Source organism: Neobacillus drentensis, assembly GCF_036965245.1.
GTDB classification, from domain to species: Bacteria; Bacillota; Bacilli; order Bacillales; family Cytobacillaceae; genus Neobacillus; species Neobacillus drentensis_G.
Window position 1 is genome coordinate 1 of sequence record NZ_JBALPG010000002.1, and the last position, 56,581, is coordinate 56,581.

Annotated in this window: 50 protein-coding genes, 2 pseudogenes and 1 riboswitch; of the genes and pseudogenes, 31 read left to right on the forward strand and 21 right to left on the reverse strand. The window is 38.8% G+C overall.

All coding sequences use genetic code 11. The features are described from left to right. Positions 1 to 134: 134 nt before the first annotated feature. Positions 135 to 356 carry a hypothetical protein gene (locus V7150_RS00115; RefSeq protein ID WP_335512406.1) on the forward strand — a complete coding sequence of 74 codons (222 nt, stop codon included), beginning with the start codon at positions 135 to 137 and terminating at the stop codon, positions 354 to 356. Between the two features lie 61 nt (positions 357 to 417). Here the strand turns inward: V7150_RS00115 and V7150_RS00120 are convergent, their stop codons facing one another. The 5 genes from V7150_RS00120 to V7150_RS00140 form a co-directional block, all read right to left on the reverse strand. Then, the gene (locus V7150_RS00120; RefSeq protein WP_335512407.1) at positions 418 to 1,491 is read right to left on the reverse strand and encodes an ABC transporter substrate-binding protein; all 1,074 of its coding nucleotides are present in this window, start codon (positions 1,489 to 1,491) and stop codon (positions 418 to 420) included. Continuing rightward, entirely contained in the window at positions 1,488 to 2,294 is an 807-nt protein-coding gene (locus tag V7150_RS00125; RefSeq protein WP_335512409.1) for an ABC transporter permease, read from the reverse strand. Before V7150_RS00125 ends, V7150_RS00120 begins: the two co-directional genes overlap by 4 nt. A gap of 1 nt (position 2,295) precedes the next feature. Then, on the reverse strand, positions 2,296 to 3,099 hold the full coding sequence (locus V7150_RS00130; protein ID WP_335512411.1) for an ABC transporter permease: 804 nt from the start codon (positions 3,097 to 3,099) through the stop codon (positions 2,296 to 2,298). Next, positions 3,089 to 4,195, reverse strand: a complete 1,107-nt coding sequence (locus V7150_RS00135; protein ID WP_335512413.1) for an ABC transporter ATP-binding protein — start codon at positions 4,193 to 4,195, stop codon at positions 3,089 to 3,091. The genes V7150_RS00130 and V7150_RS00135 overlap by 11 nt, the downstream gene beginning before the upstream one ends. A 218-nt stretch (positions 4,196 to 4,413) precedes the next feature. Next, positions 4,414 to 4,923: a DoxX family protein gene (locus V7150_RS00140; RefSeq protein WP_335512415.1), complete on the reverse strand. Its 510-nt coding sequence runs from the start codon at positions 4,921 to 4,923 to the stop codon at positions 4,414 to 4,416. 249 nt (positions 4,924 to 5,172) lie between these two features. Between V7150_RS00140 and V7150_RS00145 the strand changes: the two genes are divergently transcribed. The 3 genes from V7150_RS00145 to V7150_RS00155 all read left to right on the forward strand — a co-directional run bounded on the left by V7150_RS00145 (position 5,173) and on the right by V7150_RS00155 (position 7,449). Next, positions 5,173 to 5,880 carry an MBL fold metallo-hydrolase gene (locus tag V7150_RS00145; RefSeq protein WP_335512417.1) on the forward strand — a complete coding sequence of 236 codons (708 nt, stop codon included), beginning with the start codon at positions 5,173 to 5,175 and terminating at the stop codon, positions 5,878 to 5,880. Between the two features lie 11 nt (positions 5,881 to 5,891). After that, the gene (locus tag V7150_RS00150; RefSeq protein WP_335512419.1) at positions 5,892 to 6,506 is read left to right on the forward strand and encodes a TetR/AcrR family transcriptional regulator; all 615 of its coding nucleotides are present in this window, start codon (positions 5,892 to 5,894) and stop codon (positions 6,504 to 6,506) included. A 325-nt stretch (positions 6,507 to 6,831) separates the two neighbouring features. Continuing rightward, positions 6,832 to 7,449, forward strand: coding sequence for an exonuclease domain-containing protein (locus tag V7150_RS00155; RefSeq protein ID WP_335512420.1), 618 nt, complete (start codon positions 6,832 to 6,834; stop codon positions 7,447 to 7,449). Positions 7,450 to 7,604: 155 nt separating this feature from the next. Here V7150_RS00155 and V7150_RS00160 read toward each other — a convergent pair whose 3' ends face one another. Further along, complete coding sequence (locus V7150_RS00160; protein ID WP_335512423.1) at positions 7,605 to 8,693, reverse strand: citrate synthase/methylcitrate synthase; 1,089 nt, start codon at positions 8,691 to 8,693, stop codon at positions 7,605 to 7,607. 107 nt (positions 8,694 to 8,800) lie between these two features. Here V7150_RS00160 and V7150_RS00165 point away from each other — a divergent pair, with 107 nt between their 5' ends. Then, positions 8,801 to 9,679, forward strand: a complete 879-nt coding sequence (locus V7150_RS00165; protein WP_335512425.1) for a LysR family transcriptional regulator — start codon at positions 8,801 to 8,803, stop codon at positions 9,677 to 9,679. A 79-nt stretch (positions 9,680 to 9,758) separates the two neighbouring features. Here the strand turns inward: V7150_RS00165 and V7150_RS00170 are convergent, their stop codons facing one another. The 4 genes from V7150_RS00170 to V7150_RS00185 all read right to left on the reverse strand — a co-directional run bounded on the left by V7150_RS00170 (position 9,759) and on the right by V7150_RS00185 (position 12,439). After that, positions 9,759 to 10,187 (reverse strand): VOC family protein, encoded by a 429-nt coding sequence (locus V7150_RS00170; RefSeq protein ID WP_335512427.1) that lies wholly within the window; start codon positions 10,185 to 10,187, stop codon positions 9,759 to 9,761. Between the two features lie 218 nt (positions 10,188 to 10,405). After that, entirely contained in the window at positions 10,406 to 10,930 is a 525-nt protein-coding gene (locus tag V7150_RS00175; protein ID WP_335512429.1) for a DinB family protein, read from the reverse strand. A 34-nt stretch (positions 10,931 to 10,964) separates the two neighbouring features. Further along, complete coding sequence (locus V7150_RS00180; protein WP_335512431.1) at positions 10,965 to 11,687, reverse strand: CPBP family intramembrane glutamic endopeptidase; 723 nt, start codon at positions 11,685 to 11,687, stop codon at positions 10,965 to 10,967. After that, positions 11,684 to 12,439, reverse strand: a complete 756-nt coding sequence (locus V7150_RS00185) for a MerR family transcriptional regulator (protein ID WP_335512432.1) — start codon at positions 12,437 to 12,439, stop codon at positions 11,684 to 11,686. Before V7150_RS00185 ends, V7150_RS00180 begins: the two co-directional genes overlap by 4 nt. 296 nt (positions 12,440 to 12,735) lie before the next feature. On the opposite strand from V7150_RS00185, the pseudogene V7150_RS00190 reads away from it, so the two are divergent. Then, positions 12,736 to 12,942: pseudogene (locus V7150_RS00190) on the forward strand (GNAT family N-acetyltransferase); the annotation flags it as partial. 12 nt (positions 12,943 to 12,954) lie between these two features. Then, positions 12,955 to 13,647 (forward strand): copper homeostasis protein CutC, encoded by a 693-nt coding sequence (locus tag V7150_RS00195; RefSeq protein ID WP_335512434.1) that lies wholly within the window; start codon positions 12,955 to 12,957, stop codon positions 13,645 to 13,647. Positions 13,648 to 13,704: 57 nt separating this feature from the next. On the opposite strand, the gene V7150_RS00200 is transcribed toward V7150_RS00195, so the two are convergent. Next, the gene (locus V7150_RS00200; protein ID WP_335512436.1) at positions 13,705 to 14,280 is read right to left on the reverse strand and encodes a QueT transporter family protein; all 576 of its coding nucleotides are present in this window, start codon (positions 14,278 to 14,280) and stop codon (positions 13,705 to 13,707) included. A 6-nt stretch (positions 14,281 to 14,286) separates the two neighbouring features. Next, positions 14,287 to 14,331: riboswitch (PreQ1 riboswitch) on the reverse strand. Between the two features lie 88 nt (positions 14,332 to 14,419). Here V7150_RS00200 and V7150_RS00205 point away from each other — a divergent pair. Beyond that, positions 14,420 to 14,854 carry a VOC family protein gene (locus V7150_RS00205; protein ID WP_335512438.1) on the forward strand — a complete coding sequence of 145 codons (435 nt, stop codon included), beginning with the start codon at positions 14,420 to 14,422 and terminating at the stop codon, positions 14,852 to 14,854. Beyond that, a complete protein-coding gene (locus tag V7150_RS00210; protein WP_335512440.1) occupies positions 14,847 to 15,521 on the forward strand; it encodes an oxidoreductase in 675 nt (224 codons plus the stop codon). Before V7150_RS00205 ends, V7150_RS00210 begins: the two co-directional genes overlap by 8 nt. Before the next feature lie 51 nt (positions 15,522 to 15,572). Here V7150_RS00210 and V7150_RS00215 read toward each other — a convergent pair whose 3' ends face one another. Further along, positions 15,573 to 15,887 carry a DMT family transporter gene (locus tag V7150_RS00215; protein ID WP_335512442.1) on the reverse strand — a complete coding sequence of 105 codons (315 nt, stop codon included), beginning with the start codon at positions 15,885 to 15,887 and terminating at the stop codon, positions 15,573 to 15,575. Positions 15,888 to 15,890: 3 nt separating this feature from the next. After that, on the reverse strand, positions 15,891 to 16,241 hold the full coding sequence (locus tag V7150_RS00220; protein WP_335512445.1) for a DMT family transporter: 351 nt from the start codon (positions 16,239 to 16,241) through the stop codon (positions 15,891 to 15,893). A gap of 217 nt (positions 16,242 to 16,458) precedes the next feature. Here V7150_RS00220 and V7150_RS00225 point away from each other — a divergent pair, with 217 nt between their 5' ends. The 7 genes from V7150_RS00225 to V7150_RS00255 all read left to right on the forward strand — a co-directional run bounded on the left by V7150_RS00225 (position 16,459) and on the right by V7150_RS00255 (position 25,234). Beyond that, the gene (locus V7150_RS00225; RefSeq protein WP_420490236.1) at positions 16,459 to 16,863 is read left to right on the forward strand and encodes a globin; all 405 of its coding nucleotides are present in this window, start codon (positions 16,459 to 16,461) and stop codon (positions 16,861 to 16,863) included. 98 nt (positions 16,864 to 16,961) lie between these two features. Next, the gene (locus V7150_RS00230) at positions 16,962 to 18,629 is read left to right on the forward strand and encodes a glycoside hydrolase family 13 protein (protein ID WP_335512448.1); all 1,668 of its coding nucleotides are present in this window, start codon (positions 16,962 to 16,964) and stop codon (positions 18,627 to 18,629) included. 487 nt (positions 18,630 to 19,116) lie between these two features. Then, positions 19,117 to 20,421 carry an ABC transporter substrate-binding protein gene (locus V7150_RS00235; protein ID WP_335512450.1) on the forward strand — a complete coding sequence of 435 codons (1,305 nt, stop codon included), beginning with the start codon at positions 19,117 to 19,119 and terminating at the stop codon, positions 20,419 to 20,421. Between the two features lie 340 nt (positions 20,422 to 20,761). Beyond that, positions 20,762 to 21,622, forward strand: coding sequence for a carbohydrate ABC transporter permease (locus tag V7150_RS00240; RefSeq protein ID WP_335512564.1), 861 nt, complete (start codon positions 20,762 to 20,764; stop codon positions 21,620 to 21,622). Continuing rightward, entirely contained in the window at positions 21,622 to 22,437 is an 816-nt protein-coding gene (locus V7150_RS00245; protein ID WP_335512452.1) for a carbohydrate ABC transporter permease, read from the forward strand. The genes V7150_RS00240 and V7150_RS00245 overlap by 1 nt, the downstream gene beginning before the upstream one ends. Positions 22,438 to 22,492: 55 nt before the next feature. After that, positions 22,493 to 23,515, forward strand: a complete 1,023-nt coding sequence (locus tag V7150_RS00250) for a LacI family DNA-binding transcriptional regulator (RefSeq protein WP_335512454.1) — start codon at positions 22,493 to 22,495, stop codon at positions 23,513 to 23,515. A gap of 54 nt (positions 23,516 to 23,569) precedes the next feature. Next, positions 23,570 to 25,234, forward strand: a complete 1,665-nt coding sequence (locus tag V7150_RS00255; protein WP_420490237.1) for a glycoside hydrolase family 13 protein — start codon at positions 23,570 to 23,572, stop codon at positions 25,232 to 25,234. Between the two features lie 140 nt (positions 25,235 to 25,374). Here the strand turns inward: V7150_RS00255 and V7150_RS00260 are convergent, their stop codons facing one another. Then, positions 25,375 to 25,890: a DoxX family protein gene (locus V7150_RS00260; RefSeq protein WP_335512455.1), complete on the reverse strand. Its 516-nt coding sequence runs from the start codon at positions 25,888 to 25,890 to the stop codon at positions 25,375 to 25,377. A 346-nt stretch (positions 25,891 to 26,236) separates the two neighbouring features. On the opposite strand from V7150_RS00260, the gene V7150_RS00265 reads away from it, so the two are divergent. Beyond that, the gene (locus V7150_RS00265; RefSeq protein WP_335512457.1) at positions 26,237 to 28,465 is read left to right on the forward strand and encodes a putative bifunctional diguanylate cyclase/phosphodiesterase; all 2,229 of its coding nucleotides are present in this window, start codon (positions 26,237 to 26,239) and stop codon (positions 28,463 to 28,465) included. A gap of 103 nt (positions 28,466 to 28,568) precedes the next feature. On the opposite strand, the gene V7150_RS00270 is transcribed toward V7150_RS00265, so the two are convergent. From V7150_RS00270 to liaG, 3 genes are all read right to left on the reverse strand, one after another. After that, entirely contained in the window at positions 28,569 to 29,918 is a 1,350-nt protein-coding gene (locus V7150_RS00270; RefSeq protein ID WP_420490238.1) for an MATE family efflux transporter, read from the reverse strand. Positions 29,919 to 30,230: 312 nt separating this feature from the next. Further along, entirely contained in the window at positions 30,231 to 30,620 is a 390-nt protein-coding gene (locus V7150_RS00275) for a hypothetical protein (protein WP_335512461.1), read from the reverse strand. A 192-nt stretch (positions 30,621 to 30,812) separates the two neighbouring features. Next, the gene (gene liaG / locus V7150_RS00280; protein WP_335512462.1) at positions 30,813 to 31,688 is read right to left on the reverse strand and encodes a LiaG family protein; all 876 of its coding nucleotides are present in this window, start codon (positions 31,686 to 31,688) and stop codon (positions 30,813 to 30,815) included. Between the two features lie 353 nt (positions 31,689 to 32,041). On the opposite strand from liaG, the gene V7150_RS00285 reads away from it, so the two are divergent. The 6 genes from V7150_RS00285 to V7150_RS00310 all read left to right on the forward strand — a co-directional run bounded on the left by V7150_RS00285 (position 32,042) and on the right by V7150_RS00310 (position 36,916). After that, complete coding sequence (locus tag V7150_RS00285) at positions 32,042 to 32,368, forward strand: YnfA family protein (RefSeq protein ID WP_335512464.1); 327 nt, start codon at positions 32,042 to 32,044, stop codon at positions 32,366 to 32,368. Positions 32,369 to 32,472: 104 nt separating this feature from the next. Further along, on the forward strand, positions 32,473 to 32,805 hold the full coding sequence (locus V7150_RS00290; RefSeq protein WP_335512466.1) for a rhodanese-like domain-containing protein: 333 nt from the start codon (positions 32,473 to 32,475) through the stop codon (positions 32,803 to 32,805). A gap of 16 nt (positions 32,806 to 32,821) precedes the next feature. Next, complete coding sequence (locus V7150_RS00295) at positions 32,822 to 33,790, forward strand: bile acid:sodium symporter family protein (protein ID WP_335512468.1); 969 nt, start codon at positions 32,822 to 32,824, stop codon at positions 33,788 to 33,790. 19 nt (positions 33,791 to 33,809) lie between these two features. Further along, positions 33,810 to 35,126: a purine/pyrimidine permease gene (locus V7150_RS00300; protein ID WP_335512470.1), complete on the forward strand. Its 1,317-nt coding sequence runs from the start codon at positions 33,810 to 33,812 to the stop codon at positions 35,124 to 35,126. 311 nt (positions 35,127 to 35,437) lie between these two features. Beyond that, a complete protein-coding gene (locus V7150_RS00305) occupies positions 35,438 to 35,896 on the forward strand; it encodes an SRPBCC family protein (RefSeq protein ID WP_335512472.1) in 459 nt (152 codons plus the stop codon). An 84-nt stretch (positions 35,897 to 35,980) separates the two neighbouring features. Next, positions 35,981 to 36,916 carry a dipeptidase gene (locus V7150_RS00310; RefSeq protein ID WP_335512474.1) on the forward strand — a complete coding sequence of 312 codons (936 nt, stop codon included), beginning with the start codon at positions 35,981 to 35,983 and terminating at the stop codon, positions 36,914 to 36,916. A gap of 121 nt (positions 36,917 to 37,037) precedes the next feature. Here the strand turns inward: V7150_RS00310 and V7150_RS00315 are convergent, their stop codons facing one another. After that, positions 37,038 to 37,607: a DinB family protein gene (locus V7150_RS00315; protein ID WP_335512477.1), complete on the reverse strand. Its 570-nt coding sequence runs from the start codon at positions 37,605 to 37,607 to the stop codon at positions 37,038 to 37,040. A 472-nt stretch (positions 37,608 to 38,079) separates the two neighbouring features. On the opposite strand from V7150_RS00315, the gene V7150_RS00320 reads away from it, so the two are divergent. From V7150_RS00320 to V7150_RS00335, 4 genes and pseudogenes are all read left to right on the forward strand, one after another. Then, positions 38,080 to 40,071, forward strand: a complete 1,992-nt coding sequence (locus V7150_RS00320) for an FAD-dependent oxidoreductase (protein WP_335512479.1) — start codon at positions 38,080 to 38,082, stop codon at positions 40,069 to 40,071. An 8-nt stretch (positions 40,072 to 40,079) separates the two neighbouring features. Beyond that, positions 40,080 to 40,244, forward strand: a pseudogene (locus tag V7150_RS00325) (butanediol dehydrogenase); the annotation flags it as partial. 295 nt (positions 40,245 to 40,539) lie between these two features. Continuing rightward, positions 40,540 to 41,898 (forward strand): MFS transporter, encoded by a 1,359-nt coding sequence (locus V7150_RS00330; RefSeq protein WP_335512481.1) that lies wholly within the window; start codon positions 40,540 to 40,542, stop codon positions 41,896 to 41,898. Positions 41,899 to 42,150: 252 nt separating this feature from the next. Next, positions 42,151 to 44,349, forward strand: coding sequence for a helix-turn-helix domain-containing protein (locus V7150_RS00335; RefSeq protein ID WP_420490240.1), 2,199 nt, complete (start codon positions 42,151 to 42,153; stop codon positions 44,347 to 44,349). Positions 44,350 to 44,628: 279 nt separating this feature from the next. Here V7150_RS00335 and V7150_RS00340 read toward each other — a convergent pair whose 3' ends face one another. The 3 genes from V7150_RS00340 to V7150_RS00350 are packed head-to-tail and all read right to left on the reverse strand — an operon-like array spanning position 44,629 to position 49,179. Then, a complete protein-coding gene (locus tag V7150_RS00340; protein ID WP_335512484.1) occupies positions 44,629 to 45,903 on the reverse strand; it encodes an extracellular solute-binding protein in 1,275 nt (424 codons plus the stop codon). Positions 45,904 to 45,921: 18 nt separating this feature from the next. After that, on the reverse strand, positions 45,922 to 47,499 hold the full coding sequence (locus V7150_RS00345) for a response regulator transcription factor (protein ID WP_335512486.1): 1,578 nt from the start codon (positions 47,497 to 47,499) through the stop codon (positions 45,922 to 45,924). Between the two features lie 18 nt (positions 47,500 to 47,517). Then, positions 47,518 to 49,179 carry a cache domain-containing sensor histidine kinase gene (locus V7150_RS00350; protein WP_335512488.1) on the reverse strand — a complete coding sequence of 554 codons (1,662 nt, stop codon included), beginning with the start codon at positions 49,177 to 49,179 and terminating at the stop codon, positions 47,518 to 47,520. An 854-nt stretch (positions 49,180 to 50,033) separates the two neighbouring features. On the opposite strand from V7150_RS00350, the gene V7150_RS00355 reads away from it, so the two are divergent. The 4 genes from V7150_RS00355 (at position 50,034) to V7150_RS00370 (ending at position 56,433) form a co-directional block, all read left to right on the forward strand. Beyond that, the gene (locus V7150_RS00355) at positions 50,034 to 52,577 is read left to right on the forward strand and encodes a glycoside hydrolase family 31 protein (protein WP_335512490.1); all 2,544 of its coding nucleotides are present in this window, start codon (positions 50,034 to 50,036) and stop codon (positions 52,575 to 52,577) included. Positions 52,578 to 52,742: 165 nt separating this feature from the next. Then, positions 52,743 to 53,597, forward strand: a complete 855-nt coding sequence (locus V7150_RS00360; protein WP_335512492.1) for a hypothetical protein — start codon at positions 52,743 to 52,745, stop codon at positions 53,595 to 53,597. A gap of 95 nt (positions 53,598 to 53,692) precedes the next feature. Beyond that, the gene (locus tag V7150_RS00365; RefSeq protein ID WP_335512494.1) at positions 53,693 to 55,477 is read left to right on the forward strand and encodes a glycoside hydrolase family 66 protein; all 1,785 of its coding nucleotides are present in this window, start codon (positions 53,693 to 53,695) and stop codon (positions 55,475 to 55,477) included. A gap of 92 nt (positions 55,478 to 55,569) precedes the next feature. Further along, positions 55,570 to 56,433, forward strand: coding sequence for a peptidylprolyl isomerase (locus V7150_RS00370; RefSeq protein WP_335512497.1), 864 nt, complete (start codon positions 55,570 to 55,572; stop codon positions 56,431 to 56,433). The last annotated feature ends 148 nt before the right edge of the window (positions 56,434 to 56,581 follow it).

Here is a 56,581-nt window from a genome sequence, read left to right on the forward strand (position 1 = left end):
GTTAAAAGTTGTGTTTATCAGATTTTACCATATAATAGTATTAATAGTGATCACATAATTGTCAATAATCTAATAATGTAGTGTTTAAAATAGGGATTTGAAAATATCAAGTATAAAAAAGGGGGAATGAAATTATGTTCAGAGCTGCTGTTGCGGGTGTTCTTGGGTTTATTCTGATTTTTATCGAGTCAATGATTGTGATGAAGCTAAAAGGATATGCAACCATTGAATATGGCGGCATCACACCGTTTATCAATGTCTGGGCAATGAACTTTTTCTTCGTTTTTGCGATTCTAACCCAGCTAACAAATTGGTATGCAAATAAGGAAAATCTAGAAGAAGATAATAGTTATTAAAAAAAGGGCCGCAATCTTCAGAAAAGCTGAGATTGCGGCCCTTTTGGTATGGATCACCACACTATTTAGGATGCATTTTAAACTGTAAAAACAGTTCATTGTAGTAGGCTAAGTTCTTTTTGCCGAGGTTTTTATAAACTTCTAGTTTTTCCGTCAATTCTGGTGACGGATAGAACCGTTCATCCCCTACAATCTCTTTAGGCATGTGTTTAAGTGCCTGCTTATTAGGCGTTGAATAACCTACATATTCTGTATTTTGTGCGGCAACCTTTGGATCAAGCATGAAGTTAATAAATTTATGTGCTCCCTCAATATTTTTCGCTGTTTTCGGAATCACCATATTATCAAACCATAGGTTTGAGCCTTCCTTAGGAACTACATAATCCAAATCTTCATTCGCGGACATGATTTCTGAAGCATCTCCGGACCACACTAGGCCAACTGATGCCTCTTCATTGGCAAGCAGCATCTTGATTTCATCGCCGACAATGGCTTTGACATTCGGAGTAAGCGTATCAAGCTTTTCCTTTGCTTCAATTAAATGCGCCTTTTTAGTATCGTTAAGTGAATAGCCTAAGCTATTCAGTCCCATACCGATCACTTCGCGGGCACCATCTATTAACAGAATTTCATTTCTTAATGAAGGATCCCAAAGGTCATTCCAACTGGTTATTTTTTTACCATGAAGCATTTTCGGATTATAAACGATACCGACGGTTCCCCAAAAATAAGGAACGGAATACTTATTTTCCTTATCAAATGGAAGGTCCATAAATCGTTTATCTATATTTTTTATATTGGGCAATTTGGAATGATCCAACGGAATAAGCAAATCCTCATGCCGCATTTTATCAATCATATATTCAGAAGGAATGGCAATATCATAGGTCGTGCCGCCTTGCTCGATCTTTGTCAGCATCGCCTCATTGGAATCGAAGGTTTCATAAATAACCTTAATTCCTGTTTCTTTTTCAAATTGCTTAATGAGATCTTCATCAATGTAATCGCCCCAGTTATAGATCGTCAACGTATTGGCACCTGAATACCCTTGGGACGTGTTTAAACTGGAAATTGCATATAACAGCACTGCCGATATAAGGGCGATCATGAGAAAAAAACGAACAAGCTTGTTCATTGTTTTCGAACCCCCATTCCATTAACTTTGTTGCGTTGTGTAATAAAGTAATAAATCACAACGAGCAGCGTTGTAAACAGGAACAAGAGTGCCGATAATGCGTTTATATTCAAGGAAATTCCCCGGCGGGCTAATGAATAAATTTCAACTGAAAGTGTTGAAAAACCATTGCCGGTGACAAAAAATGTAACGGCGAAATCATCGAATGAATACGTTAACGCCATGAAAAAACCTGCAAAAATTCCTGGTGTAATATAAGGAATAATTACCTTCGTCAGGACGTTCCAGCGGCTTGCACCAAGATCTCGGGCGGCATCAATTAACGTCGGGCTCATTTCCATCAATTTTGGCAGCACCATCAAGACAACAATCGGAATGCTAAAGGCGATATGGGATAACAGCACCGAATAGAATCCGAGCTTGATCCCAGCCATCGTGAATAAAATTAAAAACGAAGCACCAATGATGACATCAGGGCTGACGATAAGTACATTGTTTAACGACAGCAGCGAATTTTTGGTTTGTCTTTTTTTTGCCTGATGAATGGCCAAAGCCCCAAGAACACCTATGATGGTAGATATGAGTGCTGATAATAAAGCAACTACTATGGTATTCAGAACGATAATCAGAAGTCTTGTATCTTGAAAAAGTTCACGGTACCAATCAAGCGAGAATCCTTTAAAGTCATACATCGTATCCCCGCTGTTGAAAGAAAAGATGACAAGAAAGAATATAGGTGCATATAGGATAAAAAAGATAATCAATAGAAATAGCTTTGACAAGGGAGTGATTTTTTTATCCACTTTACACACCTCGCTTTCGAGTATTCGTTACAATCATAGTGAAAACCATGATAATGATTAAAAAGACGGCAATCGTCGAACCCATGCCCCAGTCCCTGGTTACAAGGAATTGCTGCTCAATCGCTGTCCCAAGTGTGATAACGCGGTTTCCGGCAATTAATCTTGTCAGCATGAACAAGGAAAGAGCCGGAATGAAGACCACCTGGCAGCCTGATTTTACCCCGTCAATCGTTAATGGAAAAATAACGCGGCGAAACGTCGTCCATTTGGATGCCCCTAAGTCATTGGCTGCGTCCAAGAGAGTCGGATTCAATTCATTCAATGAATTGAAAATCGGCAAAATCATAAATGGGATAAAAATATAAACCGAGACAAACACAAAACTGAAATCCGTAAATAAGATTTGCTGTGCACCAATCCCAATCAAATTTAAAAAGCTGTTTGCTGCTCCATATGTACCAAAAATACCAAGGAAGGCGTAGGCCTTTAACAATAAATTAATCCAGGACGGAACAATGATTAATAAAAGCCACAGTTGTTTATGCTTTGTCTTTGTTAATAAATAGGCTGTTGGATAGGCAACTAACAGCGAAAATGCAGTAATCAAAAAGGCATACCAAAAGGAGCTTAATGTCATCTTTAAATACACCGGTGTAAAAAATTTCTGATAATTCACTAGCGAAACATTACCTTCAATATCAAAGAAGGAATAATAGAGTACAAGGAAAATGGGTGCAATGACAAAAAGAACAATCCAAAGGAAATAAGGAAGCATATATAAATTGCGGGTGAGTTTATTTTCCATCGGCTTCCACTTCCGTATAGGCTTCTAACCGCCGATCGAATTCTTCCTCTGTTTCCCCAAGACGCATAACATGAATGGCTTCAGAGTCAAAATAAAGACCAATTTCATCGCCTACGGTTGCCTTTTTGGTAGAATGGACGAGCCATTCATTTCCGTCTTTATCATAGCAGCATATTTCATAATGAACACCGCGGAATAATTGCGAATCAACACGCACTTGGAGCTTGCCGCGTTCTAATGTAGTGATTTCCAAATCCTCAGGACGAATGACCACTTCAACAGGCTCATTCTTGTCCAAGCCTTGGTCGACACACTCGAACTCTCTGCCTACAAATTCCACACGATAATCTTCTATCATTCTGCCTTTTACAATGTTGGATTCGCCAATAAAGTCAGCAACAAAGCGATTAATCGGTTCATCATAAATATCTGTTGGTGTGCCGCTTTGCTGAATTTTTCCTTTATTGATGACAAAAATCTCATCGGACATCGCCAGTGCTTCCTCTTGATCGTGTGTGACGAAAATAAAGGTAATACCAAGGCGGCGCTGCAATTCACGAAGCTCATATTGCATTTCGGTCCGCAGCTTTAAATCTAGCGCTGACAATGGTTCATCAAGCAAGATCACTTCCGGCTCATTGACAATGGCACGGGCGATAGCAACACGCTGCCGCTGACCACCGGACATTTCTCTGATCTCGCGAGTTTCATACCCCTTAAGGTTAACAAAGCTGAGCGCTTCCTTAACCTTTCGTTCTATTTCCGCATTCTTCATTTTTTTGATGCGCAATCCGAACGCCACATTTTCAAATACATTTAAATGTGGAAAAAGGGCGTAATCTTGAAATACGGTATTCACCTGCCGCTTATTTGCAGGAACATGATTTATTTTTTTGCCGTTAAAAAAAATCTCTCCTTCGGATGCTTCTGTGAATCCGGCAATTAACCTTAAAATTGTCGTCTTACCGCATCCAGAAGGGCCAAGTAGTGTATAAAATTTGCCACGCTCTATCTCAAAGCTCACATCATTAAGGACAGGCGGATCGTTGTCATATTGTTTTGTTACATTTGTAAAATGAATAATGGCACCGTTCATATTGTGACCTCCTTTTTTCCAGTTAAAACTAGTCCCACGTTGTTCCATTCGGGAATCATTATACAGGAAGAGCCTGAAAATTCAATTCCTCTTTTACTGTAAATAAAAAAAAATTGCCAAATGGCAATTTTATTAAAGGTAATTTGGATAAAAGATGACCGTAAGATAAGAAAAAGCGCCTCGGACTCAATGTGAGAAGTGAGGCGTTTTTTATAGGGTTAAACATGTTGTTTGATCGTTTTGTTGCCTTTGAATACAGTATTGCGGATGAACGGGATTACCCAGCGGTCAAGACCAAAGCGGCCTGCATTGAAGCCAGCGAAGAGAATAATTGCTCCAATGAAAAGGTCTGTTGGAATATGAGATACTGTGCCAGCTAGGAAGAACGCGTAATTCATCACAAGACCAAAGAACATTGCTGCCGTTGTTAAGCAGCCAAGAATAAGTCCAAGTCCTATTAAGAATTCTCCAAGTGGAACGATGATATTAAAAATATCTACGTTTGGCAAAGCAAAATGCTTTAAGAAATCGACATACCAGCCATAAACCATGGCACCGTCAGGACCTTTTACTGGATTAGCGATTACTGCTTTTAAATATCCAGAAGCATCAAACCCTCCTTGCAGCTTATGTAAACCTGCTGTCAACCAAGAATAACCGATATATAAGCGTAGAACTGTCAAAATTCCAGCGGCAACCTTGTTTTCTCTTAACCAATTAACTACCATATGAAACACTCCTTGTTAATTAAGTTTTATATATTAAGTACATTGTTAATATAACAAATTTATTTTGAAATTAGGATAATTTGAATAACAATTCACATATCTGTAAAAATGATTTGAACAAATTGTTACATACCTACGTTTGAAACGGTAGAATGAGGATTTTTTAAAATAATGGAAAAAACAATTGATTTAACTAATAGTATTAGTTAAAATAAAACTAACGATATTAGTTAAAGGGAGATGGTCATAATGAGAGTGATCAAAAACGGGTATTTATATCAAGTGACATTTATGGCAAGTGTTTTTCCGGTCAATTGCTATTTGGTGGAGGAAGAGGATGGATTAACATTGATTGATGCTGCTCTTGGCTTTTGTACGAAGGGGATCTTGAAGGCCGCTAAAACTATTGGGAAGCCAATTACAAAAATTGTTCTAACACATGCCCATGAAGATCATGTTGGTGCACTCGACTCTTTAAAAGAGTTAATGCCAGAGGTACCGGTTTACATTTCAGTTCGAGATCACAGATTAATGAATGACGATCGTTCCCTTGACCCGCATGAAGAACAAACACCGATTAAAGGCGGTGTTCCGAAGAAATTAAAAACGAGAGCAAATGTGTTATTGAAAGAAGGCGATTTTATTGGTTCGTTAACCGCCATCGAAACACCAGGACATACACCAGGGTCAATGTCATTTTTAGATTTACGTACCAAGGCATTGATTGCTGGTGATGCCTTCCAAACAAGAGGAGGCACTGCTGTGGCAGGGGATATAAAGCCTTTGTTCCCGTTTCCGGCTTTCGGCACGTGGAGTAAAAAGACGGCACTAGCTAGTGCAAAGAAACTAGTGACCTATGAGCCTAGGCTACTTGCGGTGGGGCACGGAGAAATGGTTGAGAATCCGGTAAGAGTTATGGAACAGGCTATCGGAAATTTAGAGCGGAAACTAGGATAGGAGTGCAGACGATGTCACCAAGACCAAAAATTGGACTCGATTTAACGACAATATTAGATGCCGCAGGGGAAATTGCTGATCAATATGGAATGCAGGAGGTTACTTTGGCGAATCTAGCGAAGAAGTTAGGTATTCGCCCGCCTTCCTTATATAACCATTTTGAAGGATTGCCTGGACTAAGGAAAAAGTTGGCGATTTATGGAATTGAAAAGATTTATGAGGAAATGGCGGATGCTGCGATTGGGGTGTCAGGTACCGAGGCTGTACTGGCAATTAGCAAAGCATATGTCAATTTTGCTCGGAAACATCCTGGGATTTATGAGGCGACATTGTTTGCTCCTGACCCTGGGGATAAGGAAGTCCAGCAAGCCGGAGCTAAAATTGTGGACCTTTCCGTCCGGGTATTACAAGTCCATCATTTGGAAGGGGATCTTGCCCTGCACGTCGTAAGAGGCTTACGCAGCATTTTACATGGTTTTTCTTCATTAGAGCAAAGAGGCGGTTTTAAGCTTTCATTGGATTTGGATGAGAGCTTGATGATTATTATTAAGGCCTTTCTTACTGGAATTGGTGGTGAACAATCATTTACTGGACCCATTCCTAATGGCGACCAAAACAGAAGTTGAAGGAGAAAAACGGTTGTTAATAAAAAGTATGGGTACCCCCGTAATCAAGAAAAAAACGCAGGGAAGTACCCAATTATTCTATGGGCGCCCGCAACCAAATAAAAAAATTGCTACTTGGAGTCCGTAACCAGAAAAAAGTAACGAGAAGGTATCCAATAAGTGCTATTGGATACCCCAACTCCCAAAAAAGAACCGGTAACCAATAGGAATAATATTGTTGGCTGAAAAGAATATCCTATCTGGGAGTAATCATATTATAGGGACATTTTGGAGATGTAATAGTTAGGCAAGCTTTGTTATAATAGGGAAAACCTAAGAATAAGGAATGATTGCTGTGCGGAAATTAGAGAAATTTGGTTTGCTTTTGGATGTTGAAACAACAGGTTTGGGTCCAACAACAGATGAAGTGATAGAACTAGCTTTGAAACTATTTTCCTATCGAACGGATACGGGCGAAGTCACTGAAATAATTGAGGAAGATTCCTTTATGCGAGAGCCGCTTTCGAATTCAGCCCGAAACAATTATGACCAAGCATATAGAGTACACGGGATTCCATTCGAGTTAGTAAGAGGAAAAAGTTTTTATGATGTAAAAATAAAAACGTATTTTCACCGAGCAGATGCCGTATTTGCCCATAATGCGTCTTTTGATCGAAGTTTTCTCTATCATATGTATCCGGAAGTCAACGATTTAAAATGGTATTGTACAATGAGGAATGTCCCGTGGAAACAATACGGCTTCCCAAATGGCAAACTGCTTACCCTTTTACAAGCACATGATATAACAAACTATCAAACACATAGAGCCATGGACGACATTACATATTTATTGGAACTTCTAAAGAAAACGAGTCCAAATGGGAATCCTTATCTTCAAGAGGTTCTAGACAAAGGCCCGATGAGAAAATACCAGCCATCCACTGCACGAACAAGAATGGGTTAAAAACAAACGAAACATTAAATTCGTTTCAATTTCCTAGTGTAGAATAAAGAAAAAAAGACAGTTTCCCAATAAGTCCTGCGTATTGAGAAACTGTCTTTTTAGGGTGGACAAAGTCCACGAAGGGTGCCTGACACCATTAACACTATTTACATCGTTTATTTGAAGGTTCCAATATATTTTGCTTGGGGCCGGTAGATGGTGTTGTTTTCGGCCTGTTCTAGGACATGTGCTGTCCATCCGACCATTCTGCTTGCAGTAAAGGTAGGGGTGAATAGTTCTACATCCATATTGATAGCTTTCATGATGGCGGCAGCATAAAACTCTACATTTGTATAAAGTGACCGGCCAGGTTTCAATTCCGCTAATAACCTCACAGCAGTATCCTCCACAGCCATTGCTAGGTCAAGCCAATCATCCTCACCAACCAGCTCAAGTAATTTTGTTTTTAAAGCCATTGCCCGAGGGTCGTGCGTTTTATAAACTCTGTGCCCAAACCCCATTAATTTTTCCCCACGTAATACCTTTTTTCTAATCACCATTTCAGCATTCCCGACAAGGGCAATTTCATCAAGAAGTTCGATGACTCCCGAGGGAGCGCCGCCATGAAGCGGGCCTTTCATTGTACCGACTGCTGATGTGATGGCCGACACAAAATCTGACTCAGTTGATGCCGTAACCCTGGCTGAAAAGGTAGAGGCGTTCATTCCATGCTCAAGGGTTAGAATCATATACGTTTCAAGTGCCTCAACATGGGCAGATAAAGGAACATTTCCACTCAGCATATATAAGTAATTTTCAACAAAGTCTAAATCGCTCCGAGGAGGAATAAACATTTTCCCCTCTAGAAATCTTTTTCGATAAGCGATAATTGTAGGGACCAAAGCGGTTAACCTGATAGCCTGCGAAACTCCAGGTTTCCAGCCATAATCAAAATTACCACTCTCTGCTGAAATGGCGGTTCTAATAACACTCATTAAATCCATCCCCAGCGGAAGCTGATCGATTATAACCTTTACATATTCGGGAAGTTCGCGATTACCTTTCAGCGAATCTTTCAGTGTACTTAACTGTTCTGTATCTGGTAAATGACCAAACCAGAGGAGAAAAGCCGCTTCTTCAAAAGAAAATCTTTTCGTAATCTCTCGAATTTCATATCCTCGATAAAATAACTGGCCAATTTCCCCATCAATATGACTAATCAATGTTTCTGCCGCGACAATACCTTTTAAACCTTTTTGTATCATAAAAAGAACCCCTTTCCTTATTTAGAATTATTTTATAAAATTAATATGATTATGAATATTGAATATTTTTAAAGCATTTAATTATTATTTTTAATTAGGAGCCGAGTATGGAATTTCAATGGCTTAACACATTTATAACCGCAGCAGAGTGTGGGAATTTTCGCAGAACTGCCGAACTTTTATATATTTCACAACCTACCGTAACGGTCCATATTAAACAGTTGGAAAAAGAACTTGGTATTCTCTTGTTTCATCGGGAAGGGAAAAAAATAAAACTGACTGAAGAGGGAACACGATATTTGGTTCATGCGAAGAGATTACTAGAAGTTTATCAAAGTGGTCTTGAGGACCTTACTTCTTTTAGTCAAGGATATACAAGGAAGTTAATTCTCGGTATTTCACCGCTTATCGCAGATACTATCCTGCCATATGTTTTAAAAAGCTATACAAAGCAGTATCCGGAAGTAGAGATTTCAGTTAAAATCATCGAATCCGTTGATATTGAACATGCGGTTTTAAAGGAAGAAGTAGATTTAGGGCTGTCCTGCTTAAACAGTAGTCATCCAAGTTTGCTTTGTGAACTTTTATCAAAAGACCGTGTAATATTGGTTGCACCGCATGATGGACGGGATGCTGAATCAGCGCCCCCGTTAGACGAGGAAGAAGTGTTAACGACCAACTATCTAATAACCCACAATCATCCTGGTTACTGGGATCATCTTTGTAGAATGGTAAAAAGTAAATATCCAAGTGTACGAATGATGAAAGTTTCACAGGTTCATATAACGAAAAGGTTTATTGTTGAGGGGTTGGGGGTATCATTTCTGCCGACATCGACCGTCAGGAGAGAGTTATTAGAGGGCAGGTTATTAGAGGTGGATTGTCATACGATCCAACTGCCTGAAGCCAATACGTATGCCATTATGAAATATGATCATTCAAAGCAAAAAGAGTTACTTAAATTCATTTCAAACTATCGATTATAGAATTTTTTTCCTTCAGAAAAAAACGCCCTGTCGCAAATGATGCGAACAGGAGCGGTTTTTGCTTTTATCATTAATTAATCTATTGGTGTTGACCTTCAGTGAAAACTTGGAAGTTTACACCAAACTTGTCAGTTACAGTGCCGTATGCCGGGCTAAAGAAGGTTTCTTGGAGCGGCATTGTCACTTGGCCGCCATCAGTTAATGCTTCAAACATTTGTTTTGCTTTTTCAGCGTCGTCAGTAGTAATACAGATAGTCACTTGATTTCCGCTTTGATGCGGTTGACCTGGGAACGTATCAGAAAACATTAGTTCTGATTCACCCACTCTAATGGTTGCATGGGAAACACGATCCTTTGCCTCTGCTGGTAAAGGAAAATCTGGGTTTTCAGGCATTTCTCCGAAAGATTGGCTAAAGAGTACTTGGGCACCCAGTGCTTTTTCGTAAAAGTGGATAGCTTCCTTTGCATTTCCGTCCATCACTAAATAAGGAATTAATCGTACTGCCATGAATAATCGCTCCTCGTCTAATAAGAATATTTACTTGCTTTATTCGATAGTCTTCTGGAATACTGGCATCTTGTTGACATAAATCAATAAAAGCAGCCACATCCTAGTATTACCGTTATTTCAATTATAAAACAAAGAACGTGTGTTCGCAAGTGAAAATTTACCTTTAAAAGAATCTTCGATGGTGCCTGACACCATTTGCACTACAACCAGGTGGTTTATTTCAAAACAGACAGGTATCGTTCATTAATAATATTGCAATGGTGGATGGCATGACCTAGGATGATGTAGGCGATGGCACGGGTGGTGATTTCTTTGTCGTTGGCAAAGCCTTTTCTTATCCAAGCCTCCTCAGGCATGTTTTGAATTAAGGTGATGGTAGATTTACGTACTGCTATAAAGTCTTCGATGATATTTTTGATTGGAAGTTGATTGAACTGGGAGCCATTAATATAATCGTTCTCGCTAAATCCAGCTAACGGTGTCTGATCTCCGCGACCAATCCTCAGCAGGCGGTAAGCCATAATTCTTTCGGTGTCAGTCATATGGACAAGTACTTCTTTAATGCTCCATTTACCAGGAGCATAACGGAAATGACCATCTTCCTCCGATATCCCTTCAAAAAGGGCAATTGTCGCATCTAAATTCTCCTTCAAAATCGGTAAAAGGTCACCATCTGATACTAGATTTACATAAGGTACATAATACTCAGGATATTCATTTTCTAATGGACGTTGTAACATTCCTGTTTTCTCCCTTCTAATCTAGCGGAATTATTCACCCCTCAAGTGAAAGGGGTACCGCCACTTTTTTCGTTTTTTCAAAGAAATACCATACCAAGTGGAATAGCATATGGCAAAGGATGGATGCTGCTAACCCCTCGCTCCAATATAGCCAGCCACAAACTAATCCTACCATAATATTCATACTATTCGAATAGATAAGGATAGTTTTTGTCACTTTTACTTTCATTTGGTAAATTGACGGTAAGTGAACAAGAGCAAATAGGATAGCAGCAAGCAGGTTTCCACTCCACAAAGAAACGAGTTGGTTATCAATCACAAGGTTCCCGAGCCATACGAAAAAGCTCATTAGCCCAAATCGGAATATTACCTCCTCTACAATTCCGCCATAAAATAGACGAGTCAAGATCCCCAGCTGTTTCCGCGAATGTTCTACTCTATCGATCGTTGCCTTATCAACATTTCTAACAAAATATCCATAATAATAGGCGACATGAATAAGTGCGCACACCAAGCTAAGTAAAAGACTCGTTCCATTGATTCCTGTGAAAGTTAGGTTTGCAAACCCTGCCCTGCTATAGAAAAATATCCCTAAAATTACAAATGGGACAGTCATAATGAGATGGCTCAGTAATCTTGACCAAAACGACGGTATTTTCTCGTTTGGAAGAAAATCCTTGATTAGTTTCTTCTCATTGATAACCATAAGGAAAATCCCCGGGAGTGTAATAGCAGCTATAAAGAGTACTAATTTCATGATAAATCCCCCTCGTCGATTTCGATTCCTTCTTTTTCTAAATAGAATTTCATTGCTTTACCAAGCCATTCTTGCTCTTCCATTGTAAAAGGGAGAGGGACATGTGACGGATCTTCAGGAACATTCATTTGCAAAATAGCAGAAGTTTCTACACCAACTATTTCTGTGAACAATGTGAACATTTCTTTCATCAGTAACTGGGACTCTTCACCATTTGGATCACTCCCACAGACATTCTTCAATTCTGTTAAAAGTAAAGCCCATCTTTTTTCAAGCTCGAACTGTTCCTCTTGAGGGATATCAAAAAGAGCTTGCACTTTTTCTTTCGATAAAACGTTTTCTAACCATTCCTTATGATCATCTTCTAAAAGAATTCCGTTAATGATCGAGATAAAAATAGTGGAATCAACAGGCTGGTCTTCATCAACGAGATTAAGGGCACTGTCCAAGCCTTTGATAATATGATCAATCTGCGCCCTTTTTTCCAGCATCGCTTTCTTTTGAAAAATCAACGATTCTTTAAGGTTCCAATTCTCGATTTTAATTAAATCTTTAATATTCTCGAGGGAAAAACCGAGAAATTTCAACGTGACTATTTTTTGCAAAATGATAAAATGATCATCACCATAATACCGCCGTCCTGATGATGATAGCTCTGGCTTTAAAATGCTAATTTCATCGTAATAATGAAGTGTCCTAATTGTCACACCTGTCAGTTTGACAAACGTTCCAATTGAGTATTTTTCAGCCATTTCCTTGCCCCCTTCGCTTCTATAGTTTAATCATAAAACATCACGTAACGTGAGAATCAACATTTAAATGGAAAATGATTAGATTATTTTAAAAAAATCACCTACTATTTAGATGGAAGTACCTGAATTGAATGGCTCAATCATAGGTAAAAGGTGGAAAGGTTGTGACAACGATGCTGGATATATTAATAATAGAGAACCTCGCGGGTAAAACCTTTAAAATTTTAATGGCTTTCCGTCGTATGTTACAATCGAACAAAAGGAAAAGCCATCAGGCATCATTTCAGAGCAAGACATATTTTGGCTTATTGCCGGAATGGAGAGGGAAGGGTCTAAGTACTTCATTGCACCTCCATTCGTTGTACGCTCTTAAAGAAATGGGAGCAACCCATTATATTGGGAGTACGCATATCACAAATAAGAAAATGCAAAGAGTATTTGAAAAAAATGCCTGCATGAAAAAATCGCTAACTGAATCGTATTACAAATATTTTTCTAAGTAAGAAGGTATGGAAATGAGCAAAGTAGAAATCATTGTCTTAAATGGTGAAGATGCCAGAACGGCGGAAGCCAATGGTGCTGATCGCCTTGAGCTAGTTTCCGCAATCGCTGAAGGCGGTCTAACCTCTAGTTACGGAATAATTAAAACGGTTGTCGAGAGTGTGAAGATTCCTGTTATGGTCATGGTTCGGCCTCACAGCTATTCGTTTGTGTACCGTAAGGATGAATGGGATGCCATTCGAGAGGATATTAAAGTGATTAAAGAATTAGGCGCCGCTGGAATCGTCTTTGGAGCGTTAACTGAAAAGCAAACGGTTGATTTTGACTTGCTCTCCATGGTATTAGAAGAGGCGAAAGGTCTATCCATAACCTTCCATCGTGCCATTGATGAAACGGATTCTCTCGAGGTTTATAAGTCCCTCTGCCTTTCTCCATATCATGTAAATCGGATCCTGACATCTGGTGGAAAACCGAAGGTGCAAGAAGGACTTGATTCTTTAAAAAGAATGATGGAGGAGTCGCAGAAATCCGGTGACCGCCCAACCATATTGCCGGGTTCAGGTCTTTCTGCCAATAATATCGCAAACATCCACGAACAGCTTAAGGCTGCCGAATATCATTTTGGCTCAGCTGTAAGGATTGGCGGGGATTTTCGTAATCGAATCAACGGGGATGAGATCCAAAAAATCAAGAAAATGATCGACTAAGGCAAATCAAAAAAGAGCTGCCACTTGAAGGATCCAAGCAGCAGCTCTAACTATTCTTTATACTATTTTATCAAAACGAACACGTTTATTAATAACATACATGACTGGCATACCTACTGCCATCACGACAAATTCACCAACGGCTGTTGTCAGCCATGTGAACATGAAAGGCAAATCAAACGCCAAATGCAGTTCAAGGGCAATCAAGAACATCGTAAACGTGAAGACAAGTGTATTGACGATCATCCGGGCCCAAATACCTTTAATAAAACGTGCGCACGCAATCGTAATTAACAAGGCAATCACAGATTGGCCGACACCGAAAATTAGGTCATATGCCTTCATTGGTGAAAAGAATAAATTCGTCAAAAATACACCAAGAACGATTCCATAAATGTACTTTTTGTTAAAAACGATGAGATGATTAAACATTTCCGAAACACGGAATTGGACTTGAGTAAATCCAAACGGCTGGATTAAGGCTGAAACAGCAATGTACAATGCTGCAATAATTCCGTTGACGACAATTCCTTGCACTTTATTATGTGCTTTGCCGACGGTGGTAGTTCCAGGGGAACTAGCCCCTGCATTAGCACCAATAGGCTGCGCTAATGTGTTAGTTGTTTTCTCCATATTCATTTCTCCTTAGTTTTTTTTCGTGGGAGGTTCTCGAACCACGCTAATTAGTAATACTTGCAAACTAATATATTAATATAAAAAAATGCACTCGTCAATCACACTATTCTAGAAAAGGAAAGGGGGAGAAACTTGTATGCTGCACCATCTTGAAATCTATGTATCCAACTTAAACAAAACGATCGAATTTTGGGGCTGGTTTTTATCTGAATTAGGATATAAGCCATACCAAAAATGGGAGTCAGGAATTAGTTGGAAATGTGAAGAAACGTATATAGTATTTGTTCAGGCTAAAGAGCGCTATATGGATGTCCCATACCATCGCTCGAGAGTCGGACTTAACCACTTGGCATTTCATGCTCAATCCAAAGAACAAGTCAATCAAATAACAGAACAATTGAAAGAAAAGGGAATGACAATTCTATATCAGGATAAGCATCCGTTTGCCGGAGGGGACTCGCATTATGCTGTTTATTTTGAGGACCCGGATCGAATCAAAGTAGAATTAGTAGCACCTGTAGAAGCCGTTTGCATAGAGCCTCAAAAGAAGGAGATAAGTTCCAGTGACTAATAAAAAAACTGCCCTTGTTTTAGGGGCTAGCGGTCTTATCGGTAGTGAATTAGTAACAACACTCATTCAGCGGAACCATTACGAAAAAATACATTTGATAGTCCGAAAGCTCATTGAAAATAATCATCCTTCGGTTTGCGACCAGCATGTAGTTGATTTTGACCAGCTGAAAGCCTACCCTGAATTGTTTCAGGTAACAGATGTATTTTGCTGTTTAGGAACAACAATTAAAAAAGCGAAGACCAAGGAAGCGTTTCGAAAAGTAGATTACGATTATCCGGTAGAAGCAGCAAAATTAGCGTCACAAGGCGGTGCAGAAAAATTCTTAATTGTTTCAGCAATGGGGGCTGATTCCAATTCACGATTTTTCTATAATCAGGTAAAAGGTGATGTTGAGGAAACGTTAAACACACTAAAACTGTCTTCATTAAATATATTTCGTCCATCTTTGTTATTAGGGGAACGAAAAGAGTTTCGCCTTGGAGAAAAAATGGCTGCGAAAGCAAGTGGTTTATTAAATACTGTCATGGTAGGGCCATTGCGCCCCTATAAAGCAATACATGCAAAAAAAGTAGCTTTGGCAATGGCAATAGTAGCTGAATCAGACAAAAAGGGTGTAAATATCTATCCTTCACATGAAATTGAACAAATGGTGAGTCAAAAATAACTCAGAGACATTTCTCTCTGAGTTATTTTTAACCGCAATATTCCAGACCTTTTATGAAAACACTTTTAACCCCATTACCCCAATGATAATTAAAACAACACTTAAAATGCGCCCGATGTTTTTCGATTCTCCAAAAAGAAAGATGTTAATTAGCACAGCACCCGCTGTTCCAATACCAACCCAAACAATATAGGCAATACTTAGCTGTAAATAATTAAATGAGGCATATAAAAAAGCAAATGAAGCGCCAAATCCGCCAATATAAAGCACTCCATTTCGTAATGTTTTCCTTTGACTATACAATTTCAGCCCGGCAGCACCGGCGATCTCACTAGCTGCTGCCAAAAGAACTAACAACCAACCCATACTTTAGGCAGCTCCTTTCAGGGATTCTTCTACCTCTGCTTTGTTATCAGCTAGGTTTAGACCGATGACTCCGATTATGATAAGTACGATAGACAGAAACATGCCCGGATTGAAACTTCCTTCAAAAAGGAAGACATCCATTAACACGGTTCCGACTGTTCCAACCCCTGAAAAAACGGCATAAACCGTCCCTGTTGGAAGGCTTGCACATGCTTCAGGAAGAAAGTGGAAGTCGATGGCGATAATTGCAATTACAATTCCCCATTCCCACCAGGTATCAGCTGTATTAAAACCGTACACCCACATTAATTCAAATAAACAAGTTAAAACAACATAAATCCAGGCTTTTTTCATTTTAATCACCTCTTGAAGATGCCTGTATTAGTCTCATTAATATTCCGAGATTGAGACCTTCATATTATATTAGAATACCATATAATTCGAAAAAGTGGTTTAAAACTGGCTCCCTAGTATGGAAACTTATGAGAGTCAGGGATTAGCGTGATTCATATCACGAATTACGCTCTGTTTTATCTTTATAATTAGCGGTAAAAGGGGAAAATATATATGGATGGTGAGAAAATTGGAATACAAATTTAAAACACTTTATAGTGAAATTGGCGGGCAGGAAACGATTGATAAATTAGTCAATGCTTTTTATCCGCGTGTATATGACGATCCTGAGTTGGCACCATTGTTTGAAGGTGATATGGAGGAAATTAAGCGGAAACAGCGGTTGTTTCTGCCGCAATTTTTAGGAGGGCCGGCCCTTTACAGTCAAGAATTTGGACCACCGGCCATGAGAGAGCGGCATCTGCCATTTGAAGTGACTCCTAGAAGAGCACAGTGCTGGCTCCGCTGTATGAAGGAAGCCTTTCAAGAAATTGGCCTTGATCAAAACCCAGCAGGACTATCCTTTTATGATCGATTAACACAAGTAGCCGGTATCATGGTGAATAGTCCAGATCGGGAATAAAAAAATCCTCATCCATAACTTGATGGTTGAGGATTTTTTTCTGTTTTGCACCATTTTTGTGTTATAGTGTGTTTGTTTACAATGAGGAGGTAATAAAATTGAAAACCATAGACCAATGGTGGAAAAAAAGTGTCGTGTACCAAATTTATCCTCGGAGCTTCAATGATTCGAATGGGGATGGAATCGGTGATATCCGAGGTATTATCGAGAAGCTGGATTATTTGAAATTATTAGGTGTCGATGTAATTTGGCTCAGTCCAATCTACGATTCTCCGAATGATGATAATGGCTATGATATCAGGGATTACCAATCAATTATGGAAGAGTTCGGAACAATGGCTGATTTTGATCAGATGCTTAAAGAGATTCATAAACGTGATATGAAACTGGTTATGGACCTCGTCGTCAATCATACCTCAGATGAACACGAATGGTTTGCACAATCAAAAAAATCAAAGGACAATCCATACCGTGATTACTATATTTGGCGTGAAGGCAATAACGGAAAAGAACCGAATAATTGGGGCTCTTTTTTCAGCGGATCTGCATGGGACTATGATGAGACGACAAATGAATATTTTTTACACTTATTTTCGAAAAAACAGCCTGATCTTAACTGGGAAAATCCAAAGTTAAGAGAAGAAGTTTACGACATGATGAAATATTGGTTAGAAAAGGGAATCGATGGCTTTCGAATGGACGTTATTAATTTGATTTCAAAACAGCCGGGATTACCTGAGGGTATTCAAGGTGAGGGTCAATTATATGGTGATGGCAGTTCTTTTTGTATGAACGGACCAAGAATCCATGAATTTTTACAAGAAATGAATCAAGAGGTGTTGTCAAAATATCCAATCATGACGGTTGGTGAAATGCCGGGAACAACACCGGATGATGCTATTCTTTATACGAATCCCGATAGAAATGAAGTAAACATGATTTTTACCTTTGAACATATGGACTTAGATAGCGCACCAGGAGGAAAGTGGAATTTAAAACCTCTTAACTTAGTTGAATTAAAAGAAAACCTAACAAAATGGCAAACAGCATTACATAATAAGGGCTGGAACAGTTTATATTGGAACAACCATGACCAGCCGCGGATTGTTTCCAGATTCGGAAATGACAAGGAATACCGGGTTAAATCGGCAAAAATGTTAGCCGCCTGTCTTCATTTCATGCAGGGTACACCTTATATTTACCAAGGGGAGGAAATTGGCATGACCAATGTAGCGTTTGCCTCCCTTGAAGATTATCGCGATATCGAGACCATTAATATGTATCACGAACGGAAATCATTAGGTTATACCGATGAAGAAATCATGACGTCCATTTATGCAAAGGGAAGAGATAATGCTAGAACACCGGTTCAATGGGATGATACCCAACATGGCGGATTCACATCGGGGACGCCGTGGATAAAGACCAATCCAAGGTACAAAGAAATCAATGTTAAAAATGCTTTAGAAGATCCGCAGTCGATTTTTTATTTTTACCAAAAATTGATTTCACTTCGAAAAGAGATGGATATTATTGTTGAAGGAGATTTTCAATTACTTGCGAAAAACCATCCAACATTATTTGCCTATGAGCGAAAGTGGAAGAATGAAAGCCTTCTTGTGCTGTGTAACTTTAGTGCAAATGAATTAGTGATGGAGGAGGAATTAACCTGCAGAATTCCTGAATATAAAGTCCTCCTTTCTAACTACGAAGCTGGGAATCCCGCTGTATTACGTCCATATGAGGCAGTTGTACTGAAGAAATAGAAATCGTCAAAAAGCATCGGGATTTCATTTCCTGATGCTTTTTGTAAAAAAAATTATTTAAAAAAATGTTTGCGCATTCATAAATAAAGTGATACTATGAATCTATCGATTAGTGCAAACGTTTTCGCTAACGATACATAATGAGAATAGGGGGTTTTAGTAGATATTACTGTAAACCAAGGTAAATGGTTATTGTAGAATATCAATTATTTACAGTTTTTTTCTGCTACTTCGTGCAAACGTTTTCGCTGGAAACGAGTATATATTCGATTTTCTAAGGGTTTCGATACAAAACATACGAATAAAATAGTTTTTTATTTATGTCATTGTGCAAACGATTGCATGTTAAGGTACCTTACTTATCAATTCGTATGTTTCAGATTTTCTTAGAATATCAATTTTTCAATAACACAAATAAAAACATCTATGTTTTCCCGCGTTGCACAATCTTTAAGTTTATAAAAAATAATAAATATGGGGGTAAATCATGAATAAGAAAAAATTATTTTCCGGAATTGGCGCCGGTGTTCTTTCCCTAAGTCTCCTTTTAACGGGCTGTGGAAATGCAGATAAAAGCGGCTCCAAAGAAGGTTCAAAAGGCGATGTAACAATAGATGTATTCCAATTTAAAGTGGAATTTAAAAAGCAATTTGAAAAAGTAGCGAAAGAATATGAAAAAGAACACAAAGGTGTAGATATCAACATTACGACTGTTGGCGGCGGTGAAGATTACGGTGCAGCCCTAAAATCAAAATTTGCGTCAGGTAAAGAACCAGCCATCTACAATATTGGTGGACCGCAGGACGTAAAAGATTGGCAAAAAAAATTAGCTGACCTATCCGATACAGAAGCTTCAAAAGCAGCATTAAAAGGAACACTTGATGGCGTAACAAATGACGGAAAAGTACTTGGCTTACCTTACAACCAAGAGGGTTATGGTTTCATTTATAACAAGGCTGTCTTTGAAAAAGCCGGTATTGATCCAAAATCAATCAAGAGCTTTGCAGATCTTGAAAAGGCAGTAAAAACGTTAGATTCTAAGAAAAAAGACCTTGGTCTTGAGGCAGTATTTGCTCTACCTGGTAAAGAAACTTGGGTAACTGGATTACACTTATCAAACACGTTCCTTGCACCAGAATTTGATAACAATGTGTTAAACGCATTTAACGCGAAAAAGGTTGATTTCAAATACGGTGATTCGTTCAAAAAAGTACTTGACCTACAAAACGATTATTCCGTACAGCCGACTGTAAGCCTTGATTATTCTAAGCAAGTAGAAGAATTATTCTCGCTTCAAAAGGTAGCAATTATTCAACAAGGTAACTGGGTATATAGTTCAATCGCAGGCATAGATCAAGATTTCGCAGATAATGGTATTGGCATTTTACCAATCCCTGTTGAAGGATATAAAGAAGATGCGATTCCGGTTGGAATCCCAATGTACTGGGGTGTAAACAGTAATAAAGATGAAAAAACTGTTGCCGAAGCGAAAAAATTCTTAGACTGGTTATACACTTCTGATAAAGGTAAAGAAACAGTTATTAATGATTTTAAATTTATTCCTGCTTATGATGGATTTGATGCATCAAAAATCAGTGACCCGCTTTCTAAAGAAATTTATCAATATTCACAAGATGGCAAGACAATTGGCTGGACATTCATGGGTTATCCAACTAGTTGGGGACAAAATGAGCTCGGAGTTCAAATACAAAAATATTTGAGCAAAGATGCTAAATGGGAAGATGTCGTAAAAACCACTCAAGCAGCTTGGGAGAAATCAAGAAATAAATAATACCCTCTGATCACAGATAATGGGTCCTACTTGTAAAAGTGTGGACCCATTATAAATTAGCAGAGAGGCAAGGGGCTGGTTCATAAGACGGCACTCTTGGCATTAACGCTTTACTTAAGAGATAAGAAAGTATAATTTTCGACTTTGAGGATTATCTAGCTCCATAAGATTAACCTTAGGAAGCGATTCCTCGTACGAAGGAAAAGCGTTAGCTTTTTCGAGGAGCGCCTAGCGGCTAGTGAGCTTCACTAAACGGACGCTTGCGCATTTCTTATCACTCAGCCCCTTTTCTTTCATATTTATTACAAACTTAAGAATTACATTGGAGGTTTTTACCATGATGCGTACTCGGGATGTATCCTACTGGTTATTCTTAGCACCGGTTCTTTTAGCATTGTCCATGGTGGTTATTATTCCGCTGGTATTTGGGATTTATTATTCATTTACAAACTGGAACGGAATTGAAGTGGGCGGATTTATCGGCTTTGAAAATTACCTTAATGTCTTTAAGGATAAGGAATTTTTAGACTCACTATGGTTCACGGTTAAATTTTCAGTTGTATCTATTATTTTCATTAATTTCTTTGGCCTTGCATTAGCCCTTATTGTTACATCAAAAATTAAAACAAGTAAATTCCTCAGAACCATCTTTTTTATGCCAAACCTAATTGGCGGCCTTATTTTAGGCTTTATCTGGCAGTTTATTTTTACCAAAGTATTTGCCGGGGTGGGAAATTTATTTGGCATTGAAAGTTTAGAAGGCTGGCTCTCCACAACAGAAACAGGATTTTGGGGCTTAGTGATCCTAATGAGCTGGCAAATGTCCGGATATATTATGGTCATTTACATTGCATACTTAGAAGGAGTACCAACTGAACTTATTGAAGCAGCTGAAATTGACGGCGCAAGCCCATTCCAGCGTCTTCGCTACATCGTGTTTCCACTTGTAGCTCCTGCTTTTACCGTTAGTATGTTTTTAACCTTATCAAATACCTTTAAGCTCTACGACCAAAACCTATCACTAACAGCAGGGGGACCATACAATTCCACACAAATGGTGGCGATGGAAATTTTCAAAACGGCCTTTGGTGAAAGTGAAATGGCTTATGCTCAGGCAAAAGGAGTAATCTTCTTTATCATTGTTGCAGCGATTTCGTTAACGCAAGTGTACATCAATAAGAAAAGGGAGGTAGAAATGTAATGGGACGAAAATATAAATGGCCGTTGGAGATTCTCGGTGTGGTATTAGGTCTCATATGGCTCTCTCCTTTTTACTTAATGATTGTGAATTCGTTTAAATCGAAAAAGGAAATTTTTGCAGATACATTAAAGCTCCCTGAAACATTTAATTTTGATAACTACATTGAAGCCTTTAACGAACTGGATTTTTTAAAGACATTCTTAAACTCAGTCATTATCACCGTTGTAAGTGTTGCGGTTATCATCGTGTTTTCTTCAATGGCTGCTTATGCCCTTTCAAGAAACAAAGGTAAAGTAAGTACGATCGTGTTCTTTATGTTTGTTGCAGCAATGCTAATTCCGTTTCAATCGGTGATGATTCCGCTTGTTTCGTTTTTTGGAAAAATGGAATTGCTAAATCGTGTGGGAATTATCTTTATGTATTTAGGATTTGGCGCAAGTCTATCGATCTTTTTATACCATGGTACTTTAAGCGGAATTCCAAAATCCTTGGACGAAGCTGCGACCATTGATGGAGCTAACCGGTTTCAAATCTTTTGGTATATTATCTTCCCAATGTTAAAACCGATTACCGTTACGGTGGCGATTTTAAATACCATTTGGATTTGGAATGACTATTTACTTCCGTCCCTTGTCATCAACCAAGAAGGTATGGAAACAATCCCATTGAAAATGTTCTTCTTCTTTGGTGAATATACGAAACAATGGCATTTAGCGCTGGCAGGATTAACAATCGCCATCATCCCAGTTATCATCGCCTACTTCTTTGCACAGCGGGAAATTATCAAGGGAATTTCCGAAGGTGCTGTTAAATAAGAAATAATCTTTTATATAATAGTAAAATAGCAACTTTTGGAATTAGGGGGAAGTAATGGTGGTAACAATTAAAGATGTGGCAAGGGAAGCGGGTGTAGCGCCTTCAACGGTTTCAAGGGTGATTGCTAATAACCCGCGAATCAGTGAAAAGACAAAGAGACGTGTAAAAGAAGTAATGGACAAACTAGGATACTATCCTAATTTGCAGGCACGGAGCTTGGTTGCTAAAAGCACTCAAACCATTGGAGTGATTATGCCGAATTCGGCCTACCATGCCTTTCGAAACCCATTCTTCCCTGAAGTATTAAGAGGAATCAGTATGACCGCCCATGATCGTAAGTACGGGATTTATCTTTCAACCGGATCGTCGGAGGAAGAAATTCACGACGAGGTTCTTTCCATGGTGAATGGAAGGCGTGTAGATGGAATTGTTCTTTTATACTCACGGGTAAATGATCGGACGATGAACTATCTTGAGGAATCAGGATTTCCTTTTACCGTTGTTGGAAGGCCTAGTGCGAATGAAGAAAGAATAACGTTTGTGGATAATGACAATATTTTTATAACGAAGCAGGTAACCAATTATTTAATTGAGCAGGGGCATCGAAATATTGCATATGTAGGTGTAAATCCGGATTTTGTCGTAACAATTGATCGAATAAATGGGTACAAAGCGGCACTAATGGAGGCAGGACTTCCTGATAACGATGTCTTCCTTGTTCATGAAGATTTAGTTAAAGAAAAAGGGAAGGAAGTCATTCAGTCACTTATGTCGTTAGACGTTCCACCTACCGCACTTGTCACACAGGATGACTTAATGGCATATGAAATGATTAGTCATTTAGATACCTTAAACATAAAAGTACCTGATGATATTTCGATCGTTAGCTTTAATAACCTTTCATTATCAGAGCATTCTAAGCCTCCGTTAACATCTGTAGATATCGGTACATTTCAATTAGGCCATGTAGCAACACAGTGTTTAATTGAAAAGATTGAAAATCCTGAGACATTACCTAAGCGAATTACGATTCCAACAAAGCTGATTGAACGAAAATCTTGTGCAGCAAAAAAATAAAGTTTTGATGGAACGTGAAAGCATCAACATAAATAGAGTCAGTGAGGATTTAACATGAATAAATTATGGTGGAAAGAAGCAGTTGCCTATCAGATTTATCCCCGCAGCTTTAAGGATTCGAACGGGGACGGAATTGGTGATATTCAGGGCATCATTTCTAAACTGGATTATTTAAAGGATTTAGGAATTGATGTCATCTGGATCAGCCCGATGTATCAATCGCCTAATGATGATAATGGATATGATATCAGTGACTATCAGGAAATCATGGCCGAGTTCGGAACAATGGCAGATTTTGATTTGCTGTTAAAAGAAACACATCAGCGAGGCATGAAATTGATTCTGGATTTAGTCATCAACCATACAAGTGATGAGCATCCATGGTTTATCGAATCCCGTTCCTCTAAAGAGAGCCCGAAGCGGGATTGGTATATTTGGCGGGACGGTAAAGAAGGAAAAGAGCCAAATAACTGGGAAAGCATTTTTAGCGGCCCTGCATGGGAATATGATGAAAAAACAGACCAATATTTCATGCATATTTTTTCAAAAAAGCAGCCTGACCTTAATTGGGAAAATAAAGATGTTCGTCATGCTCTATATAAAATGATCACCTGGTGGCTGAATAAGGGGATAGACGGTTTTCGTGTTGATGCCATCAGCCATATTAAGAAAGAAGAAGGTCTCTTGGATATGCCAAATCCTGAGGGGCTGCCATATGTCTCTAGTTTTGAAAAAATGATGAATGTTGATGGGATTCATACCCTTTTACAAGAGTTAAAGGAAGAGACATTTTCCAAATATGATATTATGACCGTTGGAGAAGCAAACGGGGTAACGGTTGACAATGCGGAAGATGTAGAGAATTGGGTCGGAGAAAAATCAGGGAAATTCAATATGGTGTTCCAATTTGAGCATCTGGCACTTTGGGATGCTGAAACGAAAAAAGCCCTTGATATTGTTGAGTTAAAGGATGTCTTATCCCGATGGCAAAAAGGCTTGGAAGGCAAGGGTTGGAATGCCTTATTTATCGAAAATCATGATAAATCGCGTGTTGTCTCTACTTGGGGAAATGATCAAGAATATTGGTATGAAAGTGCCACCGCGTTTGCAGCGATGTATTTTTTGATGCAGGGAACACCGTTTATTTATCAAGGTCAGGAAATAGGGATGACCAATGTTCAATTTGACTCGATTGATAACTATGATGATGTTTCGGCAAAAAATATGTACCGTTTGAAGCGTGCGGAAGGAATTCCACATGAAGAGATCATGGAGGTCATTTGGTCTTCCGGACGTGATAACTCCCGGACACCAATGCAATGGTCTGCTGAAGAAAACGGCGGCTTCAGTACTGGAACTCCTTGGATGAAGGTGAATCCGAATTACAAGCACATCAATGTAGAAATTCAGGAGCATGACGCCAATTCCATCTTGAACTTTTACAAAAAGCTGATTCGTTTGAAGAAGGCGAATGAAGTGTTTACGTATGGTACCTATGAATTGCTGCTTAAAGATGACACACAAATCTATGCTTACACCCGGACGTTGAATAAAGAAAAGATGATTGTCATCGCTAATCTTTCTGCGAAGCCGGCAGAATTTCAGGGAGTTTCCTTGGATAATCGGAATTTGCTGTTGAACAACTATCCAGTTTCCAAGCATCAACCACTTGAAAAAATAACATTAAAACCATATGAGACAAGAGTATATCGAGTTTAAAATAAAAAGACGATTCAATACTGAATCGTCTTTTTCTGGCCGATAGGAAAGGTTGACTTTCCTATCAGACATTAGTGTAACTACGCAACTGAGTTCACCCTTGGGGCACGCCAATCGGTGATTTTTCTTTAACAGCTAATTTAAGCAGCCGCTTTTGGTGTCTCTTTGCCAACACCTTTTTTACTCATTTTTCTGATGAAAGGAATTACCCATCTGTCTAAACCGATTCTACCAGCATTATATCCAGCAGCTAGGATGATAAAGCCTAGGAAGATATCTGTTGGGTTGTGAGATACAGTACCTGCTAGGAAGAAGCTAAAGTTCATTACTAAGCCAAAGAACATTGCAGCAGTTGTTAAGCAGCCTAAGAGTAATCCTAAGCCTATTAATAATTCACCCCAAGGAACGATGAAGTTAAAGAGATCAACATTTGGTAAGGCAAATCCTTTTAAAAATTCAACATACCAGCCGTAAACAACCGCACCGTCCGGCCCTTTTACCGGGTTAGCTGTAACACCTTTTAAAAATCCAGATGCGTCAAATCCTCCTGTTATTTTGTGTAATCCTGCTGTAAACCAAGAATATCCAAGGTATAAACGTATGACTGTTAAGAGGACGGCAGAGATTTTATTTTCTCTCAAAAATTTGTTAAACATAATGCATTCCGCCTTTCTTTTTATTATTTGTTTCTTTCTACTTCCAATATATTAGATTTTCATATAAAAAACATGACTATAGTGATAAGTTCAAAGTTTGTTCGAAATGTTTTGACAAAAGTATGTCAGTCTAATTCTGTTACATTTTAGTACATTTATAATAGGCATTGGCCAATGAATATCAATTTTTCGAAAAAATAAAATTAAAGTTAGAAAAAACAATGCAATCGCTTATATCCGTCTAAACCTTTGATTGTGAAAAAGGTAAAATTTTGTTATTTTTAAGATACAAAATAATTTTTATTGTGCGTGAGATCAACAAAATGGAATAAGGGAGAAAACAAATATGGGGAAACCCAAAAAATTAAACCTTCAACGTATTTGGATACTCATTTTTAGTTTGATTGTTCTTACAGAACTGCTAGATTTTGCTGCTTCAAGTCTTTTTCCAGCCATTAAGTATGCTTCTATAATCATTGTTATAGGGACTTTACCCCTTCTGATTGTTACGATAAAGAGGGTAAGAAAAAAATATGAAGAGCTTAGGCAAAGCAAACTAAAATTGAAAAATATATTTGATACCCTCGATGTTGCTATCTGGTCACATGATTTAAAATCCGACACCTTGTTAATTACCTCAGGAATTGAAAAATTATATGGGTATACTTATAAAGATTTTTATCAAGATCTCGATCTATGGAAAAAGGTAATTTATCCAGAAGACGTATCTTTTTTATCTGAAAGAGCAGCGAGGTTAGCCAAAGGAGAAACCGTTACTAGTGAGTATCGGATTGTGCGGCTTGACGGAGAGGTTCGTTGGATACAGGACAGGGGTTTTCCAACGCTCGATAGTAACGGAAACTTTGTCGACTTTAATAGTGTTTTATTTGATATAACGGATCGCAAAGAAAGCGAAGGCAGGTATCGTAGTTTAGTAGAAATGTCACCTGATATTATTGCGGTCGTCAGCAATGATAAAATCGAATATATTAATGAGGCAGGTTGTAGGCTAGTCGGGGCCAGCAATCCGGAAAAATTAATTGGACAATCTCCGTTGAAATTTGTACCTGCAGAAATTGTTGAAGCGTTTAAAATTAGGGGATCCCAGCAGCAAGAAAAAAGATTTAGACTCGAATTTCAGGTTAAACAACTGAATGGCGAGACAATTGATGTTGAAATGGCTTCTGCTCCGATCTTTTATGAAGGCAGATTTGCTGTCCAGGTGGTTGGAAGGGATATTACTGAACGAAAAATTGCCGAAAAAACTATCCAAAAAATGGCCTATCACGATTCGTTGACAGGTTTACCAAATCGAAATCGCTTTAGGAATTATCTTAACGAAGTGTTAAATCGACAACAAGAAAATAAGACATTGGCTGTTTTATTTTTAGATTTAGATCGATTTAAGATTATTAATGATACAAAAGGGCATACCGTTGGAGATATGATTCTCCAAAAAGTAGCGGACAGGTTAGAAATGGCTGTTCAAAATGAAGGGTTTGTCTCAAGGCAGGGCGGGGACGAATTTATTATTTTACTAGAAGATATTGATAAAGAAAGAGCAAGTGTTGTTGCTCAGCGTATTCTAAATGAATTTTCTGAGCCAATAGAAGTGAACTGTCAAGAATTTTTTGTCACTCCTAGTATTGGAATCAGCCTTTATCCTTCAGACGGAAAGGATGAGGAAACATTATTAAAGAATGCAGATACGGCAATGTACCAAGCCAAAGAACGTGGGAAAAATAACTTCTGTTTCTATTCTTCCAATTTAAATGGGGTATCGATTCGGAAAATGGAGCTGGAAAATGGTTTAAGGAAAGCAATGGAACAGAATCAATTAACACTTCATTATCAACCACAGGTATCCTTGGAAACAGGGGAACTAGTTGGAATAGAGGCATTAATTCGTTGGCAGCATCCCGAGTATGGGTTTATTGCACCTTCTGAATTCATTCCATTGGCAGAGGAAACAGGGCTGATTGTTCCAATTGGTAAATGGGTGATATGGGAAGCCAGCAAACAAAGAAAAGCTTGGGAAATTGCCGGCCTTTGTGAAGTTCCGATTGCTGTAAATGTTTCTGTACGCCAATTTGAAGATGACTATCTTATGGAATATTTTTCAGCAGTTTTGGATGAAGTTGGACTTCAGGCGAATCAATTAGAATTAGAAATTACTGAAAGTATTATGCAAAACTTAGAGAATTCAACGATTATCCTAAATAAACTAAAAAAACGCGGGGTACTGCTTTCTATCGATGATTTTGGAACAGGCTATTCCTTGTTGAATTATTTAAAGCATCTTCCAATCGATAAAATTAAAATTGATAAATCCTTTGTCGATGATATTCTTTACCATTCAAACCAAGGTATTATGGTAAAAACGATAATTGATATGGGGGTGAATTTTAATTTTACCGTAATTGCGGAGGGGATTGAAACAGATGAACAACTTGCCTTTTTAAAGAAAAATAAGTGTAAGATTGGTCAAGGGAACCTGTTTAGCAAGCCAATACCAGCATGTCAAATGGAAGAATATCTATTAAAAAGAAATAGAAAAAGTGGTATCACTATATAATTTGGTGTACCACTTTTTTGCCGATAGTAAATATTACTTTCCTAGCAGGTATAAGTGCAACTACGCCTCGCCCTTAGGGGCTCGCAATCGGCGATTCTTTTTCTCATACGGTCATATGGACTTTTCTTTCCCATGGTTTCATGAGCCATCTTCTTAAGGCAAAGCAGCCCCGCAGCCATTCATCAGCTCCTTGAGCAAGCCAAATGCCTAATAGTCCTAATCCATAATGAACCCCTAATAGATAACTAAGAGAAACAGCAATGCCCCACATCGAAAGTATTCCAATAATGACTGGAAAGCGGACATCACCCGCTGACTTCAGAGAACTCATCAAAACGATATTCATAGCTCTGCCAGGTTCGACAAAAACAATCGCCCATAATACGGGTAGACCAACGGCAATAATGCCCTGGTCTTTTGTAAATGCCTCTAATAATGGTGAGCCAATCATGGCCATAATTAACGATGTAAGGAGAGAGGCAATCATTGAGATCTTTAGTGTACGAATGCCGCGCTTTAGCGCCCTATTAAATTGTCTAGCGCCAATGTAACGAGCCACCAAAAGCTGCGTTCCTTGGGCAATCGCCAACGTGAACAAAAAACAGATCATGTTAATATTTAATATATAGACACGGGCGGCAAGGGAAGCTGTGCCCATGGAAACAACAAAGCTTGTAATGATCAGCTGGGAGAGTTGATAAGAAAGATTTTCACCCGCTGATGGAATTCCAATTGCCAGCAGCCCTTTGATATCTTCCTTTTTTGCTTTAAAAATATCACTGAAAGCCAGTTTTAAAGAAAGTCTGTTATACACTAGGTAGATTAGTGCACAGACGGCATAGGCCCGTGCGATAACAATCGCCCATGATACTCCGGTTACACCTGTAATCGGTAAGCCGAAAATCCCTGAAATGGCTATGATATTTCCGCCAATACTGATGAAATCCATGACCACGGTCACAACCATCGATTCTTTTGTGTATCCGTGACTGCGAAGGATGGCACTTAACGCGAGTGAGATGGATTCGAAAAAGAGAGAGATTCCGCATATTCGGACAAATGTAAGTCCGTAGTCGTATACTTTTCCCTGAATATCGAATAAATGTAAAAGCTGTTCTCCAAAGAGGAAAACGATCACCGCCACCACAATGCCGAACCAGAAATTCAGTCCAAACACAGAGCGTGACAGCTGTCTTGCGTTTTTCAAGCGTCCGGCTCCGAGGTTTTGGCTAATCAAAACGGTTGCCCCAATCGAAGTAACAGTAAAGACTAAAATAAAAATGTTTAATAGCTGGTTTGCTACGCCTACTCCAGCTGCTGCAGCATCAGAGTAATGACTCAACATGAACGTAGCAATAATCCCAATACCCATATGAAGGGCCAGCTCAATAAAAAGCGGCCAAGAAATACTGAATAACGATTGTTCCTGAAACTTGTTAGTTTGTTCTTCCAAGCTAAAATACTCCTTTGTCATATTAACTTATTAAAATATCATTCCCATTGTACACCTAACCGGTTATTAAAAATAGGGGTGGGTGTTTTAAAAGCATCAATATCTATAATTCTATTATTAAAATGTACTTGATCCATTTCGTAACGTTCTTTCTAAAGAATGCTTCTGTGAACTATAGATTTAACTTACCATACGCAGATTAAGTCCAAGAAAGATATGCATAAAAAAATACCTGATGACTTCATTAAATTTCAAAGTCATCAGGTATTTTTTATTATATGTTTGTCAGTGAAATGCAAGGTACTAATCGGTTTATTGACTCCATTTCATCCCCACAGTTAAGGTGCAGCAATTAATTGGATTGTACGGGGTTGGTGGTGTTGTCAGAATGAAATGCACATCGGTAGGATTAAACTTGGTTACTACCGGGACTCTTAGACCAATAGATTTAATCATTTTGTCCACTTCGGCATTTTTCCCTTGCTGGGCAGCGCTCATCAATTTTCTAGCAAACGAAACATTACCTAAGCGGTTTAGTAATATACTTGCTTGTTCCATTAATTGGCGAAATGACTTAACCGAACCTTCAAATATTTTAGGATCCACAGCCGGATACGTACGGGGAATTGGATAGTTAACCATACTTGCTGGATAGGGCGGCATCAGTTGAATAACTGGATAATGATACGGGTTATATGACATGCTTCACTCTCCTTCCATAAGGAATAACAAAAGACAGTATACGATATGATATTTAGGAATTATTGGTTACTTAGAGTTTTAAACAGAAACGTGATACAAATCACCGTCATGCTTGTCCATACTCAAAGTCAAAATTTATACTTTCTCTCAAAAAAAGCGCTTGGATTTTGGAAATCCAAGCGCTTTTTAGCATTAATGTATCCGGATATCGCCACTAGAAACATCTAGGTCGATTTTATACTTTCCAGAGCCATGTTTGCCCTGAATACTGTGTTTATTATGCTCTTTTGTGGTCAATGGAAAATTACATGAAATGTTGCCGCTGCTGACATCACTATTAAGAGTAAAATCAGCGTTATCAGGTAAATCAAGCCCCACATCCCCTGAGCTTACATCCATTTTAACCGAATCTGCTAACTTATCCATTTGAATATTTAACTCTCCCGATGAAACATCAGCTTCAATTGCACCAATGTAGTGTTTGATATCAAGGCTACCGGAACTAAGGTCAACAGTGCCTAAATTCGTTTTGAACGAATCGATCTTCACATTTCCAGAACCTACGTCTTGCTTCCATTGTTTAACGATTAAATTTCTGAAATTCATGTTCCCAGAACCAATATCAACGGTTAATTCATCTAAGTTCATCGGCTTCTCTTTAGACTGTCCGGAAAAATTCAAATTTCCTGAGCCTAAATCAATAATCATATTCCGGTTATAATCTTCTGGAATGTAGATTTTTAGCTTGGATTTTTCCGAAAACGATGACCAATTGAACCAATTAGATCCCTTGCTTTTTACAGAAACCTCCACTGTATCCCCATTTTCAGAAACTTTTAATTTTTGCTTCCCGTTATAAACTGCTTTTAAATTGGGCCGATCCTCAGGAATAATTGTTGTACTGACACTTGAAACATCTACTTTAATTACCTTGATATCATTTGAAATGGCTGCTTGCCCGTCTTTATTACCGTCACTGCCGGCACCAAAAATATCTAAGCGATAGGCTTGATTAAAGACTATATATAATCCGGTAATCACTAATAACAAAATCAATATTCTCTTCATTTGTAACATCCCCTTTTCTTTCATACTCCTTCTATATATAGGTTAAGAAATCCTTCACCTTTCTTCCATGTACCGGAGATTTATTTTTATCTAAGACTTAAGGTGTATTTAAGAGATGAACGACTTGCGTTTGTTGAAAAAAGGAACTCTTATAGCTAAACAAGAATACAAAAAAGGTATTTTTTCATTATAGATTCCATTGGGCATCATTTGGTGCTTTAATTGAAAAAGGATATCTCAATGGTTAGTTGAAAGTCCATAGAAGTTATTGGCGACTGAACTATTGAAATGGATAAGAGCCTGGTCGCTTTTGGGGGTATTTGTTAAATTTAAGAATAAGGTGAGTGATTACAATGCTGCAAGCAATCATATTGTTTATATTTGCTGGATTAGCCGAAATTGGCGGGGGTTACTTGGTCTGGCTGTGGCTGCGGGAAGACAAGCCATTATGGTATGGAATACTAGGAGGGATCATCTTAATTTTATATGGAATTATTCCAACACTTCAAAATTTCCCGAGCTTTGGACGGGTTTATGCTGCATATGGGGGAGTTTTTATTATTCTCGCAGTATTGTGGGGATGGGGAGTTGATAAAAAGACACCTGATACATACGATTGGGTTGGTGCCTTTATTTGTTTAATTGGTGTTTCGGTCATGCTCTGGGCACCGAGACATTAATTTATTGATCAAAAATTCCAATTCGATATTTTTTTCGATTACCGAAAGATTTAATCGGTCCTTTAATAAAAATTGTGTTATTCTTTGTAATGGAGGTGCACAAAATGACATACAAAAAAATCACACCGAAAGAACTCCATGAAAGACTGCAAAGTGGTGAAAAGGTACGTCTACTGGATGTCAGGGCGGAAGAAAAATTCAATGAATTTCACATAAAGGAAAGCCGTAATCTTCCAAAAAACGTTATTTTTCAACTGGACGAGAAACAAGATGCTCAGCTATCCTTACCGAAAGACCAAGAAATCATCGTGACCTGCACAACTGGTAATTCTGCATCTAAGTGTGCCGCTATCCTAAATACTCACGATTATCATGTGACTGTATTGGATGGAGGTCTTACGGCGTGGAAGGTATATATGAATTCACTGGAAGATTGATAGGGAGAAACCTTACATGCTGCAAAAGTTAAATAAGCAACTAGAAAAAATCATGCCCCTTATCACTCCGGTTAGTGTGGTAATAGGTGTGCTGCTCAGTACCTATTTGAAGGATTTTTCCTTCTTAATCCCTTGGATATTTGCGTATATGACCTTCGCCGGAAGTTTAAGTTCTAATTTCCAATCATTAAAAGAGGTCATGATCCATCCGTTTCCTATTTTCTTGGTGATGTTGATCCTGCATATTCTGATGCCTCTTTGGGCTTGGGGAGTCGGTCATATCGCCTTTTCTGGTGATGTTTACACGATTACTGGTCTTATATTAGGCATGGTCATCCCAACAGGCATCACAAGCTTCATCTGGGTTTCGATCTACAAAGGTAACATTCCCTTGGTCTTATCGATTATCTTAATAGATACATTACTGTCGCCAATCCTTGTTCCATTTTCACTTTCGTTATTTGTCGGTCAAAGGGTTGAACTGGACTTCATTAGTATAATGAAAGGGTTATTAGGCATGATTGTCATCCCTTCCGTAATCGGTATGTTGTTAAACCAGGCAACAAAGGGGAAAATTAATTACCAACTAGGCACACGTCTAGCTCCTTTTTCAAAAATGAGCATCGGCATTGTCGTCATGCTCAACGGATCAGTTGTTGCACCCTATTTGAAAAATATCAATCTGAAACTTGTCAGTATTACAGTAACGGTTTTTTTCATTGCTTTAACGGGGTACTTGTTTTCCTTCCTTTTAGGGAGGTTGATGAAACGAGATCGAGACACTGTTATTACTCTGACTTTTTCAGGTGGAATGAGAAATATCAGTGCCGGTGCCGTACTAGCAGTATCCTTTTTTCCGGCAGCGGTTGCTGTGCCTGTGGTTTTAGGAATGCTTTTTCAACAGGTGCTTGCCTCGACGAATGGGCATTTTCTCGATCGGTTTTATAATAAAAAAGTGGAAAAGAAGGAATCAATTGCTCTATAAAAAAGAAGGTGTTTTATGAATGAATGACTTAACTAGAAAAGAAAACGGCTTTTTGACAGGGGTTCAGGGCATCCAATGGGCTGTCTTTATGCTAACGAATATCATCGCTGTGCCGGTTGTAGTTGGAGCGGCCTTTCATATGTCTCCGGCAGATATTTCAACCTTTATGCAGCGAATGTTATTTGTCTCAGGTGCCGCAACGTTAATCCAACTATTTATTGGCCATCGCCTGCCTGTTGTCGAAGGAGCTGCAGGGATGTGGTGGGCAATCTTTATTTTGCTTGGCACGATGAGTGCTCCAAGTGAGCAGGGGCTTTTACTGCAGCAATTAGAAATGGGACTTATCATAGCTGGTATATTTTTAGCCATTTTAGGATTTTTACCGATTATTGAAAAAGTTCGTAATCTATTTACTCCGATTGTAACGGGTGTATACTTGATTCTCTTGGTTGCTCAGCTTAGCGGTTCATTTTTTAAAAGTATGCTTGGAATCAGCGCGACAGGCCAGTTAAATGGGAAAATTGCGTTGATTTGTTTCATTGAAATTGTCATTATCTTATTAATTTCCTTAAAAGCAAATGGAATATGGAAGAGCATGGGGCCGTTCATTGGTATTGTTGTTGGCTGGTCGCTGTTTCATTTTTTCGGATTAATTCATCTAGGAAAAACCTATGAGCCAAAAAGCTGGTTTACGGTACCCAAATTATTAGACTGGGGCTCTCCAAAATTTGATGTCGGGATTGTACTAACATCTATTATTACTTCGGTAGTTCTTATTTCGAACGTGATTGCAGGCATTTTAGTTGTGGGAATCGCTTTGGAAAAAGAAGTGAAGCCAAAACAATATCAAAAGGGTATATTAGGAAACGGGATCACCTTGTTCGTTTCCGGTTTATTTTCAGTGGTCGGGGTAGTTCCTTTGTCCGTTTCGGCGGGATTTATTACGACAACAGGAATTAAAAAGATACGACCGCTTGTCATCGGTGCGGTCTTAATTATGGCTGCTGGATTTTTTCCCTATATCGCTGAATTTTTATCGACGCTGCCATTAGAGGTTGCCTATGCTTCCTTATTTATTCCTTTTTCACAAATGATGGGCTTTGGGATTCGCGATCTTATGGGGCAGAAACCGTCATCGCGAAATTTACTCGTGATTGGACTATCGTTAATGGTCGGAATTGGCATGATGTTTATGCCCACTGAAGCATTTGAAAGTGTTGCACCATGGCTGCGAAACATTGTCGCTAATGGACTGCTCGTCGGATTAATATTTTGTTTATTGCTTGAGCATGTGCTCTTCCGAGAAAAGAAGGGCGCTATTAGTACAAATAACTAGAATAAGTATACATTCCCCTTGGAACAATTGGCGAGGGGATATTTTTTTAAAAGATATGAAATTTCGATTTTTAGAATTGTCCGGCTCCATTAGAGTAAGCTTCGGAAACAATATGTTGCACAATGGAGAAGCGTTAGCCTTTTCGAGGATCAGCCAGCCGCTAGTCGACTTTGCTTTCTTCCTACGGTATGTCAGAAAAGTCATTACTAGTAGTTTCGTTTAAGATAGGTTAATTAAATTGTTGTGATGTTTTTCCTTAAGATATAATGGAAATAACTTTTATCATTAAGGTATTAAAGTGGGAGGTACATATGAGGAACAAACTTTTTGTAGACAAAACGATGGAAATTGATGCACCGGCTTCGAAGGTATGGGACGTCATTACAATTAGTGAGTATAATAGACAATGGGCGCTGGAGTTCTCAAGCGGCGGGCCGCAGTTTTACCTCGAATCGACTTGGGAACTTGGAAGTCCCGTACTTTGGAAAGGTCAGGACGGGACAGTGATCGTTGAAGGGAATGTAACTGCTGTCCAGCAATATAGACTACTTCGCTTTACCGTATTTGACGTTCGCAGCCCGGAAAGACCGCCGGTTACTGAAGAAGACGGCATCACCTTTAAATTGTCTGAGGAAAATGGAAAGACGATGCTGCATATTTTACAGGGAGATTTCTCTGCAATGACGGATGGAGAAAAATACAGAGATGCTAGTGCCGATATTTGGGATAAAGTGCTGCCAAGGGTAAAAGAAATGGCGGAACAACTTTAATTAGTTGACTATCATGGGGCTAGGTATTTTTTTCAGCTAGTCCCTTTATTATGGTAAAATTTAATAAAAAGGGGTTTTTGAAACATGAATATTATCGACCTTCATTGTGACGCCTTGTTGAAGCTCCAAGAAGCGAACGGGTCTTTACGATTTTCGGATTCACCCGAATTACATACAAATAAAAAACGGTTACAACAAGGTAAAATCAAGGTACAATGCTTTGCGATTTTTATTGAACCATATATTAAGGGCGATCAAAAGTTCCAAGTTGCCCTTGAGCAAGTCGATTATTTTTATAAGGAAGTGCTTGGGAAAAATCCGGACATGGTTCATATTAAAGAATGGTCTGATTTTGATCGTCTTAAAATTGGTCAAATTGGTGCAATGTTAACGCTGGAAGGTGTAGACGCCATCGGCAACGATTTAGCGAAGCTCCATATTCTCTATCAGCTGGGGGTTCGCTCGGTTGGTCTGACCTGGAACCAAGCGAATCTTGCAGCAGACGGTGCCGGCGAGCCTCGTGGCGGGGGATTTACACTATTTGGAAAAGAGATTGTTGAGTTTAATAACAAGCATCAAATCCTAACAGATGTGTCGCATTTAAGTGATAAAGGGATTTGGGAGGTCATTGAACTAGCCAAGTATCCGATTGCAAGTCACTCCAATGCGCGGGCACTTTGCAATCATCCGCGAAACTTAACGGATGAACAGGCAAAAGCGATGTTTGCCAAAGGCGGTCAGATTCATGTTGTTTACTATCCTCCATTTGTAAAAGAATCTGGCGAGGCTGCCCTTACCGATCTTGTGAACCATATTGATCATTTTTGTTCATTAGGAGGGGTTAAACAAATTGGCTTTGGTTCTGATTTCGACGGAATTTCTACCTTTGTCACGAATTTAGAAGATGCCTCTATGAGTCAAAATCTCATTAATGAATTGTTAAAGCATTTTAAGGAGGAAGAAGTAAGGGGGTTTGCATTCGAAAACTTCCTTAACCATCGGCCAGGGATTGGGCTATAAATGCTGTGGAAACACTAAATGTAATAATAGATTCTTTGAAATAATGGAAGGTTTTTAGTTCGTTTAAAAATTTTGGAACATAAGAACCCTCCCTATAACTCTATGGAAAATAAAAAGTATCTTAAATTTTCATACTAGATTCAAACACCATTCTATAGTTATTTTCAATAATTATAAAATGGTGTTTTTCATGTATAGCCAGTAGTTGAATAGCCTGAATTAGGTTAGGATACTTAGCTATTGGATCTAAAAACACAATGTGTCCGGCAATATCTTCTTCAATATTTTTAACTAATGCTTCCATTTCATATGTTTCGTTCAAAAGCAGCCGCTCTAATTCGATTACATCCATAGAGTAGCGTATTCTTTTTGGGGGTACTAGAATCCAAGGAGCTTTCATCCCTCTTCCTTTTTTCTCTTTAAATTCAACATAAATATCATGTATTTCAGTTGCATATGGTGTATGTCTTTTTATTTTGGCATATGGAATAAGTATTAAGGAAAATTTGGCAGCAACTTTAAGCATTCTTATAATTAAATATAAGTGAAATATATGCTCTCCTATAGACCATTTTTCATCTTCTTTTCGATACCATAGTTTTTCTTGTGGCAGTGATTTTATTTTGAGCATGAATGGAGCTCTTTGCTGAGTTAATGTTTGAAAATGTTTTGATATACTTTCAGATTTCATTTATTAGTATCCTCCGATTATCATGGGCTTTAGAATCGTATCTTTAGAGTCACGTACTCTAAATTCGAATATTGAGCGGGCCTAGTATTCTTTAAAAGCCCTTAGCTTAATGGCATAGCGGGATACCGTCTATATCTTTTTATCTATGCATCTAAGGCAGAACATACCGTTATGAACCGCTTTGCAAAAAATCTGCTCTCTTTTTCTTTTTGCTTTTTACTAATCATACTATAGAGGTGAATCAAAACTATAAAATATTTTAAAAGATAAAAATACTAATTCCTAAAAATAATTTTACCCTAAAATGATATCTTTCCCAAATTTTTCATGAATTTTACAAAATAATGTCACTAATCTATCAAATGTAGTGCGAAAATACATGTCAACTACTTTTAAAATAAATATGGGATAATTTTTTTTTGTAGTATTTGTGAAGGTTTTCACATAAAGTCATAAAAACGGAGGAGTTAAGATGAATTATCAAAACGTGTTCAATGAAGGAAAAATAGGTAATCTGACACTGAAAAACAGAGTTGTCATGCCACCCATGGGAACGAATCTAGCTGGTATTGAAGGTGAAGTCACTGATCATCTAATTGCCTATTATGAAGAAAGGGCAAAAGGTGGAACTGGGCTAATTATTGTTGAATTTACCTGTATCGATTATGAATATGGGAAAGGATTTATTAGGCAATTAAGGTTGGACGATGATCGCTTTATCCCAGGGATACATCGTTTAGCCAATGGGATACATAAATATGGGGCGAAGGTTTTTGTACAAATCCATCATGCAGGCAGACAGTCAAATTCATCGTTAATACATGGTAAACAAATCGTTGCTCCTAGTAATGTTGCTTGTGCTGCGGTAGGTGAGGAACCTCGGGAATTAACAACAATAGAAGTAAAAGAGCTAGTAAATAAATTTGTTCAGACGGCCGTAAGATGTAAGCAGGCTGGGATTGATGGAGTTGAAGTTCACGGTGCCCATGGTTATTTAATTAACCAGTTTTTAAGCCCTGAGGCAAATTTACGAACTGATGAATACGGGGGAAGCTTTGAGAATCGGATGAGATTTATCAAGGAAATCATTGATGGAATCAGAGAAAAGTGTGGTGAGGACTACCCTGTTACCGTTCGTCTCAGTGTGGATGAATTTATAGAAGGGGGTATCGATTTAGAGTTAGGTAAGGATATTTGTCGATACTTAGAAAAACTAGGAGTAGATGGACTGCATATTAGTTGTGGAACCTATGACTCTATAGACAAAATAATTGAATCCCCGTTATATGAACAAGGCTGGAGAGTCTACCTAGCAGAGGAGATAAAAAAAGAAGTAAATATTCCAGTGATCACTGTTGGGTCAATTCGTGAACCACAATTTGTAGAAAACATTTTAACCGAGGGAAGAGCAGACTTTGTGGCCATAGGCAGGGGATTAATTGCTGATCCCGAGTGGGTAAACAAAACGAGGGAAGGTCGCGAAGCTGAAATTAGAAAATGTATTAACTGTCTCCATTGTATACATTCAGCTATGGGTAACTCACACATTCATTGTACCATCAATGCTAGAGCCGGCAGAGAACTAGAGTTTAAGGAGCTGCAGCGCCTTCCTTCTAATGAAAACCGCCATGTTGTGATCGTTGGTGGTGGCCCAGGTGGAATGGAAGCGGCGCGAATTCTAACATTAAAAGGATATCATGTAACTCTTTTTGAAAAGGATAATAAGCTTGGTGGTCAATTGCATCTTGTAACTGACCCAATTTATAGAAAGAAAATGAACTGGCACATTAATTACCTCAGCAATGAAATGAAACGCTTAAATATTGATGTCCGTATGAATACAGAGGCTACTGTTGAAGAGATCACAACTTTCAATCCATATGCTGTTTTATTGGCAACGGGCGGAAGACCAAAGCTCCCACAGGTGGAAGGCAATGATTTAGATCATGTTTATACTTATGAAGACGTAAAATTACAGGAAAAAGTATTTACTAATAATAAAGTTACAGTTGTAGGTAGTGGTATGACCTGTCATGGAACTGTTCGCCGACTTGCAGAAGCTGGTAATGATGTTACTTATGTAGAAATTCTTACAAAAGCAAGTAAAAGAATTGGACCTGAAACAAGATTAAGGCTTCTTAATAAGCTCAAACAAGAAAATGTGGACATTGTTACGGATCACAAATTGGTAAAAATACTTCCAGACAGTATTATCGTAGAGGACTTAGTTTCTGGAAAACACTCAGAAATTGAATCAGAGTATATCATTGTTGCAATGGGTGTAGAGGCGTATAACCCATTAGAGAAAACCTTAAGGGACCAGATGGAAAATGTTTTTGTATTAGGAGATGCAGCGGGCTATGGATCCCTTAGTGAGGCTACCCGGGGCGGCTTTGAAAAGGCATATCTCCTTGAATCCATTGTTACACACAAAAGGGAAGAAGAGGTATTGGAAACAGTTTGATTTAGATACACCGAGAGATATTTCCAACCGTCATTAGTTTAATGGCACAAGGATACTTCCCTGCAGATAAACTAGTAACGAAACGCATCACTCTTGATGAAGTAATCGACGAAGGTTTGGAAGGGCTACTAAAAGAAAGAAATCATATAAAAATCTTAGTAAAAGCTGAATAATTGTTTGAGAGGGTGTCCGATAAGTTATGTGGCCCCCCTTTTTTTATGAAAATTTTGATTTTGTAGGTAAAGATGCCGATCAGTTGGAAACAACAAATGGAGTAAGTCCACATTATAAACGAAAATTGATTTTCTTTTTCCTACAAAAAGCGGCTAACAGTTTTTGATAGTAGTTATTATAATTTACATACGGAAAATTCAGAATATTAAGAAGGTGGGTAGGTTTACTATTGAAAGTGTTTATCCGTAATTCTCTGCAATAATTTAATTTTTTCCTATAGAGGAGGGTCTTAAGATGAAAAAAATCAACCCAATGAATGTGATCGATAGAAGTAGTATTCATTCATTTCATATCTGGTTCATATTTTGGATGTTCATGGTGATTGCGTTTGATGGATATGATGTTGTGATTTATGGAGCTGCTGTTCCTTCTCTTATGAAGGAATGGGGAATATCAGTCGTGACAGCAGGTGCAATAGGCAGCTATACGGCAATAGGAACAGCAATAGGTGCTATTATCTTTTGTATGTTGGCTGATAAGATTGGCCGTAAGAAAATCATATGGTTAACAACACTCATATTCAGCCTTTTTACATTTTTATCCGGTTTTGCGAATGGTCCCCTTATGTTTGCAATCGTCCGTGTCATTGCTGGTTTTGGGTTAGGAGGAGTTATGCCTAATGTCATTGCCTTGGCAACAGAATTCTCGCCAAAAAGGGTTCGAACGGCTATTGTCTCTTTTATCTTTTGTGGATATTCAGTTGGGGCTTTGGTAGCAGCGCTTACAAGCAGATCACTTCTTCCGACAGCAGGCTGGGAACCTGTTTTTTGGCTGGGTGGTGTTCCGTTATTGTTTATTCCTTTTTTAATGAAAAGCATTCCAGAGTCCGTTGGTTTCCTTTTGGAGAAAGGCAAGGAAGAGGATGCAAAAAATGTTATTTCCAAGATAGATCCGAATTTTGGAGAAGAAAGGGCAATCGAATTTGTAAAGCCTGCAGCGAAAAAGCCTGGTTCTCCTGTTGTGAAGCTATTCGAGGAAAAGCGTGCGACAAGTACCATCATGTTCTGGATTTCCTGTTTTAGTGCTTTTGTTTTGATTTACTCCATGAATACATGGCTGCCGCGTCTTATGATGCAGTCCGGTTATGACCTAAGTTCTAGTCTTGCGTTCACAGCTGTCATGCAATTAGGCGCCATTGTCGGAACACTTGTTTTTGGCCCATTGGTGGATAAGATCGGTTTTAAAAAAGTACTCGTCCCATTGTTTTTCTGTGGAGGCATTGCATTATCCCTCATCGGGTTCACGAACAGTATGTTTCTTGCCTTTATCTTCATTGCAGTAATTGGTGCTGCATCTGTCGGGTTGCAGAACATGTCGAACGCCTTTGTTTCTCAATATTATCCAAGTGGTATGCGTTCAACAGCAGTAGGCAGCACGATGGCTTTTGGCCGTGTTGGCGGTATAGTCGCTCCTACCTTCGTCGGTGTTCTCCTTTCGATGAATCTGATGCCTCAATATAATTTTGCGGCGATTGCGAGTGCTGCTGTCCTTGGCGGTATCGCAATGATTTTCGTTCAAGAGAAACATGGAAACTATTATAAAGAGAAAGAACAGATAGAGGAGAAAGATGAAACTTTGACGATTGCTAAATAATCTTTACATGATCCCGGGGAAAGACTTCTTCGGGATTTAAGAATGTTTGGAAAAGAAGAGAGGAGAACTAACTTTGTCAAATGGACTCGTTAGTTAATGTATGAAAAAGCTAAAAGATGTCTGCTTTAAATTCTAAAAATAGAAATAATTTTGTATATTTCCTTTCTTATGATGCTTCACTTCTTTTACAATAGATAGAAAAGGCAAAAAAGGAGGGGCTCGTTTGTGGTTGACAACAAAAGGGATAAGTTAATGAAAAAAGTAGAAAATCATTTACGTACTACATCACGTCAGCTGATTAAGATTGATACTGAAGAGGAGGCGCTCAAGTATTTAACAGATTCCTTTTGTTCTGCACTATATTGCGACTTTGTAGCGGTAATACTAAATGAAGGGGGAAAGTTTATACCAAAAGCTTGGAGCGGCAATTTGTCTTCCTTAGCTTCATCCTTTCCTCTTTATTCTGAAGAATGCTCTCCGAAACTATTATATCAAAGCCTAACGTATCAAACAGCAGATTCACTAATGGTATGCCGCCTGGACGAAATCTTGAAGCAGGCTGATGTGAAGACATGGTTTACCGTCCCGCTTAAAGACGATATCCAGCATTTTGGTTTTTGTATCGTTGGTTTTTTGAGCTATGTCCCTCTTTTGGATATGGAAACACCATTTGAGGAGTTTGGAAAAGACATCGCTGTAGCTATGGCTGTGGCAAGGCAAAAAGAAGCGCAGCTTAGAAAAATTGAAGGATTTGAATGGATTAGCAAGAATCTTTCGCTTGATGCCCCATTAGAACAGCATATAGCTGAGTTAACTTCGAAAGCTGGAACAGGAACAAATGCTGACTTTGCATGTATTTATCTTTTTAACGAGAAAGAAGATTGCTTTGTTTTTCATCCTCCCTCATATGGAAAAATGGATCGCCCGCCAAAAATTATGGTTGAGGATAAATATGTACTCAAGGAACATTTTCCATTTCTTGAGACGATTGGCGGCGGCCAAATGACAGTTCCATTGGTTATCGACTTGAAAACTATTGGGGTTCTTCATATTGAAAACAAACATGAAGGGGGCTTTATGGAAGAGGACTTAAAAGTACTAGAGATGCTGGCGAACCACATCGCTACGATACTTGATAATGCCCGGTTATATAATGGTGAGAAAGAACATAAACAACGTCTCCATTTTCTTTTAGATTACCAACAAGCATTGCTGAAAGAAACGGCCGAAGATAACAACTTTGAAGGGATCACGACAATGCTTGGCCGTTTGTTTCAGGATTCCGTTATCGTTTTTGATAGGTTTATGCAGCCAATTTCAAATAACACCGATAAGACTGAGGCTGGAAGCCAACAAATCGAGCAATTGGCTGAATTGGCAAGAGAAGAGCGAGGAAAACAAAGAGTTACCGATGTTTTCCATGTGAGCGACCCTAAAGATGTCGGTTATTGCTTTTCATTCTGGATGATAAATGGGGGCGGAAGTTTACTAGGATATCTGGCAGTACGCAGACTTAGAGGAGAAATGGATGAATTTGATCAATTGACGGTTGATTTGGGCCGAAACATCTGCTCCATCCAGTTTATCAAACAGAAGCTGGTTCTAGACACAAAAGAACAGATGAAAGACAGCTTTATTAGTAAATTGTTGACGGAAAAAATCGAAGATCGCGACAGCATTTTGCAATATGCGAACTTGTACCAGTGGGATCTTTTCCGGAGCCACCGAATCGCCGTGTTATCCATTTCACTTGGGGAGGAAGAATTAAGAGAAGGAAACCTTTTAGAACAGCAAGCGAAAAAAAACCTTATATGGGATTTAATCAGATCACATCTCCCGGAGGTGGGCAGTGGGATTCTTGCTGCCTCCCATCATGAGCAGCTACTTTTGATTGTGCCTATTGATTTAGAGCATAACCGCCCCAAACAATTTTGGGAATCGTTCTATCAGCACATCAAGAAATGGATTGACGTATCACCAGTTGCCCATAGTGTATTGGCAGGGATTGGCGGGACTACCCAAACACTAGAAGACTATTACATTAGTTATCAGCAGGCTATACAGGCTCAAAATGTTTTAGCCAGCCGCTTTCGAAAAAATGGTTTCGCTTTGTTTGAAGATTTAGGATCCTATGTCATCCTGCATCAGCTCGATCATTGCCCCGCCGTCGATTTATTTATGTCGAAACAAATTGGCCCTCTCCTTAAATATTCGGAAGGGAAGAATATTGATTTGTATACCACCCTTCATGTGTTTTTACGAAATAATGGAAATGTAAAAAATACAGCAGAAGAACTGTATATTCATAGGAGCTCACTATTGTACCGACTTGAAAAAATAGAATCACTCCTATCAGCCGACTTAAATGATGCTGAAGTACGATTCAATTTAATGATGGCCCTTAAGCTTTACGAGATGTATGGGAATAAAATAGGTCAAGATCTATGGTAATACAATAAATGGAAAAAGCTGATATCTCCCGCGTTCAGGAGAAATCAGCTTTTTTAATGATAAGCATACAGAATTGGCTTTGAGAATTGTCCAGCTCAAGTGCCCCTAATTTTGTAGTTAGACTTCCTATGAATAAAAAGTATTAAGGGTACCCAGAGGAATACATCAAGGATTTTGAGTGTAGGTCTGGTTCTCTTGAATAATAATAAAAGAAGATCCAAGCCCTACAATCATTCTCCTTAGCAATTGGAAAACAATTAGGAGGCTGGAACTTCTTTGTCATTGATTCGAATCAGAATCTGCTAAAAGCACGTCTATTTCAGCTGCCGCACGGTCCAAGCCATCCTTAGCAGACAATTCACCCGCAAATATTCTATTTAAATAATTAGTGTACACTTCATCGATTTTACTCCAGTTCTTGACTGGGGGCCACTGAAAGGAATTCTCCGCAGGCTCCTTAAAAGGATTGAGGTAAGAATTCGGAGTTACTTTAAAAGCTTTGGCAGCCTCCAGGTTGGTCGGTATCAATCCGGTTTGCGCCATGATAAGCTGCGCTTCTTTTCCCGTCATCCACTTCATAAAAGTCCATGCCTCATCCGGGTGTTTGCTTCCCTTCATAATAACCATGTTTTCGCCGCCAATAATTGAAGCAGAACCATTACCATGTGGAAACGGTACAGTAATGGTCTGCTTTAAGGTACGATCCAATTCCGTTTTATTCAATAAACTGTAGAACCAAGGGCCATCATCGGTCATAAGTATATTTCCGGCTTTTACTCGTTCTAAATTTTCACCGTCACTTGCCTTCTTCGGGAGATCAATGAGTTTTTCCTTGTAAAGGGCAGTTAACTGCTCCACGGCATGGATGGTTCCTTCCCCGTTTAAATATCCGGAAGCCTTATGGAACTTTTTATCGGTTAAGGTCCCTCCAAGGCTGTAAAGGTATGGAATTGTATTCCAAGGTTCCAATCCTCCAAGACCGATGGTAAAGCGATGTTGGCGGGCAATCTCCAGAACTTCTTTCATTGTACTTGGCGGCTTGGAATAGCCTGCTCGTTTCAGAAGCTCACGGTTAAAGATGGCAGCCTTCGTGTAGATGTTTAGCGGCAGGGAATAATATTCATTTTTATAGAAGCCTACATCCATTGACTTAGGATTAAATCTGTTACGGATATCTTCAAAATCCGTGAACCCGTTTAACGGGTGAAGAAGCCCTTTAAGTGAAAACTCAGGAACCCAGGCGATATCAATCCGTACCACATCCGGACCTCGGTTGGAAGAGGCTCGTGCTATTAAGGTGTTCTTTAATTCATTATTGAAAGCCAAGTTTATAGTCTCGACCCGAATGTTCGGGTTATCCTGCTCAAAAGCAGGAATTAACCTCTTCTCCAGAAGCTGGGTTTCTTTGTCGTTGTAGGTGTGCCAGAATGTAATGACGGTTTTTTCGCGATCCTGAAGAGTTTGAACCTTCTTTGGATCGGAGATCATGGATGGATTTCCACACCCGGCCAGCAATACTAGAATTAGTAATAAGGATACCCATCGCCAACCCATAATGTAAACCATCCTTTCTTAATCAATTGATGATCTTGCCGTCTGATGTTTTTCCCTGTACTCTAGTGGGGTTAATCCGGTTATTTTCTTAAACACTTTACTGAAATATTTTACATCTTTAAAGCCTGCGGCTGCGGCAACATCGTAAATACGGCTTTCATTTTCCGCCAAGAGCCGCTTCGCTTCCCTAATGCGCAGTTCGATTAAATAATCGACAAAATTTCGGTTGGTGTGTTTTTTAAAATAAAGACTAAAATAACTTTTACTGAGATGAACGACATCCGCGACACTCTGAAGCGTCAAGTTCTCTGTATAACGGGCAGCAATATAATCCAGCGCCTTTGTAATTAGCTCCTCGTCGTATCCCTTATCCGACAATTTTGGCATAAAGGGCTTCCCGATTTCTTCCAGTTGGCTAATTAAAATGGATACCATTTGTTCCAATGTCTCGGCACGGTAAAGCAGATTATGTTGTTCAGGGAGCAATGATTCCGCTTCCGCATGTAAACGGTAAGCGCCCGTAAGAAGGTTGCACGCCTCTTGCTTAACATCTTCTGAATTAAGTGATTCATCCTTCCAGTAATCAAGTGCATAATCAATTGCAGATGAAACCGGATCGCCATTGCGGATCATTTCGAAGAAAGGCGTCCAATTATGCTGCTCCTTTTTGTCCATTAGCGTTTTTTTCCCATATGTTTCGGAACTATTCATATAATACACGCCGCCCAGTCCTTTGAAAAACCTCTTTTCGCAGGCTGAACGGCTGTTGGCAAATCCATTAAGAATACTGCCTATACCTTGCTCTGTTACGAGACCGGCTGACATTGAAATTCCCCATTGCTTTTTAAGTGCCTGTTTCCAACCGTGGATAACCCGCTCGGCTTCCCTTTCGTGATCTGGTAAAATGAGAAACATGCAGCTTTCCTCTACAATCAGTGCTGCTCCTTCCTCTGTTTTCTCATAAAACAATTTCTGCCATTCCTCGAATATGTACTGCATATACAGATAGCCGTGATTTTCTTTCCATTCCTCCGCTTTATCTAGCATAAGATAGACGCAAGCATAGGAATTTTCCAACCATGGCAGGGCCAAATCAGTTGACGAAGGGGATGTCTCCTCTTGTACTATTAATCTTTTAATTTTCTGTTCATTACTTTTTCGTTCTAGGTAGATGGCTCCCTGTTGGTAATAATTCAGTTCGGAATCTTTTTTGCGTTCTTCCTCCAGCATAGAGATACACCGGCGAAGGACGGCGAGAAGGTCCTCTTTTTTCAGGGTTAGCTTTAACAAATAATCGACAGCGCCCAGCTTTAGCCCTTCTTTTACGTATTCAAAGTCACTGTAGCTGCTGATTAGGATCACTTTTAGCCATGGGTAAAGCTCTAGTGCTTGCTTCATGAGTTCAATGCCGTTGGTCAAAGGCATTTTAATATCCGTAATGAGAATATCATAGGAACGGTTTTTAAGAGCAGCAAGTGCTTCGGCGCCATTGGCGTATTGGTCTTCAACCGTTACCCCTTCATTTTCCCAATCAATAAAGGCGCTGATTCCCTTGCGGATAATAGGCTCGTCGTCCACGATAAGAACTCTATACATATTATTCCTCCTGTTCTGCTAGTGCTTAGTGGCTGATTCTACTATTTTTTTTAACAAAATGCGCACCGTGGTACCTTGTTCTGGCCCGCTTGTGATGGACCATTCCCAATTTTGGGCATAATACAACCTCAACGTATCAAAGATATGGCGTAGACCGATACCGATTTTCCCATTTTTGACAGCAGTCTCCGGATCGTTCAATTCCTTCAACTTATCATTTTGTATGCCTAAGCCGTCATCGTTTATAAGAAATTCTAAATCTTCGTTATATGAATGAATTTTTATCGAGATTCGGCCGTCCGTATTTTTCGGCACGATGCCATGGAATATGGCGTTTTCAACCACAGGCTGCAGAAGCATGCGGGGGATAGGGAGCATTTCCGTCCCCGGTTCAATGTCCAGCTCAAGATTGAATTTTTTTTCGTAGCGAAGCTCCAAAATGACCAAATACTTCTGGATAATATCAAGTTCCTCTCCTACCATGATGATGCTGCCGCTTTTTCCCATATTTGCTTCCAATAGATGAGTCAGTGCCGACAATACTAGAGAAGCGCGGTTGTTTTGATTCGAATCAATAAGCCATCGGAGGGTGCTTAGTGTATTATATAGAAAGTGTGGATGAATCCGGTGAATAACAGCCCGAAGTTCGGCATGATACTTTTCACTCTGTTCACTTTTGACCTGTTGCATCAAATTTTCGATTTCATAAATCATATTGTTAAACTGCTTACTCAAAAAGCCAATCTCATCAGAGGAATTAACGGCCGTTCTTACTTTTAGATCACCTTGCTGAACGCGTTGCATGATCTGGGTAAGTTGTTTTACAGGCTTGGTCACCCGTCCGGCAATGAAAAGCCCAATGCAGATTGCAAGCATGGAGAAAACTCCGGAGGAAAATAATATCCATGATTGAAGACGGTCCAACTGTCCGCTGATTTCATGGATAGGAACGGTACCAACAAGCATCCAGCCGTTGCTAAGCGGCTCCTTAACCCCGTAATAAGGGACTCCTTTTACTGTAAATTCGAATTCTGCGTGGTCGTCTCCTACGACATGACTGAACAAATCGGGATTCTCCACCTTCTTGTTGATCCTATCGAGATTGGAATCAATCATGACCCTTCCTTCGTTATCAACCACGAAAAACTTTCCTGTTTTTCCTAGTTTCAAGTGCCCAATCGTGTTAAGAATGGACCGCCCGTCCAAATGAACCTGCACCAGTCCAATATTGCTCAGCGTGTCAAAATCTTTCAGAACCCTTCCGACGGGAAGAGTCAAGTCCGTATTGTTCCCTCCGCCGCTGAAATTGTCATACTGAATACCTTGCCAAACCAATTCTCCATCTTTTCGTTTAGCTTCCTTTACCCATTCCTGGTCGGAGAGGCGTATATTCTTGAATCTGGCTTCAGAAAAAGTACCACTGCCCCAACCGCTGCCTTCCTCTTTTAATACATAAACAATTTTGACGAAGGAATTGGAATAGACAAAATTATTCAGCAAGGTATTTATGTATTGAGAATTCCTTGTCTGTTCGTATGGGGTACTGCTTTTCAATTGTAAAGCAGCTCGCTGAATATTCTGGTCGCTGCTAATGAAATCAGAGGTGTCAATTCCAACGTTAAATATAAAAGAAAGAGACTCCCCCGTCTGTTTGGCCATTTGAATGGTGGACTTCCGCACGTTCTTCTTCAAGATAGAATTAGATTCCCAGTAGAAAGACAGAGAAATAAAAAGTGTCGAGATTAAAATCACAAGTAGAAAGGCCACTGTAATTTTAGATGAAAAGCTTCTGGATAATAAAAATTTTCGAAACATAATACCTCGCCTTATTTGTTCTTACTTTATAATAGTACAGGTTTTGGGTTGTATTTTACCAAGGAATATTTTGGAAATAAAATATTTGCCTCCTTTAATTCAACTTCATTTTATCATCTTTTTGGCTGTTATATGGAATGGTGTTTTATTTTGAATGAAGAGCGAAAAATAGTATCCCGTCAAAATTCTCCATATAAAAAGCATTAAATATCATCCAATATTTTCAAATAAATACATATTGAGGGAAAATTAGGTTTTTTAGTGTACTTTTTTAAGTTATACAATATAAATAAGAGGTTGACGAACCAGTGTTGAAGCAGGAGAAGAGTATAGTCCTATAGTTCTCTCGGGCTATACTGGCCTTAAATTCTCCATCCTTTTGTTGGAAACACGGTCTTATCCACGTGAATGAAAAATCAAGTTCAACGCTATTACAACTCTATTTAAAGTAAACTTGGCACGCATTTTTGGAAACGTATTCAGATTAGTCAGGGATTTTTTCCCATTGTTCATACCATCTTTGGCTGTTAATTTGGTAATTGGCTAGGGAAACCGGGGTTACACTCGGTTGAAAAAATGATCAGAGAGGGGATATGGACTAGGAAGAATAAAGATGCTCAAATTTGTTAAGTCAAAAGCAGGCATACCGAGTACAGGCGAAGTTGAAAGTAAACAAGTAACAGTATTGGGATTTACAATAATTTAAACGAGGTGGAAAGATGAACTTATCGAAAAAGTCATTACGAGTTTTAGCAGGTATTACACTTGCAGCTACTGTTGGTTTAACAGCGGCAGCGCCCAATGTTCTGGCCGTTACTCAACCTGAGGCTGACACTCCTTTAGTAAAGGAAAATCTTCAAAAGCTTTCTGTTCAAGGAGTTACGAAGCTTCCAAATGGTGTCAAGTTAGACCTAGGGACAAATGAAGCCTATATTCGTCTATTTGACAAAGATCTGGTAAAAGTTTCTGTATTAAAAAAAGGTGAGAAAGAATTCGAATCAAGAGGAATTGCCAAAAAGGCTTCCGAGTGGGAAACTCCAGAATTTCAGACAAACGTTAGTGCAGACACATATACGTTAAAAACAGATGAACTTACGGTTGAGATTAAGATGAAGCCATTTGGCGTACGTTTCCTTGATAAGAATGGAAATGTCATCAACGAGGATTATGTAAATCAAGATAAGACCTCAGGATATGAAAACGAAAAGCCTTATGTATTCAAGAAAACAGATAAAAATGAAGATTTCTATGGCTTCGGTGAGCAAGCTGGATTAGAATTCAACAAGCGAGGCGATAGCATCGGCATGTGGAATACAGATGCTTATACCTATAATAAAGATACAAAATACGTGTATACCTCAATTCCATTCTTCATTGGTTTAAAAGACAAAAAAGCATATGGTATTTTCTTTGACAACACAAACCGTTCCTATTATGAAATGGCGAGTGAATCTGATGATTACTACTATTTCTATGCAAACGGCGGCAAATTAACGTATTACTTCGCTTACGGGCCAGAAATTAGTGATGTTGTTGACCGCTATACGGATTTAACAGGTAAAATGGAAGCTCCACCAGAGTGGTCATTAGGTTTACACCAAAGTAAATGGGAATATACAGCAGATGAAATCGTAAATGTTGCTAAAACTTACCGTGAAAAGCAAATTCCATTAGACACGATGCATTTTGATATTGACTACATGGATGGCTTCCGTGTATTTACATGGAATGATCAATACAAGCAAGCATTAAAACAACTAAAATCCATGCCTGGATTCCATGCTATCTCCATAAACGATCCGGCTGTTAAACAAGATGAAAACTACCGCATGTATCAGGAAGGGACAAAAAATGACTATTGGGCGAAAAACGCAGACGGAACACCGTTCATTGGTCCGGTATGGCCTGGGCAGTCTGCTTTCCCTGACTTCTCTAAAAAAGAAGTTCGCGATTGGTGGGCCAACAACCATGATACCTTATTCAATGAGGGTATTGACGGAATCTGGAATGACATGAATGAACCTGCTGTATTTATGGACAATGACACCATGCACCATACGATGCCTTTGGATGCCTATTTCGGTACGGAAGATAACAAAATTCTGCATTCAGAGTACCATAACTTATACGGTCATGATGAAGCAGATGCCACTCACCAAGCATTTAAAACTCACAAACCTGGTACTCGTCCATTTGTGTTAACACGTGACATGTATGCAGGTACGCAACGTTGGGCTGCATTATGGACAGGTGACAGCGAATCAAATTGGGAACACTTGCAAATGTCACTCCCAATGCTCTCAAATATTGGACTATCAGGTGTATCATTCGTTGGTACTGATATTGGCGGTTTCGCTAAACGACCAGACGCAGAGCTGTTTGCACGCTGGATTGAAGTAGGAGCGTTCTATCCATTCTCTCGCATCCATTATGATAGCGATGCAAAATCTGATATTAAGCAAGGTCAAGAACCTTGGGCATTTGGTCCAGAAGTTGAAAAGATCAGCAAGAAGTACATCGAATTGCGTTATCAATTACTTCCTTACTTATACAATGAGTTCCAGGAAGCAACTGACAGTGGTAAACCGGTTCATCAACCACTTGTATACCAATTCCAAAATGATGAAAACACATATGACATTAGTGACCAGTATATGTTTGGTGACTCTATGATGCTTGCACCGGTTGTAAAACAAGGTCAAACATCCCGTCAAGTATACTTACCACAAGGTGTAAACTGGACAGACTATTGGACTGGTAAAGAATATAATGGAGGACAAACCATTACTGTAGATGCTCCACTTGGTCATTTACCGATTTTCGTAAAGAACGAATCGATTATCCCAACTCGTGAGGTTCAGCAATACACAGATGAAAAACCATTAACAAACCTTGTACTTGATACGTACGTTAACAATAATGCTTCGTATACGTTCTATGAAGATGATGGAGCAACAGAAGACTACAAACAAGGTGAATACAACTTAACAGAATTTGATGTAACACGTAAAACAAACTCTATTAAATTCAATCAAAAGCAAAAAGTTAATAGCTATCAAGATTCTAAACTACAGCAATATACGTTAAAACTAAATAACGTAGAAAAACCATCTGGAGTTCAAGCTGGTAACAGCAAGTATCAAGAGGTCGGCTCACTGGCAGAAACTCAAGGTAAAACAAATACATTCTTCTACGATGCAAACACACAAGTGCTTTATGTAAGTATTCCGGCTGATGAGAAGAAAGAAGTTCAAATTCGTTAAGGCAATAGCGTACATGCTAAGGGAGAGACGAATGTGAAGTAAACAAGTAATAGGATAGAAGGGACTAACCGGCATGTTAGTTCCTTCTTATCTATAATCCTATAAGACTACCAACCCTGAGGAATAGGGCTGGATAGTCTAAAACGATAGAAATGGGGGAGCACTTTGAAGAAAGTAAATAAAATTACTGCAGGGATCATTACCGCATCATTGCTGGCCGTTCCATTTGTACATCCTGGACATACAACATTAGCGGCTGCAATAAAGAATGACCAAACTGAAAAAGTTAGTTTTCAAAATTTAACTAAAGAAACAGGGCCACAGGACAAATCTGGATGGGATAGAAGCTCATTAACATTTACCGCTGAAATTTTAACTTCAGATTGCATTTCTGCCATGATTAAAAATGACGAGGACTCAAGAGCCATGCAGGGGGAAGTGACATATGAGGTTTACTGGGCAGCAGAAGGCAATCCTAAAGAGGGTAAGGTGGTTGCCACTGGTGCGGTTAACACATTAACTCCTGGTGAAGCACAGATATTAACTTATAAACCGGATCACCTTGTGGCTGGAAATTATATGTTTAAAGCCTATCAGCGTCCTAACCACCCAGGAAAGGGAGAGTTGTGGAGCGAGGCGATAACGGTTAAAGAAAATACCGATTTGAATGAACAAGTTCAAGCTCAGCGCCCGCTCGATCAGTTTTTTAATTCCAGCATCGATAAGGGAACAGCCACGTTTACGGTGCCTGAAGGGATGGATTCAATCAAGATTAGCTTTACAAGCTATACTTATCCTGAAGGAACCGTTCCTCAAGAAGACGGCAAACCATACGAGGGACAGATTAGCTTCGATAATGAAACAAAAGTATATGGCCCAGGTACTTATACAGTTGAGGTTGATTTGCCGAATGGATACTGGCAGACGGATCTTTATCTAGGACCTGAAGTTGAAGAATTGACGGAAAGCGGACATCCGATAGATAAAATTATTGATGCAGATTATGGATACAAAAATTAATTAATAACTATTCCATCTGTCCAAATTCCCGCTTGACTTTGGACAGATTCTAAATTGATTTTTTCTCGATGGTTTATTATGAGGAGTTTGATTGTATGGTATCAACAAAGAAATCTATCATCTTGTTTGCTATTTTATTGCTATTCATTATCACCGTGGTTGCAATGAAGTCTTTCTTTTTTCCAAAGCAGCCCTTAAAAAAAGAAGAAAAGGAAATTATTCAAAGTATAACAACTGATAAAGCTTCGTATCAGCCAAATGAGCCAGTTCATTTTACAACTAAATTAGCGGGTAAGAAATCCGATGGAACGTTAAAAATTACCTATTATCACTTAAATGACATCATCTCTCAAAAAAAGATGAAAGTAGAAAAAAATAAGGTACATTGGACATGGAAGCCGTTAAAAGAAGATTTCAAAGGATATTTAGTTCGTGTACAGTTTGTTTCAGAAACCGATCAAGATCAGCAAACCATTGCAGTGGATGTTTCAAGCGACTGGTCTAAATTCCCAAGATATGGATTCTTGTCAAGGTTTGAAGATATGCCTAACGAAGATATGGAGTCTGTAATTTCTAAACTGAATCGTTATCACATTAATGGATTACAATTCTATGATTGGCATTATAAACATCATCAACCTATTAAATTTGAAAATAATGAGCCTGTAGCTTATTGGGAGGACATCGCCAATCGGCCTGTATCGCTGCAGACAATTAAAAGATATATCGAATTTGCCCATGAACGAAACATGAAAACGATGGCGTATAACCTTTTATATGGCGCGTTTGCCGGAGCTGAGAAAGATGGTGTTAAAACAGAATGGCGTTTATTTAAAGACCAGCAAAGAAATGCCTCTGACTACCATCCTTTACCTGACGAATGGAAAAGTGACGTGTTTCTCGTCGACCCATCCAATCCTGAATGGCAGGATTATATTATAGAACAACAAAAAAAGGTGTACAAAGATCTTCCTTTTGACGGCTGGCACATTGACCAGCTCGGTGACCGGGGAAATGTATATGACTTCAACGGAATTCCGGTGGATTTGGATGAGTCCTTTAAGGGGTTTATTTCTAATGCAAAAAAAGAGATGCCGAATAAACGTTTAGTTATGAATGCTGTAAGTCAATATGGACAAAAGCAGCTTGGTCAAACTCCTGTTGATTTCTTATATACGGAAGTATGGGAACAAGACAAATATTATGGTGATTTAAAACGTATTATTGATGAAAACAATCGGTACTCCCAAGGGAAATATAATACCGTTTTAGCCGCCTATATGAATTATGACTTTTCCAATCAGCCGGGTACATTTAATACCCCTGGTATTTTACTTGCGAACAGCGTTATTTTCGCTTCTGGCGGTTCCCATTTGGAACTGGGTGAACACATGCTGTCAAAAGAATATTTTCCACACGAAAACTTAAAAATGAATCAATCTTTGCACATTAGGCTCTTACATTATTATGATTTTCTTGTGGCTTATGAAAATTTGCTTCGAGACCACTTGCATGAGGTGCCGATTACGATTCATTCGCCTGATTGGGTACATTTTTCATCCCAACCAGAGAAAGGGAAAGTATGGACATTTGCGAAACAAAAAGCAAATAAAAAAGTCATTCACTTTATTAATTTCTTCGATGCTGCAACATTTGAATGGCGTGATACGAATGCAAACCAAGTAGAGCCCCAGGACCGTAAGCAGTTAACTGTTCAGCTTGAAGAAACCCGGCCAATTAAAAAAGTTTGGTTGGCTTCGCCTGACCAGCAAAACGGTGTACCTAAATCTCTTAACTATAAACAAGAAAATAGAAATGTCACATTTACACTTCCAAGTTTGAAATATTGGGATATGGCAGTGATAGAGTACGAGAAATAACCGCTAAGGCTGGAAGTTTTATATAAAACGAAAAAAGTTTTTGATATCCTGTACTGCAAAAAACTTTTTGAATATAATGGGAGTGTTTTAAAATGAAAAAATGGTTAGTTTACTTTGGAATAGCCGCTGGAGTTCTTTCTCTTTCTGCATGTAACTTTGGAGCTTCGGTTCCAATTGTCCAATCTAAAGCGGGTGATATTACCAAAGAGGAATTTTACAACGAATTAAAGGCTCAGGCAGGGGACAAAGTTTTAAAACAAATGATTGAAACGATGCTTCTTAAAAAAGAATATAAAGTAACAGATAAAGAGATTGATGAAAAAATCAAGGAATATAAGAGGCAATTCGGTAGTGATGAAGGCTTAAATCAGGCTCTTCGGCAAAATGGAATTCCAGATGAGCAGGCCTTTAAAAAAATGGTTGAACGTGAGTTATTGGCAGAAAAAGCGACAACAGACGGAGTTAAAGTTTCCGAGGAAGAAATGAAAAAAGAATTTGAGGATAGATATAAAGAAGAAGTAAAAGCAAGTCACATTCTTGTTAAAGATGAAAAAACGGCGAAAGAAGTAAAGGAAAGGCTTGATAAGGGCGAGGATTTTGCTCAACTTGCCAGCGAATATTCAATAGATCCTGGTTCGAAAGACATTGGCGGTAAACTTGGGTACCTTATAAAAGGGAATATGGTTCCGGAAATCGATAGAGTTGCATTTTCATTAGAAGTCAATAAAGCCAGTGATCCTGTAAAAACACAATACGGTTATCACATTATTAAAGTCACAGACAAGAAAACAAACACGTTTGAAGATAAAAAAGATGAAATTGAAAAAGAACTTAAATATCAAAAAGCCAAGCCAATTAATACGTTAATTGCCGAGCTTCAAAAAGAAGCAGACATTAACATCAAAGATAAAGAGTTAGAAAATGTATTAGATAACACACAACAGAAAATGAAATAAAAGCAAAAATCTCTAAATCTATATTGATACTATTACTCTCAACATAAAACTAAAAAGGCTGCGAAGCATTTCTTATGAAACCTTTGCAGCCTTTTTTACGCAATTTAATGATGGCCCTTAAGCTTTACGAGATGTATGGGAATAAAAT

Bases quoted from the DNA above. Each gene is read 5' to 3' on its own strand.
- V7150_RS00365 (WP_335512494.1), top strand. From the start codon at position 53,693: ATGGTATCAACAAAGAAATCTATCATCTTGTTTGCTATTTTATTGCTA.
- V7150_RS00340 (WP_335512484.1), bottom strand. From the start codon at position 45,903: ATGGGTTGGCGATGGGTATCCTTATTACTAATTCTAGTATTGCTGGCC.
- V7150_RS00160 (WP_335512423.1), bottom strand. From the start codon at position 8,693: ATGATACAAAAAGGTTTAAAAGGTATTGTCGCGGCAGAAACATTGATT.
- V7150_RS00225 (WP_420490236.1), top strand. From the start codon at position 16,459: ATGGTGAGAAAATTGGAATACAAATTTAAAACACTTTATAGTGAAATT.
- V7150_RS00220 (WP_335512445.1), bottom strand. From the start codon at position 16,241: ATGAAAAAAGCCTGGATTTATGTTGTTTTAACTTGTTTATTTGAATTA.
- V7150_RS00145 (WP_335512417.1), top strand. From the start codon at position 5,173: ATGAGAGTGATCAAAAACGGGTATTTATATCAAGTGACATTTATGGCA.
- V7150_RS00290 (WP_335512466.1), top strand. From the start codon at position 32,473: ATGACATACAAAAAAATCACACCGAAAGAACTCCATGAAAGACTGCAA.
- V7150_RS00175 (WP_335512429.1), bottom strand. From the start codon at position 10,930: ATGTTACAACGTCCATTAGAAAATGAATATCCTGAGTATTATGTACCT.
- V7150_RS00345 (WP_335512486.1), bottom strand. From the start codon at position 47,499: ATGTATAGAGTTCTTATCGTGGACGACGAGCCTATTATCCGCAAGGGA.
- V7150_RS00165 (WP_335512425.1), top strand. From the start codon at position 8,801: ATGGAATTTCAATGGCTTAACACATTTATAACCGCAGCAGAGTGTGGG.
- V7150_RS00260 (WP_335512455.1), bottom strand. From the start codon at position 25,890: ATGTTTAACAAATTTTTGAGAGAAAATAAAATCTCTGCCGTCCTCTTA.
- V7150_RS00310 (WP_335512474.1), top strand. From the start codon at position 35,981: ATGAATATTATCGACCTTCATTGTGACGCCTTGTTGAAGCTCCAAGAA.
- V7150_RS00315 (WP_335512477.1), bottom strand. From the start codon at position 37,607: ATGAAATCTGAAAGTATATCAAAACATTTTCAAACATTAACTCAGCAA.
- V7150_RS00240 (WP_335512564.1), top strand. From the start codon at position 20,762: ATGCGTACTCGGGATGTATCCTACTGGTTATTCTTAGCACCGGTTCTT.
- V7150_RS00170 (WP_335512427.1), bottom strand. From the start codon at position 10,187: ATGGCAGTACGATTAATTCCTTATTTAGTGATGGACGGAAATGCAAAG.
- V7150_RS00255 (WP_420490237.1), top strand. From the start codon at position 23,570: ATGAATAAATTATGGTGGAAAGAAGCAGTTGCCTATCAGATTTATCCC.
- V7150_RS00245 (WP_335512452.1), top strand. From the start codon at position 21,622: ATGGGACGAAAATATAAATGGCCGTTGGAGATTCTCGGTGTGGTATTA.
- V7150_RS00305 (WP_335512472.1), top strand. From the start codon at position 35,438: ATGAGGAACAAACTTTTTGTAGACAAAACGATGGAAATTGATGCACCG.
- V7150_RS00265 (WP_335512457.1), top strand. From the start codon at position 26,237: ATGGGGAAACCCAAAAAATTAAACCTTCAACGTATTTGGATACTCATT.
- V7150_RS00115 (WP_335512406.1), top strand. From the start codon at position 135: ATGTTCAGAGCTGCTGTTGCGGGTGTTCTTGGGTTTATTCTGATTTTT.
- V7150_RS00250 (WP_335512454.1), top strand. From the start codon at position 22,493: ATGGTGGTAACAATTAAAGATGTGGCAAGGGAAGCGGGTGTAGCGCCT.
- V7150_RS00235 (WP_335512450.1), top strand. From the start codon at position 19,117: ATGAATAAGAAAAAATTATTTTCCGGAATTGGCGCCGGTGTTCTTTCC.
- V7150_RS00180 (WP_335512431.1), bottom strand. From the start codon at position 11,687: ATGAAATTAGTACTCTTTATAGCTGCTATTACACTCCCGGGGATTTTC.
- V7150_RS00335 (WP_420490240.1), top strand. From the start codon at position 42,151: ATGAAAAAAGTAGAAAATCATTTACGTACTACATCACGTCAGCTGATT.
- V7150_RS00140 (WP_335512415.1), bottom strand. From the start codon at position 4,923: ATGGTAGTTAATTGGTTAAGAGAAAACAAGGTTGCCGCTGGAATTTTG.
- V7150_RS00330 (WP_335512481.1), top strand. From the start codon at position 40,540: ATGAAAAAAATCAACCCAATGAATGTGATCGATAGAAGTAGTATTCAT.
- V7150_RS00135 (WP_335512413.1), bottom strand. From the start codon at position 4,195: ATGAACGGTGCCATTATTCATTTTACAAATGTAACAAAACAATATGAC.
- V7150_RS00150 (WP_335512419.1), top strand. From the start codon at position 5,892: ATGTCACCAAGACCAAAAATTGGACTCGATTTAACGACAATATTAGAT.
- V7150_RS00120 (WP_335512407.1), bottom strand. From the start codon at position 1,491: ATGAACAAGCTTGTTCGTTTTTTTCTCATGATCGCCCTTATATCGGCA.
- V7150_RS00195 (WP_335512434.1), top strand. From the start codon at position 12,955: ATGAGCAAAGTAGAAATCATTGTCTTAAATGGTGAAGATGCCAGAACG.
- liaG (WP_335512462.1), bottom strand. From the start codon at position 31,688: ATGAAGAGAATATTGATTTTGTTATTAGTGATTACCGGATTATATATA.
- V7150_RS00185 (WP_335512432.1), bottom strand. From the start codon at position 12,439: ATGGCTGAAAAATACTCAATTGGAACGTTTGTCAAACTGACAGGTGTG.
- V7150_RS00300 (WP_335512470.1), top strand. From the start codon at position 33,810: ATGAATGACTTAACTAGAAAAGAAAACGGCTTTTTGACAGGGGTTCAG.
- V7150_RS00285 (WP_335512464.1), top strand. From the start codon at position 32,042: ATGCTGCAAGCAATCATATTGTTTATATTTGCTGGATTAGCCGAAATT.
- V7150_RS00215 (WP_335512442.1), bottom strand. From the start codon at position 15,887: ATGGGTTGGTTGTTAGTTCTTTTGGCAGCAGCTAGTGAGATCGCCGGT.
- V7150_RS00130 (WP_335512411.1), bottom strand. From the start codon at position 3,099: ATGGAAAATAAACTCACCCGCAATTTATATATGCTTCCTTATTTCCTT.
- V7150_RS00275 (WP_335512461.1), bottom strand. From the start codon at position 30,620: ATGTCATATAACCCGTATCATTATCCAGTTATTCAACTGATGCCGCCC.
- V7150_RS00200 (WP_335512436.1), bottom strand. From the start codon at position 14,280: ATGGAGAAAACAACTAACACATTAGCGCAGCCTATTGGTGCTAATGCA.
- V7150_RS00355 (WP_335512490.1), top strand. From the start codon at position 50,034: ATGAACTTATCGAAAAAGTCATTACGAGTTTTAGCAGGTATTACACTT.
- V7150_RS00320 (WP_335512479.1), top strand. From the start codon at position 38,080: ATGAATTATCAAAACGTGTTCAATGAAGGAAAAATAGGTAATCTGACA.
- V7150_RS00370 (WP_335512497.1), top strand. From the start codon at position 55,570: ATGAAAAAATGGTTAGTTTACTTTGGAATAGCCGCTGGAGTTCTTTCT.
- V7150_RS00155 (WP_335512420.1), top strand. From the start codon at position 6,832: ATGATTGCTGTGCGGAAATTAGAGAAATTTGGTTTGCTTTTGGATGTT.
- V7150_RS00295 (WP_335512468.1), top strand. From the start codon at position 32,822: ATGCTGCAAAAGTTAAATAAGCAACTAGAAAAAATCATGCCCCTTATC.
- V7150_RS00205 (WP_335512438.1), top strand. From the start codon at position 14,420: ATGCTGCACCATCTTGAAATCTATGTATCCAACTTAAACAAAACGATC.